This is a genomic window from Bartonella sp. MR168JLCBS (assembly GCF_042194175.1).
The window spans coordinates 1-40,374 of sequence record NZ_JBHIMP010000013.1; the positions used below are offsets into that span (position 1 = coordinate 1).

General features: G+C 36.0%; 27 protein-coding genes, 2 tRNA genes and 3 pseudogenes. 18 read left to right on the top strand and 14 right to left on the bottom strand.

What is annotated here, in order from left to right; translation table 11 throughout:
- Window positions 1–91 precede the first annotated feature (91 nt).
- From ACFIK8_RS07310 to ACFIK8_RS07330, 5 genes are all read right to left on the bottom strand, one after another.
- Window positions 92–168: transfer RNA gene (locus tag ACFIK8_RS07310), tRNA-Arg, on the bottom strand.
- Between the two features lie 39 nt (window positions 169–207).
- Window positions 208–513 (bottom strand): ETC complex I subunit, encoded by a 306-nt coding sequence (locus ACFIK8_RS07315; protein WP_015856479.1) that lies wholly within the window; start codon window positions 511–513, stop codon window positions 208–210.
- Window positions 514–602: 89 nt separating this feature from the next.
- Window positions 603–679: transfer RNA gene (locus ACFIK8_RS07320), tRNA-Pro, on the bottom strand.
- A 708-nt stretch (window positions 680–1,387) separates the two neighbouring features.
- Entirely contained in the window at window positions 1,388–2,077 is a 690-nt protein-coding gene (gene hdaA, locus ACFIK8_RS07325; protein WP_026500728.1) for a DnaA regulatory inactivator HdaA, read from the bottom strand.
- Window positions 2,074–3,285 (bottom strand): AI-2E family transporter, encoded by a 1,212-nt coding sequence (locus tag ACFIK8_RS07330; protein ID WP_375635914.1) that lies wholly within the window; start codon window positions 3,283–3,285, stop codon window positions 2,074–2,076. The genes hdaA and ACFIK8_RS07330 overlap by 4 nt, the downstream gene beginning before the upstream one ends.
- 158 nt (window positions 3,286–3,443) lie before the next feature.
- On the opposite strand from ACFIK8_RS07330, the gene purM reads away from it, so the two are divergent.
- Together purM and purN are read left to right on the top strand one after the other, a co-directional pair.
- Complete coding sequence (gene purM, locus ACFIK8_RS07335; protein WP_375635913.1) at window positions 3,444–4,535, top strand: phosphoribosylformylglycinamidine cyclo-ligase; 1,092 nt, start codon at window positions 3,444–3,446, stop codon at window positions 4,533–4,535.
- Window positions 4,532–5,143 (top strand): phosphoribosylglycinamide formyltransferase, encoded by a 612-nt coding sequence (gene purN, locus ACFIK8_RS07340; protein WP_375635912.1) that lies wholly within the window; start codon window positions 4,532–4,534, stop codon window positions 5,141–5,143. The genes purM and purN overlap by 4 nt, the downstream gene beginning before the upstream one ends.
- Window positions 5,144–5,434: 291 nt before the next feature.
- On the opposite strand, the gene ACFIK8_RS07345 is transcribed toward purN, so the two are convergent.
- Window positions 5,435–7,969 carry a response regulator gene (locus ACFIK8_RS07345; RefSeq protein ID WP_375635911.1) on the bottom strand — a complete coding sequence of 845 codons (2,535 nt, stop codon included), beginning with the start codon at window positions 7,967–7,969 and terminating at the stop codon, window positions 5,435–5,437.
- Between the two features lie 210 nt (window positions 7,970–8,179).
- Between ACFIK8_RS07345 and ACFIK8_RS07350 the strand changes: the two genes are divergently transcribed.
- Complete coding sequence (locus ACFIK8_RS07350) at window positions 8,180–8,656, top strand: flagellar biosynthetic protein FliO (protein ID WP_015856485.1); 477 nt, start codon at window positions 8,180–8,182, stop codon at window positions 8,654–8,656.
- 52 nt (window positions 8,657–8,708) lie between these two features.
- Here the strand turns inward: ACFIK8_RS07350 and dksA are convergent, their stop codons facing one another.
- Both dksA and ACFIK8_RS07360 read right to left on the bottom strand, forming a co-directional pair.
- Window positions 8,709–9,125: an RNA polymerase-binding protein DksA gene (gene dksA / locus ACFIK8_RS07355; RefSeq protein ID WP_015856486.1), complete on the bottom strand. Its 417-nt coding sequence runs from the start codon at window positions 9,123–9,125 to the stop codon at window positions 8,709–8,711.
- Between the two features lie 313 nt (window positions 9,126–9,438).
- Window positions 9,439–9,972 (bottom strand): flavin reductase, encoded by a 534-nt coding sequence (locus ACFIK8_RS07360; RefSeq protein WP_026500725.1) that lies wholly within the window; start codon window positions 9,970–9,972, stop codon window positions 9,439–9,441.
- Window positions 9,973–10,118: 146 nt separating this feature from the next.
- On the opposite strand from ACFIK8_RS07360, the gene rpe reads away from it, so the two are divergent.
- The 10 genes from rpe to ACFIK8_RS07410 all read left to right on the top strand — a co-directional run bounded on the left by rpe (window position 10,119) and on the right by ACFIK8_RS07410 (window position 19,222).
- Window positions 10,119–10,805, top strand: a complete 687-nt coding sequence (rpe, locus tag ACFIK8_RS07365) for a ribulose-phosphate 3-epimerase (protein ID WP_375635909.1) — start codon at window positions 10,119–10,121, stop codon at window positions 10,803–10,805.
- Window positions 10,805–12,112, top strand: coding sequence for an adenylosuccinate lyase (purB, locus tag ACFIK8_RS07370; protein ID WP_375661582.1), 1,308 nt, complete (start codon window positions 10,805–10,807; stop codon window positions 12,110–12,112). Before rpe ends, purB begins: the two co-directional genes overlap by 1 nt.
- 69 nt (window positions 12,113–12,181) lie before the next feature.
- Complete coding sequence (locus ACFIK8_RS07375; RefSeq protein WP_375635908.1) at window positions 12,182–12,730, top strand: RBBP9/YdeN family alpha/beta hydrolase; 549 nt, start codon at window positions 12,182–12,184, stop codon at window positions 12,728–12,730.
- Window positions 12,731–12,902: 172 nt separating this feature from the next.
- Window positions 12,903–13,667, top strand: a complete 765-nt coding sequence (purC, locus tag ACFIK8_RS07380; RefSeq protein ID WP_375635931.1) for a phosphoribosylaminoimidazolesuccinocarboxamide synthase — start codon at window positions 12,903–12,905, stop codon at window positions 13,665–13,667.
- Window positions 13,668–13,746: 79 nt separating this feature from the next.
- Window positions 13,747–13,986: a phosphoribosylformylglycinamidine synthase subunit PurS gene (purS, locus tag ACFIK8_RS07385; protein WP_375623949.1), complete on the top strand. Its 240-nt coding sequence runs from the start codon at window positions 13,747–13,749 to the stop codon at window positions 13,984–13,986.
- A gap of 11 nt (window positions 13,987–13,997) precedes the next feature.
- Entirely contained in the window at window positions 13,998–14,669 is a 672-nt protein-coding gene (gene purQ, locus ACFIK8_RS07390; protein WP_273788188.1) for a phosphoribosylformylglycinamidine synthase subunit PurQ, read from the top strand.
- Window positions 14,670–14,959: 290 nt separating this feature from the next.
- Window positions 14,960–17,170: a phosphoribosylformylglycinamidine synthase subunit PurL gene (gene purL / locus ACFIK8_RS07395; RefSeq protein ID WP_375669080.1), complete on the top strand. Its 2,211-nt coding sequence runs from the start codon at window positions 14,960–14,962 to the stop codon at window positions 17,168–17,170.
- Window positions 17,171–17,229: 59 nt separating this feature from the next.
- Entirely contained in the window at window positions 17,230–17,463 is a 234-nt protein-coding gene (locus ACFIK8_RS07400; RefSeq protein WP_375635930.1) for a BolA/IbaG family iron-sulfur metabolism protein, read from the top strand.
- A gap of 98 nt (window positions 17,464–17,561) precedes the next feature.
- Complete coding sequence (grxD, locus tag ACFIK8_RS07405; RefSeq protein ID WP_375661584.1) at window positions 17,562–17,894, top strand: Grx4 family monothiol glutaredoxin; 333 nt, start codon at window positions 17,562–17,564, stop codon at window positions 17,892–17,894.
- Between the two features lie 71 nt (window positions 17,895–17,965).
- The gene (locus ACFIK8_RS07410; protein WP_375644734.1) at window positions 17,966–19,222 is read left to right on the top strand and encodes a multidrug effflux MFS transporter; all 1,257 of its coding nucleotides are present in this window, start codon (window positions 17,966–17,968) and stop codon (window positions 19,220–19,222) included.
- Window positions 19,223–19,584: 362 nt separating this feature from the next.
- On the opposite strand, the gene parC is transcribed toward ACFIK8_RS07410, so the two are convergent.
- Window positions 19,585–21,834: a DNA topoisomerase IV subunit A gene (gene parC, locus ACFIK8_RS07415; RefSeq protein WP_375635905.1), complete on the bottom strand. Its 2,250-nt coding sequence runs from the start codon at window positions 21,832–21,834 to the stop codon at window positions 19,585–19,587.
- A gap of 953 nt (window positions 21,835–22,787) precedes the next feature.
- On the opposite strand from parC, the gene ACFIK8_RS07420 reads away from it, so the two are divergent.
- From ACFIK8_RS07420 to ACFIK8_RS07435, 4 genes and pseudogenes are all read left to right on the top strand, one after another.
- Entirely contained in the window at window positions 22,788–23,954 is a 1,167-nt protein-coding gene (locus tag ACFIK8_RS07420; RefSeq protein WP_375635904.1) for a tyrosine-type recombinase/integrase, read from the top strand.
- A 207-nt stretch (window positions 23,955–24,161) separates the two neighbouring features.
- Entirely contained in the window at window positions 24,162–24,362 is a 201-nt protein-coding gene (locus ACFIK8_RS07425) for an AlpA family transcriptional regulator (protein WP_011180791.1), read from the top strand.
- A gap of 102 nt (window positions 24,363–24,464) precedes the next feature.
- A pseudogene (locus ACFIK8_RS07430) lies at window positions 24,465–25,323 on the top strand (toprim domain-containing protein).
- Window positions 25,324–25,328: 5 nt separating this feature from the next.
- A pseudogene (locus ACFIK8_RS07435) lies at window positions 25,329–26,745 on the top strand (DUF3987 domain-containing protein).
- Between the two features lie 940 nt (window positions 26,746–27,685).
- On the opposite strand, the gene ACFIK8_RS07440 reads toward ACFIK8_RS07435, so the two are convergent.
- The 5 genes and pseudogenes from ACFIK8_RS07440 to ACFIK8_RS07460 form a co-directional block, all read right to left on the bottom strand.
- Window positions 27,686–28,678 carry a hypothetical protein gene (locus ACFIK8_RS07440; protein WP_375669081.1) on the bottom strand — a complete coding sequence of 331 codons (993 nt, stop codon included), beginning with the start codon at window positions 28,676–28,678 and terminating at the stop codon, window positions 27,686–27,688.
- Window positions 28,647–29,261, bottom strand: coding sequence for a hypothetical protein (locus ACFIK8_RS07445; protein WP_375613858.1), 615 nt, complete (start codon window positions 29,259–29,261; stop codon window positions 28,647–28,649). The genes ACFIK8_RS07440 and ACFIK8_RS07445 overlap by 32 nt, the downstream gene beginning before the upstream one ends.
- A complete protein-coding gene (locus ACFIK8_RS07450; RefSeq protein WP_375612536.1) occupies window positions 29,251–31,035 on the bottom strand; it encodes an MFS transporter in 1,785 nt (594 codons plus the stop codon). Before ACFIK8_RS07450 ends, ACFIK8_RS07445 begins: the two co-directional genes overlap by 11 nt.
- Window positions 31,028–31,888, bottom strand: a pseudogene (locus tag ACFIK8_RS07455) (radical SAM protein); the annotation flags it as partial. The gene ACFIK8_RS07450 and the pseudogene ACFIK8_RS07455, both read right to left, overlap by 8 nt.
- 15 nt (window positions 31,889–31,903) lie before the next feature.
- Window positions 31,904–32,266, bottom strand: a complete 363-nt coding sequence (locus ACFIK8_RS07460) for a hypothetical protein (RefSeq protein ID WP_375669082.1) — start codon at window positions 32,264–32,266, stop codon at window positions 31,904–31,906.
- A gap of 1,618 nt (window positions 32,267–33,884) precedes the next feature.
- Between ACFIK8_RS07460 and ACFIK8_RS07465 the strand changes: the two genes are divergently transcribed.
- Complete coding sequence (locus tag ACFIK8_RS07465) at window positions 33,885–38,852, top strand: DEAD/DEAH box helicase (RefSeq protein ID WP_375669083.1); 4,968 nt, start codon at window positions 33,885–33,887, stop codon at window positions 38,850–38,852.
- The last annotated feature ends 1,522 nt before the right edge of the window (window positions 38,853–40,374 follow it).

A 40,374-nucleotide genomic window follows, 5' to 3' on the forward strand; every position in this document is an offset into this window, starting at 1 on the left:
GGAAAATCCTATTCCCGAACTTTTGTTAACGCTCCCGAACCTTTAAAAAGATTACAAAGAATCAATACGTTATACATGGGTAAAAACTGGATGGTGATCCCGACAGGATTCGAACCTGTGACCCACGGCTTAGAAGGCCGTTGCTCTATCCAGCTGAGCTACGGGACCCCACTGATTATTTTCTCAATTCAAAATAGCATCTTTAATTCAATGTGTCCAAGAGTGCTGCCGATCACTGCGAAAATTATCAGAATAAGAAATAGCACGTCGAATCGACGTACGTTTCTTTTCTACACGGTAAGAGATAGCATTCTTACGCGCAAAAGCAATCGCTTCTTCCTTCCTATTAAATCTGATCCTTACCTGATTATTCATATCAGACGTTGCCGTGTACCCCATAAGAGGTTCAAGCATTTTTGCTTTCACCGGCTCATACTCTAGAATCCAAAAACCTGTATTCCCCTTACCTGACTGCATAGCTGTCTTAGCAGGACTATAAATACGTGCGATCATGCCTTTTTCCTTCAGATTACACAACGCTTGAATGATAGTTTTCCACCACACGTACCCAATTGGGTCATTCTCACACACTTAATCAAATATGGTCGGAGCGATAGGATTCGAACCTACGACCCCCTGATCCCAAATCAGGTGCGCTACCAGGCTGCGCTACGCTCCGCCATTTACATTTACTTGATGCACATTTCCTAAAATTTTCACAACAGAAGTGCAAGAGAAAAACACACTTTTTTTTAATTTTGTTGCATTTCTTTACAAAAAAGCACGTTTTAAAAATTTTTTCCCTACTCAATAACATATTTATTGACAAATAATAGAAAACAACCTCCGTAAAGAATCCAATCTATATTAAAAAAATAATGAATTTCTCTGTAAGGATTTCATAATTTTCATCCTGCTTTAAGCAAACTCTCACTGTATCAAAACGCATTCTACAGATACAATTTTAGAAAAAAACGACTTAAATATCATAGAAAAACTTTCCAAAAGAGAACACAAGCCAAAAAATCAGCTGTATTAAGCTTTTTCCCCTCTTTTTCTATCTTGCAAAGAACTCTTTTATTAAAAATCCTAGAATCTTCTAAAATCCAAATCCATAAACAACAAACATTTTTTCAAAGCACGAAAGTTCCATTATAAATAAAATAAAGCGCTTTTTTAGAAAAATTTTCAAATGCAAAGATGGAAAGAATTCAACATCATACAATAAAATCTCAAAGCTATTTAAGATAAACACATGACTAAAGTAAAAAATACTATTTTTCACTCTTAACAGATATCAAAAAAGAAGAAAATTTAAATGACTTGTCTTGCCACATATTGAAACGATAATAGAAGGACAGAATAAGTAAGCCATGATAGGGAGTATTTACGGATTTCTTCTATTCAAAACTTCAGCAATAACAGCACGTGTTATTTTTCTTTTTCTTTGTAATGCCAACTGATCAACAGAATCAATAACACGCTTCAATGAAAATAAAGAACGTTCACAACGACTTACAAGATAATAAACCGTGTCTGGATGTACAATAAGTTGCCTATCGGAAAAAAGCTTAAATGCAACAGCTGTTAATAATGCATCATCAGGCTGATTAATTTCAACGAACATCACCGAATTAAGACGACTTTTTAGATCATTTAACTTTAAATTCCAAGCGGAAGGAAGTGTTCGTGCCGTCATCAATAAAGTAGCTTGTCGTGCATCAAGATTTGCTTGCTTAATACTGTTAATTAAATGAAAAAGTTCTGTCTCATTAATTTCACCTGCACCAATATCCTCTATTAAAAATGATCTGCCTAAAGAAGCCATAGTAACAGCCTGATCAATTTCATTGTGCTGAATCCTGAAAGCATCTGCTTTTTGGAGCCATATATTAGAAAAATGCGTTTTCCCAGATCCTTCTTTTCCAACCAAAACTGCAATAGGTAAGCTCCAATTGGGCCAATGATCAATAAGCTGAAAAGCCATACGATTGCTTTCCGTTACCACTAAATCCTCAAATTGAAAAATCGGATCATAAGGAAAATTTAAAGATAATTGCGTTTCACGCCCATTCATTTTAGCGGCTCCGAATTTCCCCTTCGCGAATACATCTGAGAACTAAGATAAGTATGAAGAGCAAAACGAACTAAAACGCCAACAGCCGCCGCCGCAGGAACAGCAACAAGCATACCAGTAAAACCAAAGAGTGAAGAAAAAGCAAAAAGTGAAAACATCAACCATACGGGATGTAATCCCACTGATGAACCTACAAGCTTGGGTTGAAGAATATAACCTTCAATAAATTGACCAATTAAAAAAAGTGCCATCACAACGATGATTCCTCCCCAATTATTGGGATAAAACTGGACCCATGCAATACCAACAGAAAGGACCAAACCACTCATTGTGCCGATATAAGGAACAAAGCTAATAAGACCAATAAACATACCAATCAAAAGACCAAAATTGAGTCCTGAAATCGTTAAACCAATAGCATAATAGCCTCCCAATATAAGACAAACTGTTCCTTGTCCACGAACAAAGCCTGCAATAGCTCTATCCATTTCATGAAAAATACTCCGAACGGTTTCAAGATGATCACGCGGTATTAACGAATCAATTGCTGTTACCATACGCGGCCAATCTAATAACATATAAAATGCCACCACAGGTGCCACAACAAATAGGCTAACGATATTAACGATAGATTTTCCTGACTTTAAAAGTGAATTCAAAAGAGACGTAATAAAATCAGAACCTTCTCCCAAAAATCCTTTAATATTATTCCGTAATTCATTTGGATCACTTCCAAAATAGCGCCTTATCCAATCAAAATCATGCTCAACAAAAAAGGTTTGAATACGATTAATATAAACAGGTAAACCATCACTCATAAATTGCTGTATTTGCCAACTAATAACAGGAATCAAAATAACTAAAGCAGCAACAAAAGTAATAACAATAAATAAGGTAATGAGGACAGTCCCAAACACACGGCGAATACCAAATCTTTCAAGTAATTGAACAATAGGATTGAGAAAATAAGCCAACACAATCCCTGCCACAAAAGGAAGCAAAATCGATCCAAAAACAAACATAAAGAAAATGAAAAAAATCAGCGTACCAAGCCAAAAAAAGATTTGCCTTTTCATATTATTCGGCAACGGTAATTGAGTATACGCTGGCACATAAGTCTTATAACGATCACGAGATGTATTCTCACTCACTTTCTTTCTCATAAGCTGCCAAGAAGACTGACCGTGATTATCTGATATCTTGCTCATAAAATATCCTAAAAAATTCTTCACAAAAAATTATAAACATCTTCAAAATAAGGTACAAGCAAAGTTGCTTATTTTCTTATCAATATCTCTTGCAGAGAGAACTCTATCATGGCATTGCATAATATCAAAACCCGATTTTCCATTAAAGGAAGGCTCCAATGAGCAATCAAGATCTTACAAATAATAAATCCAAAGTTGGTCTTACCTACGCAAAAGCCGGTGTAAACATCGATATGGGTAATGCCATGGTAGAAAAAATTAAACCCTTTATACGCGCGACAAAACGAGCCGGAGCAGATGCAGAAATTGGCGGTTTTGGTGGTCTTTTTGATTTAAAAGCAGCTGGCTTTACAGATCCTATCCTAGTAGCAGCCAATGATGGTGTGGGAACAAAATTAAAAATTGCCATTGAAGTAGGTCACCATAACACTGTAGGTATTGATCTTGTAGCTATGTGTGTCAATGATTTACTCGTACAAGGGGCTGAACCTCTCTTTTTTCTGGATTATTTTGCAACTGGAAAGCTTGACCCTGAACAAGGTGCTACGATTGTTTCTGGTATTGCAGAAGGATGTAAACAAGCCGGTGCTGCGCTTATTGGAGGAGAAACTGCAGAAATGCCAGGAATGTATGCAGAGGGAGATTATGATCTAGCCGGTTTTGCTGTAGGAGCATGCGAACGCAGCAAGCTACTCCCTTCAAAAGATTTAACAGAAGGGGATATTATATTAGGTCTAAGCGCCTCTGGAATTCATTCCAATGGCTTTTCGCTTGTTCGACGAATCATCCAGCAACATGATCTCAAATGGAATGACCCTGCCCCTTTTACCCCCGAAAACAGCCTTGGTGTAGCACTTCTTACACCAACACGCATTTATGTAAAATCGCTTCTTCCCATCATGCAAAAATACGAAGGGATTAAAGCTCTTGCTCATATTACGGGTGGAGGCTTTCCTGAAAATATTCCACGTGTTGTTCCATCTTATCTCTGCGCTGAAATTAATCTTTCTACCATCAATGTTCCAGCAGTATTTTCATGGATTGCCAAACAAGGTAAAATAGAAGAAGCAGAAATGTTAAGAACATTCAATTGTGGTATTGGCATGATCATTATCGTAGCACAGCATGCAGCTGAAACAATTACGCAAGCTCTTGAAAGAAAAGGAGAGAGTGTAACTCCCCTTGGCATTTTAACAAAACGCCAAGATCAAAATAAAGGAATACTTTATAAAGGGGTACTGCATTTATGAAAAAACAAATCGTCGTTTTCATTTCTGGTAATGGATCCAATATGGTCGCCCTTGCTCAAGCTAGTCAGCAAAAGGAATATCCTGCTGAAATCGTCGCAGTTATTTGCGATAATCCGCGTGCAAATGGTATTGAAAAGGCACAAAACCATAACTTACCTATTCATATTGTTGATCGCAAAATTTACAAAACAAAAGAAGAGCATGAAGAAAGTATTTTTACGATTTTAGATCAATATAAACCGGATTTTCTCTGCTTTGCAGGATATATGCGCCTTATCTCACCACGTTTTGTAAAACTTTACGAAGGACGAATTTTAAACATTCATCCTTCTCTTTTGCCTTCATTTAAAGGCTTAAACACACATGAAAAAGCTTTACAAGCAGGCGTAAAAATCACGGGTTGCACTGTTCACCTTGTTACAGAAGACATGGATGCAGGAAAAATCCTTGCCCAAGCAGCCGTTCCAGTCTATCCCCATGATACTGCTGAGAGCTTAGCACAAAGAGTTCTTAAAGCAGAGCATAAACTCTACCCCGAAGCCTTAAAAGCATTTATTGAAGGGAAGAGCAAAATGGTAGATACGCAGCAACAGCTTTTATCTTTTTGAGTGTATCAACAATCTATTAATTAGCATTTTTCAATGTTTTACACATAATTTGTGCTCAGTGTCTATAATTAAAAATCTCTATGAAATATTAACATAATAAAGTCTATCTCTTCATAAATTTTTGCGCAGAATGTGTGATTTTTTTGAATTTTAGTTAATTTTTCAAATTCTTCTTTTTTATTCAGTTCTATGACATTATCACAAGATCACAAGCCCTATTTATTAAAATACTCTCATATTTCGCCTAAAAAATCTTAAATACGCAATTTTTCTATTGCATAAATTTTTGCCTCATGATGAAAGTGTTTCTTTAACTGTTAGAGCTAACTGTTTGAGTGTAAAAGGTTTAGATAAAAAACCAAAAACAGCATCTTGTGGAAGATTTTTAGCAAAAGCATCTTTTGCATATCCAGAAACGAAAAGAAATTTGATATCAGGATAGTTTTTACGTACTTCCTTCAATAAAGTGGGCCCATCCATTTCTGGCATCACTACGTCGGAAACAATAATATCAACAGCTCCTTTTTGTTCCTCAAGAATAGAGAGTGCCTCCACCCCACTCGCTGCCTCTAAAACCGTATATCCTCTCATTTGAAGAGCTCTTACCCCCCCCATTCTAACCGCATCTTCATCTTCAACCAATAAAACAGTCGCAAATCCTGTTAAGTCTATATTTTTATCTTTTTCTTCATCTTTTTCAATCTTTTGAGAAATTTCTCCTTTTATATTGGGGATATAACGGGGAAGAAAAATATGAAATGTTGCTCCTTCACCTTCTTTACTTTCACAATAAATGCACCCACCGCTCTGCTTGATAATTCCATAAACCATTGATAAACCAAGGCCTGTTCCTTTTCCAACTTCTTTTGTTGTAAAAAATGGCTCAAACATTTTTTCTTGTATAGCAGCAGATATACCAGCCCCTGTATCTGAAATAGTCAATTGCACATACTCACCAATTACTAAACCAAGATGATTAAATTCAGCACTTTGTTGCTTTGTAATATTGTTTGTCGCAATCGTAACAATACCTCCATCTAACATGGCATCACGCGCATTAATAACCAAATTCATAATAACACGCTGAAAAGATGCTTGATCAACTTCAACACTCCACAAATCTCTTCCATGGATAATTTTTAACTGAATATTATTTCCCAAGAGTGGTACAATAAGATTGCGAATATCCGATAAAAATTCAGTAAAATCAACTTCTTCAGGTCGAAGTGTTTGCTTTCTAGAAAAAGCTAATAATTGCTGTACAAGAGCAGCTGCACGATTAGCATTATTTTTAATATTGATCAGATCAGCATGAGCAGGATCAGAACTACGATGCGTATTTAAAAGAAGATCACACGACATTAAAATTGCTGTTAAAACATTATTAAAATCATGAGCAATGCCGCCAGCCAATTGTCCAACAGCTTGCATTTTCTGACTTTGCATCATTTTATCTTCAAGCGTTTTTTGTTCGGTTGTTTCAATCACAGAGACAATAAGTAAATCTTGCAATGCATCACCATGATAGGGCGGTACAGACATAATATGAAGCCGTAAATGGCATTCTTCATTTTTTTCCAAAACAGTTTCTAGAGAAACAAAATAATTTTTATTTGTCGCGATTCTCTGAAAAGAACGCTCTAACTGCACACAATCACGACGAGAAATAACATCATAAAAATTGACTGCTTTGTCCACACATCCCGTGAGTGATGAAAAAGCTTTATTCATATGAACCAATTGCCCTTCATGATCCACCACGGCTATTGCAAAAGGACTCGCATCAAAATATTCTCCTAATATAGTGGGTAATTTTAATTGATCGTCCTCTTCTTTTTGTATTTGTTGTGGAATGATCACAATGCGATAAACGGCTTCCTCTTCTAAGAGAGAAGAAACAGAGATAAGACAATGGAATATTTTCTCACAAGTCGCTTGTGAATTTAAACATAACGAAAACTTATAAGGTAATGAGTAACCTGAACTTTGATATCTGTTGGTTTGCAAACAGATATCACTCCATGAGCTCTTAGCGCCAACGCTATCAAATAACGAATCAAAATTATATTGACCAATTGAGAAACTCGCTAAATCAATTGAAAACCATTCGGCAAAAACCGCATTAGCATAAAGAATAGTTCCTTGTGTATTAACTGATACAAAACCAATAGGAGCTTGATCCAAGTGATTGATAGCCTCTTGAAGGTTCGAGAAAAAAACTTCTCGCGTTTGTTGTAAATGCGAAATATCAGCAATACGCCAAAATAAAAGCTTTTTTTTCTGTTTTGTGATAGGTTGAACAGAAATATTATACCAAACAGATTTTTTTGGTGTAGCATCGGTAAAAATTGGTTGTTCTACTCTTAATTCCTCTTGCGCTGCAAGATTATTACAGGCTGCAACCTTTAAGCGATACGAAAGTGCGCCAGCTCCTGGAAGATCAGCAATAACCATATAACAAGACACTTCAGGCTTATAGGTCAGAATTTTTCGATAGTTTTGATTAGAATAATAAACAAAACCAGAAAGGTCAGAGATTACAATTGCATCATCGCTCCCATTAAAGATGCTAAAATCAAAATCTTCATGCAACCACACATGGTATCTTAAAATTCCCATTCCACACAAAACAAGTGTTGCAACGCCGATAATTGCTAGAATCAAAAAAGATATCAATATAGCCTTTTGCAAATAGCTTTGTGGATAAAAAAAGCCTAAAATACCCACAATGAAAAGAGAAACTAATATAAAAACAACACTAAAAATCACAACTCTTCGATGAACAGAAGACGCTGATCTTTTATTATTATCAAAACCTTTATCCATCTCTCATTGCCTTAGATTTAGTTGTTTCTTATATCACAAAACTTCCTTTATATTCATTGTTATAAAGTATATACTATGATATTATCTCTAAGAAAGCTCACTTAATGTTAAAAAGTTTATTTCTTGTATTTAAGTGAACCTTTTAAGGGTGTGTTTATAAATTTATCTCGATAAAAAACGATATTTTCACACAAAAATGGGAGAAAATCTATGTATATCTGGTTATCAGAGCAAATAGGTGTATCTGCTGCGAAAATAACGATAAGCTTTTTGTTTTTTATAATAACAATCGTTGCTATTACCATAATTATCTTGTTTTTACGTCGTTTAAGTACGAGAAGATTCAGCATTAATAGAAAAAAAAGTCTATCACGATTAGCATTATGTGAAGTAATTTCTATAGATCGAGCACGCCGCCTTGTTTTAGTCCGTTGCGATAATAAAGAACATTTGCTCCTTATTGGTGGATTAACAGATGTGGTTGTAGAATCCGATATTACCGGTACATCAAAAATACAAAAGGGAGAAACGCTCACACATCCCAATTCCGCCCCTACAGAAAGAAACGATATACCGGATAAAAATCCCTCTCCTTTTACGAATCAAGCGGTAAAAGATTCAGCAATTACCGCCGAAATTGAGGGACGGCAAGAACCATCTTTATTCATTCCTACCCCTCAAAAATAAAAATATACAATTTTATCACCACGAGTTTTGTTTGTTTATCATTTCAATGACCTTAATCATCGCGATAAACTCTTTCACGTCGTTCGTGACGTTCTTGCGCTTCCAATGACAAAACGGCTATTGGCCGAGCCTCAAGACGCTTTATACTAATGGGTTCGCCGGTTTCTTCACAAAAGCCATATGTCCCATTATCAATGCGCTCTAAAGCAGCATCTATTTTTGAAATAAGTTTCCTCTGACGATCCCGCGCACGTAATTCGATTGTACGATCAGTTTCACAAGAAGCCCTATCAGTCAAATCAGGTTGACCAACATTCTCTTCCTGCAAATTTTCCAAAGTCTCACGAGCTTCTTTTAATATATCATTCTTCCAAGAAACCAATTTAGCACGAAAATACGCCTTTTGCCGCTCATTCATAAAAGGCTCATCTTCACTAGGGCGATATTGACCATCAATCTCTTCGCTCATGCAATAAAAAACCTCCACATATGCTATGTGCGGTCTATATATTGTGCAATACCCATCAACACAAGAGTAAAATGTTTTTTCATAACAATCTACAAATATGTCTAAATACACTGTTTAGATTTGATCGCTTTTCTATGTAGATTGGATTCTTGATCAAATCTCATCCAGAACATTTTTCTTGCTTACTGAGAAACTTCAAAAAGAAGGAAATCTAATATCAGATATCAGAGTCATCACTCCCCTGCTTTCTCATCGTTTAAAATCTAAATGAAGCAACAATAAATCATTTCAGCAATGCAAAAAAATAAAATCTTTATAAAGGCAAAGTGTGATATTCACGTTTTAAATACATCAAAGCATCTTTTTCTTTATTACAGTTGATTGCAACAACCTCACCAATTAAAACACAATGGGTTGCGTGCTCGTGCCAACAAATCAAACGACAATCAAACGACGCTAGAGCGTCTGAAAGACTAGGCGCCCCCGTTTGCAAAACTCCCCATTGAGCAGCATCAAAACGCTCATTTTGTGTAAGAGTGCAACACCTCGAAAAAACATCCGCTAATGAACGATGTTTTCCTGCCAAGCTATTAACACAAAAATTTCCATTCTCCATAAACACCTGATTCTTTAAATTATGGCGCATGAGACAAACAAGAAGGGTTGGAGGATTATCAGATAAAGAACAACACGCCGAAACAGTCACCCCGCGTCTTCCCTTAATGCCATTTGTTGTCACAATATGCACAGCTCCTGCAAAAAGACTCATGGCATCTCGATATTCTTGGGAAGAAACCGCAATATTATGTTGAAGTTCAGGCATCAAATATGTTTTATGATTCGACATATCTTTCACTTATAAAGCTTTAAAATTTCAAGCGATCTTTCCATAACAAAGACCTATAATACATATTTTTTCTTTTCCGTCATAACACAAAAGATATTTGTGTATACACAGCGATATGATAAAAACAGCCAATCAAGGAGATTTTAATGCCCCATTCTCATCTCATTTCGCCTTCACTCTTGGCTTCTGATTTTTCTAAACTTGGACAAGAAATGTTAGATGTTGTTGATGCTGGTGCAGATTGGCTTCATCTTGATATCATGGATGGACACTTTGTTCCTAACATCACCTTTGGTCCTGAAATAGTCAAGGCTCTGCGCCCATTAACCAAAGCAACATTTGATGTCCACCTGATGATCGCACCGGTAGCCCCTTATTTGGAAGCTTTTGCAAAAGCGGGTTCAGATATTATAACCATTCATGCTGAAGCAAGTCCACATCTTCATCGTTCATTACAAACAATAAAAAAAATGGGAAAAAAAGCAGGAATTGCACTCAATCCAAGCACCCCTGAACATGTACTTGAATATTTGCTTGATCAATTAGATCTCATTCTCATCATGACTGTTAATCCCGGTTTTGGTGGACAAAGTTTTATTCCAGAAATAAAAGATAAAATTAAGCGCGTTAAAAGCATGATTGCAAACCGCCCTATTGATCTTGAAGTTGATGGTGGTATCACCGTTGATACAATTGGGATAGCTGCAAAAGCTGGTGCAAATGTATTTGTCGCAGGCTCTGCAATTTATAAAAACGGAAATAAAGAGCTTTACAAAACACGTATTAATGCATTGCGCCAAGCCGCAATCCTCTCACAAGAAGGAAAAAAATAATGATCGCACGTTATTCCCGCCCTGCAATGGTAGCAATTTGGTCTCCAGAAACAAAATATCGTATTTGGTTTGAAATTGAAGCCCATGCCTGTGATGCCCTTGCTCACTTAGGGATTATTCCGAAAGAAGCCGCCAAAGTCATTTGGGAAAAAGGGGCAGTAGCTAAATTTGATATCAATCGCATTGATGAAATTGAAGCAATTACCAAACATGATGTTATCGCATTTCTGACCCACCTAGCTGAATTCATTGGACCAGAGGCACGTTTTATCCACCAAGGCATGACATCATCTGATGTTCTAGATACAACGCTAAACATTCAATTGATGCGTGCTAGTGATATTTTGCTAGAGGATATAGATCAACTTCTTGAAGCATTAAAAAGACGTGCTTTTGAGCATAAAGAGACAATCACCATTGGGCGGAGTCATGGCATTCATGCTGAACCGACAACATTTGGAATCAAGTTTGCTCTCGCATACGCTGAATTTTCCCGTTGTCGCAAACGTCTTCTTGCAGCACGAGAAGAAATTTCTACTTGCGCAATTTCAGGAGCTGTAGGAACTTTTGCAAATATCGATCCCCGCGTTGAAGAACATGTAGCAAAAGCCTTGAGGATGCGTGCTGAACCGGTTTCCACTCAAGTAATACCAAGAGATCGTCATGCTATGTTTTTTGCAACACTTGGTGTTATTGCTTCCTCTATTGAAAGGTTAGCAATAGAAATACGCCATTTACAACGAACAGAAGTTCTTGAAGCAGAGGAACATTTCTCACCTGGGCAAAAAGGTTCATCGGCAATGCCTCATAAACGTAATCCAGTTTTAACAGAAAATTTAACTGGATTAGCCCGCATGGTACGTGCATTTGCACTCCCAGCCATGGAAAATATTGCACTTTGGCATGAACGCGATATTTCTCATTCATCTGTTGAGCGTTATATTGCTCCAGATGCGACTATTACACTTGATTTTGCTCTTTCTCGCCTCACATCTGTCATTGAAAATCTCATTGTCTATCCAGAAAATATGCAAAAAAATCTCAATAAATTCCGCGGTCTTGTTCACTCACAACGGGTGCTTTTAGCACTCACGCAAGCAGGAATCAGTCGTGAAGATTCTTATCGGATTGTACAACGAAATGCGATGAAAGTTTGGGAACAAGGAAAAGATTTCTTAGAAGAACTCCTCAACGACAAAGATGTTACCAAAGCTTTAAGTGAAGAAGAACTTCGTGAAAAATTTGATCTTTCTTACCACACCAAACATATCAATACGATTTTTAAACGTGTTTTTGAAGAACAATAAAGGCGACATAGAAAACCCAAATCTATTCTACCTATGATCAAAAATCTATTGTAACAAAGAAAACAATTCATGAAAGCAAATCAACTCGATATTCTTATTGTTCCTGGCTACAAAGGATCTGGTCCAGATCATTGGCAAACACGCTGGGAAAAAAAATTGTCGACGGCCCGCCGCATTGAACAACTCCATTGGTCAAAGCCTGTTTGTGAAGAGTGGGTTAACAAAATTAAAACTGCCATCGCAAAAGCTCAAAGGCCTGTTATGCTTATTGCTCATTCATTAGGAGTTCCCAGCGCTATTCATGCAACGGTACAAAATACAGAAAAAATTTGCGGCGCTTTCTTTGTTGCACCTCCAGATGTCTCCAATGAGAAAATACGTCCCAAACATTTAATGACATTTGGCCCCTATCATCGTCAAAAACTGCCTTTTCCTTCTATTGTCATAGCCAGTCGCAACGATGAGTTTTGTCAATTTTCAGTAGCAGAAAAAATTGCCAATGATTGGGGATCACTCTTTGTTGATGCTGGGTATTCTGGCCATATTAACGCAGAATCCGGACACGGACCTTGGCCTGAAGGGCTTATGGTCCTCTCTCACTTTCTTGCAAAAATTTGATCAAAGAGAGGTAATCTTCTTTCTCATCACTTATGTATCTTCACCTTTGGGTAGACGTGTAATGACAAAAATTATAAAAGTATCATAGCAATATCATTGAGAAATTCTATCAATTAGGATAGTATCATTCACCAATGTTATTAAAACCTCTCAAGATAAATAGAGAATCATGATGAATCGTCGCCACCGTATCTATGAAGGCAAGGCTAAAATTTTATATGAAGGACCTGAACCAGGAACTTATATTCAATTTTTTAAAGATGATGCAACTGCCTTTAATGCAAAAAAACATGAGATTATCGACGGAAAAGGGGTTTTAAACAACCGAATTTCGGAACATATCTTTAGCCATCTTGGGCGTTTGGGCATCCCAACACATTTTATCAAACGTATAAACATGCGCGAACAGCTTATTAAAGCAGTGGAAATCATTCCGTTGGAAGTTGTTGTTCGCAATGTTGCTGCCGGCTCTCTTGCTAAGCGTTTAGGACTGGAAGAAGGAACCCCGCTTCCGCAAGCCATCATTGAGTTCTACTATAAAAATGATTCTCTCGATGATCCTATGGTAACGGAAGAACATATCACAGCTTTTGGGTGGGCTGTCCCACAAGAGCTAGAAGATATCATGCAACTTTCAATTCGTGTTAATGATTTTCTTTCTGGGCTTTTTGCCGGTGTTAACATCCAATTAATTGATTTTAAAATGGAATTTGGTCGCCTGTGGGAAGATGAAACGATGCGTATTGTTCTTGCTGATGAAATCTCACCTGATTCTGCACGACTATGGGATATGCACACACAAGAAAAAATGGATAAAGACCGTTTTCGTCGTGATATGGGTGGGCTTATTAATGCCTATCAAGAAGTTGCCAAACGCCTTGGTATTATGAATGAAAACGAACCAACACGACCAAGTGGTCCCGTTCTCGTAAAGTAAAAACAGGGCAAAAAAACATCACCTTATATAAATACCCCTCTTCAAAGGAGAGGTTCTTTTAACAAGCAGGAAGCAAAAAATGAAAGCACGCATTACGGTTACTTTAAGAGAAAGCGTTCTTGATCCACAAGGAGAAGCAATTGTCGGTGCTTTAAAAAGTTTAGCTTTCGAAGGCATTCAATCCATTCGTCAAGGAAAGGTTTTTGATATTGTTCTTGATGATCTACCTTCTGAAACCGCAAAGAAAAAACTTGAACAAATGTGTGAAGAGTTACTCGCAAATACTGTCATTGAAAATTATACAATCGAACTTTTTTAAGTGGAACACTCATGAAAACTGCCATCATTCAACTTCCTGGATTAAATCGTGATCGAGATATGGTTGCAGCATTACACCATATAACGGGAGTTGAGCCACTAAAAATTTGGCAAACAGAAACAACAATTCCAGATGTAGATGTTATTATTATTCCTGGTGGTTTTTCCTATGGCGACTACTTAAGATGTGGTGCTATTGGAGCGCGAACTCCCATCTTAAAAGCCATTCGTGAAAAAGCACAAGAAGGTACTACAATAATAGGTATCTGTAATGGATTTCAAATTTTGTTGGAAGCAGGATTATTACCTGGAACTTTAATGCGTAACGCTTCTTTAAAATTTGTTTGTCGTGAAATCAAACTTGAAGTCGTTAACGCCAAGACGAAATTTTCTCGATATTATTCTCAAGGACAAATTATTCGTTGTCCTGTTGCCCATCACGATGGAAATTATTTTGTTGATAGTGAAACATTAAAGCAAATGGAAGACAATGAACAAATTGTTTTTCGCTATGCAGAAAATACAAACCCGAACGGCTCAATGAAAGATATTGCTGGTATTGTTAATAAAGCTGGTAATATTCTTGGTATGATGCCTCATCCTGAAAACTTTATTGAACCCGCCCACGGAGGTATTGACGGTCGTTTACTTTTTCAAAGTGCTTTAGAGTTGGTAAATGGATGATGTTGAAAAAATACTCGCGCTCTATGATTGTCAAAAACAAGGATCTATACTATTCCTCGCATCGTAAATCTATGAACAAAGCTCTTCACAAACAACAATGGATATTATTTTCTAAACACATAAGTATTTAAGACCATTTTAGTCTTAAATCCCACCAAACAAACGAACAAAAACTTCAGATTAATATCTATAACTATTTATTATTAAACAACATTATTGCTTATAATATAAGCTACTAGATTAAAAAAATAAAAATGCTAAATTTCGATTAATTTAACGGATAAATACTCATGAAGCCTTGCAATAACATCATTATTACACCAGAACTCATTGCACAACACGGGCTAAAAGAGGATGAATATCAACGTATCCTGACGTTAATCGGTAGAGAACCAACATTTACTGAACTAGGAATTTTTTCTGCAATGTGGAACGAACATTGTTCCTATAAATCATCTAAAAAATGGCTAAAGACTCTTCCGACAGAAGGAAAATGTGTCATCCAAGGACCTGGTGAAAATGCTGGTGTTGTCGATATTGGCGAAGGGCAATGTGTTGTTTTCAAAATGGAAAGCCATAACCACCCTTCTTATATTGAACCTTATCAAGGTGCAGCGACAGGTGTTGGTGGTATTTTACGTGATGTCTTTACAATGGGAGCCCGTCCTGTTGCTGCTATGAATGCATTGCGATTTGGTGCTCCTGATCACCCAAGAACACGCCATCTTGTTTCTGGTGTTGTTTCTGGAATTGGTGGTTACAGCAATGCTTTCGGCGTTCCAACTATTGGTGGAGAAGTAAATTTTGATGAGCGTTATAATGGCAATATCCTTGTTAACGCTTTTGTCGCCGGTATTGCAAAGACAAATGCCCTTTTTTATTCTAAAGCGCAAGGTATTGGACTCCCTGTTGTTTATCTTGGTGCAAAAACAGGACGTGATGGTGTCGGTGGAGCAACAATGGCTTCTGCTGAATTTGATGATTCAATCAGTGAAAAACGCCCAACTGTTCAAGTAGGTGATCCTTTTACAGAAAAATGTCTCCTTGAAGCATGTTTAGAGCTCATGGAACTTGGAGCCGTAGTTGCTATTCAAGATATGGGGGCAGCAGGACTCACCTCTTCTGCCGTTGAAATGGGTGCAAAAGGAAATCTAGGGATACAGCTTAATCTCGATACAGTTCCTGTTCGAGAAGAAAACATGACAGCCTATGAAATGATGCTTTCTGAAAGTCAAGAGCGTATGCTCATGGTTCTTAAACCAGAACTAGAAAAGCAAGCAGAAGCAATTTTTCATAAGTGGGGGCTACATTTTTCTATCATTGGAAAAACAACCGATGATTTACGTTTTCGTGTATTTCATCAAGGAGAAGAAGTTGTCAATCTTCCCATCAAAGAGCTTGGTGATGAAGCGCCTGTTTATGATCGTCCTTGGAGTGAACCGGCAAAAAAAACACCCTTGAAAGCAGAAGACGTCAAAAAAGTTGAAAATCTTGGTGATGCGCTTTTGACCTTATTGAATTCTGCTGATCAAAGTTCACGGCGATGGGTTTATGAACAATATGATACCCTTATCCAAGGAAATAGCCTTGTTTGTCCAGGAGGTGATGCAGGCGTTATCCGTGTAGGAAACAACAGCAAACGTGCTCTTGCTTTTTCTTCTGATGTAACACCTCGCTATTGTGAAGCAGACCCTTATGAAGGAGGAAAACAAGCTGTCGCAGAATGCTGGCGAAACATTAGTACGACAGGTGCAACACCACTGGCTGCGACAGATAATCTCAATTTTGGTAACCCTGAAAAACCTGAAATTATGGGACAGCTGGTTTTAGCTATTAAAGGTATAGGAGAAGCTTGTAGAATCCTCGATTTTCCTATCGTTTCAGGCAATGTTTCTCTTTACAACGAAACAAATGGGGAAGCCATTCTTCCAACCCCCACAATTGCTGGTGTAGGCCTTCTTAATGATTGGTCTAAAATGGTAACAATAAGTGGTATGCAAAATGGAGATATTCTTGTTTTAGTAGGAAATTGCGGCTCCCATTTAGGACAATCAATTTATGCACGTAACATTTTAAATATTGATGCAGGTACCCCCCCCCCTGTAGATTTACAACTTGAAAAAAAGCATGGTCAATTTGTTCGAGATGCCATTAATAGCGGTTTTGTTCACGCCGCCCATGACCTTTCTGACGGAGGATTAGCGATAGCACTTGCTGAAATGGTGATTAAAGCAGGTAAAGGAATCAAAGTAACGTTAAGCAATAAATCACCCTATCATGCAGAACTTTTTGGAGAAGACCAAGGACGTTATCTTTTAGCCGTCAAACCTCACTCTCTCAATAGTCTTAAAGAGCGTGCACAAATCAATACAGTTTCTTTAACAGAGCTAGGTCAAGTTGAGGGAACTTCTCTCAATATAGATGGGATATTAACACTTTCAGTAGACAAACTCACAAAAGCCTATGAAAACTGGTTTCCACAATTTATGGGTGAAGAGTAAAAATTGTTTTTTTCTCTTAAACAGCCTTTATAAAAAATGAATAACATAGGAGAATAATGATGGCAATGAGTGCCCATGCAATTGAAACGCTTATTCGTGAAGGCATTCCTGATGCTACTGTAACAATTCGTGATCTTGCTGGAGATGGGGAACATTACGCTGCAGAAGTTATTTCTGAAAGTTTTCGTGGTAAAACCCGTATTCAACAACATAAAATGGTCTATGATGCCCTTAAAGGCAATATGGGAAATGACCTTCACGCCTTAATGTTGCAAACAAATATCCCAAAATAATCTAAAATTTCTTCTTGCATTCACTCATTTAATACGATTAAAAACAGTATGAATATAAATTACACACTTATAAAAATCTGAAATATCGAGGGATAAAAATGACCACTGTTCATGATTTTATTGACAACGAGATTAAAACAAACGACGTCATTTTATTCATGAAAGGAACACCTGACGCTCCGCAATGCGGGTTTTCAGGACAAGTTGTTAAAATCCTTGACTATTTAGGATTGAATTATAAAGGAATTAATATCTTAACTTCTAACGAATTGCGTCAAGGAATTAAAGATTACTCAAATTGGCCAACAATTCCACAGCTGTATATCAAGGGTGAATTTGTCGGAGGCTGTGATATTGTTAAAGAGATGTTTCAAAACAATGAGTTACAGGAACTTTTGAAAGAAAAAAATATTCCCTGTAATCAATCATAGGTATCTTTCATTTTATTCAGACTCTTAAAAAGAGCTGTTTTCAGACGAAATTTCTATTTCAAGGATGCCATATGTCATATTCAGTCGATGAACAAACGCATAGTGATGCGATTAGAAAAAAAATTGGCTATAAAGAATTTGTTATTCTTATTGCTTCGCTCATGGCTATTAACGCTATAGCTGTTGATATTATGCTGCCAGCTATGCCTAATATTTTAGATGGCTTAAATGTTCTCAATGAAAATGATCAACATTATATCATTTCGAGTTATCTTATTAGCTATGGTATTGCTCAAATATTTTTCGGTCCAATAAGCGATAGGTATGGACGACGTAAACTTATTCTTATTGGTCTTGCTTTTTATTCATTTACGGCGATTGGCTGTGCCTTTGTAACTGATTTTTCTCTCTTACTTATTTTGCGTATCTTACAAGGTATTGGAGGAGCTGCTATGCGGGTTCTTACAGTTTCCGTCGTACGTGATCTTTACAGTGGTCGAAAAATGGCAGAAGTTATGTCTATTGTTATGATGGTTTTTCTTGTTGCACCAATGGTTGGTCCCGCAACAGGACAGATCATTTTACTGCTCGGACATTGGCAATATATTTTTATTTTCATGGCAATGATTGGTTTCGGGTTGATGATTTGGATTCAATTCCGCTTGCCGGAAACTCTTTATGCGCAACGCTCTCTTTCCTTTTCTTCAGTCAAACATAATTTATGGATTGTAATAACCAATCGCACAACACTTTGCTATACACTAGCAACTTCGATTATTTTAGGCTGTATCTTTACTGCCGTTAATACATCACAACAAACGTATGAAGGGATCTATAATCTAGGACTTTGGTTCCCTATTGCCTTTGCAGTTGGTGCTGCATTTCAGGCTTTCTCATCATTCATGAACTCTCAACTCGTTGGACGCCTTGGAATGCGGCGTATTGCTCATACTATGCTTTTGCTCTTTTGTATCACTTCATGTGTATGGTTTATTGGCTCTATCTTAACAGATGGTATTCTTCCTTTTGCTTTTTACATGCTGTTATTCTGTATATTGATGTTTGCCTGCGGTGGCATTATGGCCAATTTCAATACACTCGCTCTCGAATCTGTGGGGGAAATTGCTGGAACAGCTTCTTCTGTATCCGGCTTTCTTCAAACATCTATCGGTGCAGGACTCAGCTTTTTTATTGCCCAACAATTTGATGAAACAACCATCCCAAACTCAGCAGGATTTTTCTTTTTGAGTCTCGCTGCCATACTTCTCGTCTTATGGGCTGAACGTGGGCATCTTTTTAGGCAATATCATAGCAATCCTAACGAATAAATATTACTACGAAAGATTAATAACATCTCTCTTGAACAATAAGGAGATAAACCGATCAGACAAATAAAACATCTCCAAATAGAACACTCTTGTGTTAAACAATCACATTGTTTGTTTAAAGGTACAACTCTGTTTGTTTAAAGATACAGCTCTCAAAATATCAAATCATTTCACGACAGCCCCCATAAATGCTGTAATGTTAAAAAACAGTTTTGATTGATTTAACCTGAACAAGATCGAAATAGAAAAAAACTCACGCTTTAGGTTTTTCTTTCAATATAAAAATAATAAATTATCCTTATAAATTAATATCTTACACAATCATGAAACCATAGGGAATTTTCCCCATTTATAAAATACATTTAATTAATAAATTTTCCTGATTTTGGAAATCCTTTTGGAACCAAACGCCCGACGCCTGCACGCGTTCCCATCCATTCAAAGAGATCGTCCGCCTGACGGTTAAAGATTCGTTCAGCTGTATCTTGCCAACTTAAGCCTTCTGATAAATTAAAAGTCTTGGCATCAACAACACCACCTTCTTTATAACGCTGTAAACGAACACCTTTACCGCGATTCATTTCTGGTATTTGTTCAATAGAAAAAATAAGCATTTTACGGTTCTCACCAACCACCGCAACATGATCACCATTTACTTGAACACAAAGCTTTACCTTATCAGGAGCTTTCACATTCATCACTTGCTTTCCTTTTCGTGTATTGGCGATCACTTCTGCAGAAGAAACAATAAAACCATTACCGTGAGATGAAACCAAGAGCAATTTTTCCTCAGCGTGATGCACAAAAGCTGTAAGAACATCGTGCTCATCATCCATATCAACTAAAAGACGAATAGGTTCACCATGTCCCCGCCCTCCAGGTAAACTATTTGCACCAATAGCAAAAAACTTTCCCCCCGTACTTATCAGCACAATCTTGTCGGTCGTAAATGCTGGAAATGCTAACTTTAAACTGTCTCCTTCTTTAAAAGAAAGTGCTTTATAATCGCTCAAATGTCCCTTCAAAGCACGCATCCATCCCTTTTCAGAAATAACAATAGTAATCGGCTCTTTTTCGATCATTGCCTGTTGAATATCATCAAGATCATGTCTAGGTGCCTCTTCAAATGTCGTACGTCTTTTCCCTAAGAGTGTTTCAGGACCAAAAGTATTTCGAACTTTTTTGATTTCTTCTGAAATTATTTTCCATTGTTTTATAGGAGAAGCCAACAAATTCTGTAGCTTTTCTTTTTCAGCTTTCAAACTTTCAAATTCTTTACGAATTTCAAATTCCTCAAGCTTACGCAAAGAACGCAAGCGCATATTAAGAATAGCTTCAGCTTGATTTTCTGTTAATTCAAAACGACTAATCAGCTGCTTTTTAGGTTCATCCTCTTCACGAATAATCTGAATAACCTCATCAAGATTTAAATAGGCAATAAGATATCCATGAAGAATTTCTAATCGACAATCAATTTGATCAAGCCGATAATGAGAGCGACGAATAAGGACTTCTCGACGATGTTCGAGCCATTGCTGTAAGCTCTCACGCAAAGAGAGAACATTGGGTATTTTTCCCAAAGACAAAACATTCAGATTAAGGGGAAATCTTACTTCAAAATCAGTCAATTTAAAAAGAGACTCCATAAGAAGCTCCGGATCAACCGTACGATTTTTAGGAACCAGCACGATTCTGATATCTTCTGCTGATTCATCTTGGATATCCTCAAGCATTGGCAATCGCCGTGCAAGCAATAACTCTGCTGTTTTTTCAATAAGACGTGACTTTTGAATCTGATAAGGAATTTCAGTCACAACAATCACATAAGAACCACGGCTACCCGATTCCTGATGCCAACGTGAACGCAAACGAAAGAATCCACGCCCAACACGATAAGATTCCTCAATACTTTTTTTAGGCTCAACTAAAATTCCCCCTGTCGGGAAATCAGGACCAAGAACGAATTGATTTAATTCCTCATCATTTACATCGGGATGCGCAATCAAATAGAGCGCTGCATCACAAAGCTCAGCAACATTATGAGGTGGAATAGATGTTGCCATACCAACAGCAATACCAGAAGAACCATTTGCTAAAAGATTAGGGAAAGCTCCTGGTAAAACAACAGGCTCTTCATCTTCTTCATTATAGGTTAAACGAAAATCGATAGCATTCTCATTAATTCCTTCAAGTAACAATGCAGCCACTTCAGTCATACGTGCTTCCGTATAACGCATGGCAGCAGCATTATCACCATCAATATTACCAAAATTGCCTTGCCCATCAACCAACGGATAACGAACAGCAAAACTTTGAGCCAAGCGCACCAAAGCATCATAAATAGACGCATCCCCATGAGGATGAAATTTTCCCATGACATCACCGACAATCCGCGCACATTTCGCATAAGACTGTCCAGGATTTAGTTTGAGAAGACGCATCGCATGAACAATCCGCCGGTGGACAGGCTTCAATCCATCACGTACATCAGGCAATGCACGGTGTGTAATCGTAGAAAGTGCATAAGCCAAATAACGTTCCTGTAAAGCAGAACGTAATTCTATTGGTTCAATATGTTCTTTATCAAAAGGTAAATTCATTTTATCAGACATAGTATTAAAATAACAATTCCCACAATAATAAGAAATTATTTTATAGGATTTATTTAATGAAATCTTCTATGAGTCGACTTTTTTATTAAAAGTCAATTACATAAAAACAAACGCCGCGATTAGAACATGAACAGAAAATTATATCAATTTGAAAAATTTATACATGTCCTTCCCCCTTGTCCTAAGTGATTTATTGAAAGCTTTGTCAAATCCGACAATAATTTAACTGCTCACAAAGAGTTATTTCATCTCTTTTTGGAATGACAAAAGCACCTTTCAAACATCATCTTTTATTATAAAGGTAAATTGTATAACAACCCCATTCAGTTTTTCTATGAAAAACTAAAAAAATATTCAAAGCTTATAAAATTTAAACTTTTCAGAATAAGTTCATAGAATAGAAAACCGTATTATTCTCATAAAAACGAAGAGACACAATTCTCTGCTACAACATTGTAAAAACTTCAACAAAAAATAAATAATATATTGACTTATAAAGATAATTCATTTTTTTCAACTAAAATGAGACTCCCAAAACTTATAGAATTCTCTTATTTCTAATTTATTCATGATAAAACAATCACAATCATTTCCTCACCTATCACAAGGGAGAGAGGCATTATAAAAACAAGGAATAAAAATGCCTCGTAAAGAATCAACACAATGGCGTTTTTGTCTATCTAAATTTCACAAACAGCACACACACATGATGCTCTTGAGAGACATCAAAACTTCACTCTACATAAGAAAAAGATGAAAACAATCCATAATCAACTTTACAAGGCATTGATTTATAATGATAATTCACTGTTTTGTATGTTGAATGAGAGTCTCGAATATCGTAAGATTCTTTCATTTCAAAGCTGTTTATCTTGAATCAATCAAAACCACTCATTTGCACATAACAAGTGGGATAAGTGTGTGGATAAAATTTGTATAAGAAAGGACTAAAAATGGCTCTTATGAACCGTCTTAATGCAAGAGCTGTCGCAACATTAGGGGCTGGCAAATATAACGATGGTGCTGGCTTGTTACTTCATAAGCGTAAAGATGGAGGTGCTCAATGGATTTACCGTTATACCATTCATGGTCGTCGTCGCGAAATGGGCTTGGGTGCCTTGAGAGATGTTTCTTTAAAACAAGCCCGTGAATGTGCAATGCAATGGCGTTCTGTTTTACGTGAAGGGCGTGACCCCATTAAAGAACGTGAGAAACAAAAGCGTGAGGCAATAAGTAATCTCCATTACTTAAAAGATATTGCCTTGGATACTTTTGAAACTCGTAAAGCTGAATTAAAAGGGGATGGGAAAGATGGACATTGGTTTTCGCCTTTACAACTTCATATTCTCCCTAAATTAGGTTGTCTTCCTGTGTCAGAGATTACACAAACAGAAATACGTAATACACTTGCCCCTATCTGGCATACAAAAGCTGGAGCTGCTCGGACAGCATTGATACGTCTCAAACTTTGTCTCAAACATGCTGCTGCATTAGGTTTGGATGTTGATTTACAAGCAACCGAAAAAGCACGCGCTCTTTTAGGAAAACAACGCCATAAAGTCAAAAATTTACCTGCAATGGATTGGAAAGATATACCAGCTTTTTATCAAACACTTTGCGAAGCATCAACCCTAACACAACTGGCTTTGCGTTTGCTTATCCTTACAGGGGTTCGCTCTAACCCTTTACGTCATATTCATAAAGATCAAGTTGAAGGTGATATCTGGACAATCCCTGCTGAGAATATGAAAGGAAAGCGTGATACTACAAAAGAGTTTCGTGTGCCCTTATCATCTGAAGCATTAGACATTTTAAAACAAGCGCGCTCACTTTCTCGCAATGATTTCTTCTTTTCTGCAACCGGTCGCGGTCCCCTTGCTACGAAGTGTATGGCTCAATACATGAGAGACAATAAACTTGAAGCCTGCCCCCATGGATTTCGCTCTAGTTTACGTGATTGGCTCGCTGAAACAACCGATGCCCCCTATGAGGTCGCTGAAACCATTTTAAGTCATACGGTAGGAGGACAAGTAGAGCGTGCCTATCGTCGCACTGACTATCTAGAACAGCGCCGTGTCTATATGGATAAATGGGCGGCATATGTCACAGGTCAATCTTAAGATATGGGGTGCATAACCCCATTATCTGTGGATAACTTTAACTCTCTTTTCTCTCATTCTTTCTCAATAAGATTCATCACGTATCACATTAGAAATTGTATAATAAAATATTGTTTTCTATGAATAAAACATCTTTCTAAATGAACCAAAATGTGGTTAATAAATAGTTATGATTTGTTCTCATTTTTTGATAGAAAGGAAATTATTATGACAGAAAATGATATTCTTTTGACAGACCGTGAAAGTGCAAAATTGCTTCATATGAGTGTCTCAACATTCCGCCGTCATGTTACCAATGGCTCTTTGCCAAAACCTTTAAAATTTGGCTTTTTATCGCGTTGGTTACAATCAGATCTTATCAATGTCATCGAACAAGCAAAACAGCAACGTCAAAGTGACGCGGCATAAAAAAAAACCTTGTCACGTAAGGACGGACAAGGCTTTCTCAAACTCATCACCCTAGAGTTAGCATAATCCGTCCTATGGTGCAATATTCATAGGATAAAAAACATGTTTTCTTATATAAATGCTCGGGACATCACAAATGCCTTGCATGGGGTTTGGCATGGATATTATGGGATAGCCCGTTGTCCTGCTCATGATGATAGGCTGCCTAGCTTATCCCTTTCTCATGGACATGATGGGCGTCTCTTACTTTATTGTTATGCTGGCTGCTCTTTTAGAGAGATCATACAAGCGCTCATCAGAATTGGCTTGCTTGGAAAACAAGCCTTTTTTGATAAAGCTTATGATCAGACGCTCTCTTTATCAAAACAGAAAACAGAGAGAGCAAAAGCAATTTGGCAACAAAGCCAACCAATCAAAAATACTTTAGCAGAAACCTATTTACGTATGCGGGGTATTACATGTGATTTGCCTACTGATTTACGCTTTCATAGCAAATGTCCACACCCCTCTGGGGGGTACACTGCCCGCGTTGGTTGCTCTTGTTAAGGGTGCTGGCTCCTTTGCTATTCATAGAACCTTTTTACAAGCCAATGGCTGCAAAACAGATCAGAAACCAGCAAAAGCCATGTTGGGATCTGTAATGGGCGGTGCTGTGCATTTAAGTCAAGCCAATCCCAAACATCTGGTTATTTGTGAAGGCATTGAAACGGGGCTGTCTCTGCTGTCTGGGTTGTTATCAGAGCCCGTTGATTTATGGGCGTCTCTTTCAACCAGTGACATGATGCGTGTGAATTTACCCCATACAAAAGGACGTCTGACAATTGCAATGGACGGCGATGATGCGGGTCGTAAAGCAGGTTTTACCCTAGCCAAGCGTGCTTATAGCCAAGGCTTTGAGGTCTTTATCATGCAAGCTCCTAACGCTTTAGATTTCAATGATTTTCTCTATTATTCAAGGTAAGTAATATGACAAAAGATAATCAAAATATTTTAGAGAATAATACCCCCGTCAATGATAACGATAATGCTTGTTTAAAAGCCATTCCTTATGAACAAGCCTTGCAACAAAACGGTTGGGGGGAATTACAACAGATTGAGAGTGCTCTTTTACCCGTTGAACCTTTTAATCCATTACAGCTCCCAATGCCATTCATGGACTATATTTATGACGTTTCAGAGCGTCAACAAGCTCCTCTTGATTTTGTGGCTGTCGCTGCTTTGTGTGGCTTGGCTGCTCTCATTGGCAATGGTGTGCGTATTGCTCCAAAACAACATGATGATTGGAAGATTGTTCCTAATCTCTGGGGCGCTCTTATTGGACAGCCTTCAACATATAAAACACCAGCCATGAAAGCCGCTTTAGCTCCCATTACTTACCTTCAAAAGCAATGGTATAAAGAGTGGTTAAAACAGAAAGAAAAACAAGAAATTGAAGAGAGATTTGAAACTTTAGACAAACGAGAAAAGGAAAGACAAGCTCATAAAGCGCTCAAAAAAGGAGATCTTGAAACAGCCCGTGCTCTTTTGTCTGAAACGCTCTCTCAAGACAATGAGCATGATGATGATGTCTCTCGGTTTATTGTCAATGATGTGACGGTCGAAAAGCTTGGAGAATTATTAAAAGAACCCCCCCGTGGTTTATTGTTGGTTCGTGATGAGTTATCTGGTTTTTTAACCAATCTGGAAAGAAAGGAATATCAAACAGACCGTGCCTTTTATTTAACAGCTTTTAATGGCAAAAAATCATACACCTATGACCGTATAGGACGTGGAACCATTTTTATTCCCAATGCAACTATTTCCATTATTGGGGGCATTCAACCTTCACGGATTATTCCCATTATTCAAGCAATGCACCATGGAACAAATAATGACGGCTTATTGCAACGATTTCAAATGCTGGTGTGGCCCGATGAACGAAAAGAGCGTTTATGGGTTGATAGACCTCCCAATCAAAAGGCATGGGAAAGTTATCAAGGAGTCTTTCGTGTATGGTGGGAAAGTTTTCAAAGAACAATCAAAGGGGGCATTTCTCTGCAAGTTTACAAGCACATCTTTTGAAATGGATAAAACCATACCAACCCTTGCGTTGATTTTTGAATTGACCGAAGGAGGCATTTTGAAATAGGCTTGCCTTCACTCACTATGACATTGTGTTGATCACCCTATTTGTTAAGTCATGCAAAACTCATTGTAGAGCCTTGTGATCATTTACCAGATGGTTTTTACCTGCACGAGATGTTTATAAGCGTGATTGGAAGCTTTTAAAGGATAAAGGAATTATTCAACAAACTTTAGAGCTTTTATGCTGTTGCGACTATCTTCGTGAAATTTATGAAGACAAAACCCAAAATGCGGTCGGCCTACAAAACGCTATGAATAGCCCACCTTGGTGAAAAATCATAGGACCACACAATAGAGAAATCTCTTTTGAGAGTTTTTCAAGCCAATCGCTCAAAGCTCTTTTTAGTGATATTCTCTTCATTGCTCTTTTTTCAAAGAAAATGATCAGCGTTCTTCTTACAAAGAGTTTTGTTGCTTTTGGAGAGTTATTCCAATGTTTATGTTATTTTTTAAATAATAAAAAACATTATATTTTAATATTTTTGTTTAGGATTTCGAGCTACTCTATGGAGATTTCTATTTTTGTAAAAAATCCAAACATGCAACAGCATGGTAAAATATATTTTTATGACATTGGTGATTATCTCAAGAGAAAAGAAAAACTTACGATAATAGAAGTTATTTGGGAGTATTGATGGTATTACGTGAATATCAGCTACAATATCATCTGGATTTATATTACTCGTAATTGGCATTTTGGATGCATGGCTCATTTGTTCTGCAAACTATTGAACTTGAATGTTTAATCTATAAAGCTCGGTATTGATGATATTAGAATAAAAGCCATCTTGATTTGTAAGTTTAATCGAATGCAAATTGAGAACATTCGATATAATAACAAGCGTATGCTTCTTAGCTAGCCCCCTTTAAGTAAGATAATAAGGCCACCTGCTATACTGTTCTGATTGGGGTTGAGCTCAGCTTTATAATAAACATCAAGCTTAAAAATACCGTTCGCTTATTTTGAGTTACATCAAGCTGAAATACCTATAATTCTTTCTCATCAAAAATCTTGAATAAAAAAGGCAAGTTGCTGCTTAAATTACTGCTAATATTAAAAAAATCAAAACCAATTTTGCCACCATCTTTGACACTTTTAGTATATGAGATTCCGATATATGAGACAAGCACCATATCGTTCTTCCATCGGTATGTCCTATATCTATTCACGAAACATCGCTGCTTCAGAGTGGGAAACACTATATATTTGTAGCAATTTCTTTTAATGTATTCATATCAAAATACAAATCCGATACCTTTCGGCAAAATTTATCAAGATAAATAAACAATTCATCAGAGAGATATATCTTTTTTTCTCGAATTCTCATTAAATCCTCAGTTTTATTATTTAACGGATGCGCTTCAAAATTACTTGCACGATTTCCTGCTAATTTGGTAGGCATATAATGATTTATGATGTTACAAAAACTACAATCTAAAGGGCCTGAAACATTACTTCCAACCATACCAACGTAGTTATTTTTATTCTCAAAACACTTATATAATTCTTTAATATTACTTGCAAATGGCTTATAGACAAAAGCATTATAGCCATATTCGTGAATTTTTTCATAACCACATTTCACGAATGTCTCATCAGCGATATTTAAGAAACCCAAATCTGGAATTTTTGAAGGAAATTTCACAGGCTGTTCTATTCCAAACAAATTATTCTTATCTATCCTATCAATAAAATAATTCCACTGCTCAAAATTAATACTTGCATTGAAATCAATAATAAATTTTACATTTTTGTTTTCATTAACAATTGCAATTGTATCATCCAAATACTGATTCGATGATTTCAATTTTATCAAATCGTAATTACGTATCTCATCATCAATAATTGCACCTATTCCTATCGTTTTAATAGATTTCATTAATCCAGAATTAATAATTTTAGCCATTTCAACTTTTTTAAAAAAATCTTCCAACCCAAAGAAATAGCTTAAAGAATTTGCAAAGTGTTTACTTTTATTTATTGATCGTTCATTTACAGATTTTATAAAATCGTCCGGCATTTCTCCGTGACTAGGTGACAATGGCAACTCCATAGCAAAGGGCGAAATAACTTTATCCTGAGCAGTAAATAAAATTATCAGTTCTGTTTTTTCAACTAACACACCAGAAGAACTGTGAAAAGAATCCGATAGTTTATATTTATTGGTGTAAACTCTGATGCGTATATCCATATTTTATCTCACAGCCAGAAAAAAAATCCCGTATCATATTTAACTGAAATCTATTCTCATACTTTTTTCTATTTTCAAAATTAACTAAAATGAACTCGGGAGTAGCGATACGTATTAGAGCTAACACTTCTGCCAAATCGAATCTCTCCGATAAAGTAATCGTCACACTATATGGTACGCTATCTTTTTTCATACATTCTATGTTACGCACCCACGTTTGTTTATATTTTTTACTGTCTAGATTTCTTATCTCTGAAATAACATCTGTGCCTATTTGTATCCCTAAAAAGAACGGATTACTCTTTAATAGCTTCAAATATGGTTGAATATAGATGTGCCCCCCTGTTGCAATCCGAAAATATTTTTTGCAAATGAGACACATACAAGTATATTTATGAAGTAAATCATAATCGAGCTCAAAAGGCTCTCCACCAGAAAGAATAATAAAATCAGATTTTATGTCATTTATTGTATATAAAGATTCAGGCAACGCGTCATCTCTCACCATATATTCCATCGAATACGGACAATGATTGCAGCCCGCACTGCAATTTTCATTACAAATTACAATATTATCGCCCATGAAATTTCTTATTCAAGTTCATATAATCCAATACTAATTGTTTCATGAAAATATTTTGGTATAGAGAAAGATCAGAAATTTTTTTAGCCACAAACGCTTTTATCATTGGTAAAGCTTCATCCTTTGATATAGACAGCAAATGAGAAATATAGTCTATCCGTTCTTCTAAATTGAGAGATAATCTTGGACTGGTGAAAAATGTTAAGATATCCAATTCCGGACTGGCTTCTTGACATAAATCCCAATCCACTACCATAAAAGAACTATCAGAAGTAACAATGATATTATCAGGATGTAAATCTCCATGTGATAAGATTATATTCTTGCTTAATCGATCTTGAAAGATCTTATTGATTTGATCAATAATCGCCTTTTGATGTAGCAAATCCATTTGGCTCAATACAGTACCCCGGATAAACTCCCATTCGACTATTTCATCGCAAAGTGTTATCAAATTTGGTGCAGGATAGAGACTTTGTCGAAAAGAGCCATCCTTGATGTTTTCATTAATGCACGATGCTTCCGGATAAATTTGCCCATAGCAAAACTCTTGATGCTTGCGTTTCAAGAAATGTTGTTTTGACGATTGTGCATTTTCAGGCTGTAACCAAATGATTTCTTGTTTTCTGACAAAAATAATTAAAGCAGACACCCCAAAAATCACAGCCATAATCACTGCCAACCACAAATTAGCTTGCCAGAATGTTGAAAAAACATGACCGTATAAAAAACTGAATGCAAAGGATACAACAGCTGTAATAATGGCTGTAAATGATAAAACAGTCGCGATAGCTTTGGGATCAATCAGTGAATTTATAAGAAGAGACGACAGATAAGATCGATAAGCAGATTTAAAAACACATAGCAGTAAAAATCCTAATATAAGAGCCGCAATGATTTGAAATGACATGAGAAAAAAAGCAATGGTTACCATACAACCAATCATTAAGACGGGAAAAATAGGATTTTGAAACTTTGAAAAATACTTCTGAAACAATATATTGGAACTTGCTGAAAAAAAATTCCCAATGATAAAAATAATCGAAACCAAAATAGCAGGTTGAAATGGCAAAAAATCAGAAAATGCGATAGAAACAGTTCGATTATTAACCAAAATAGCAAAAGCTGAAACTGCACTTAAAAAAACAAGAGTGAAGCGATAAGGGTTTTTGACTTCTTTACGGCTGGCGCACATAACTGTGAAAATACTCGGATGAGCGTTGATATGAAAACTATCTAATCCCTTCGTCAGTTTTGAAAACATAAAAATAGCAAAAATTAATGAAAGGATTTGAAAAATTACAGGCAATGCAGGATGCACATAATAAAGTATTCCCCCTAAAAAAATAAGTACCGTTGTCACACTATAGGTAACAGCAGCCACTTCGGACTTAACGGAAAACAGTGTGCGATGCTTTGGTACTACAGAAAAGAGTAAACTATCTTCCGCACCTGAGAAACAAGCGGCCGCTAATGTGATACACAACAAATAAGTGGCGTAAGCAAAATATGCATAATTCATAAAAAGAGCTAAAAAACCGCAAAGAAAGAAAAACAGCCCAGTATAAATAACGCGCTTACTTCCATAAACATCTGATAATAAACCCAAGGGGACTTCTAAGATCAAAGGAAGCAATAAAAAATAACTACCGATTAAAACAATATCCGCTTGCGACAAATGCAATTTTTCCGACAAAAAAAGTGGTAAAACAGCAACCACTAGAGCAGTAGACTTGCTAACGCTATAAATCTTAAATTGCTTAACCTTATCCACAAAATACCTTCCCACGACATCCGCTACATGCGCCAGATTCTTTCAAAGATTTTAAAACGCTTTGAGCAGACCAATCTATTGCCTCATAATTTTGTAGATTCCCAAAAGCTTCTGAATAAAAGCAATTTTTTAAATCTCCATTATAGTCCAATACCAAGGATGAAAATGGAAATAAACACATTAACGGCGACGAAACGTACGCAGAATTTTCGCCTAAGTAATAATTAATACAATTTACAAAATTTTGTGACGTCCATGAGATTTTCCTTTCTTGGAACTTTTTATCTATATAAATCTGGAGGGGGGATTCTTTCCTTGATAATTCATCTCTCAAATGAAAAAGTGAGGCGTTTGGCGGAAGAATTTTGTTGCTTAAAGCCTTAGATCGATCCTTTGTATTATTGTTTCTAGAAAAACAAAATGACGACGTATCGAGCGGGTTGAATCCGATATAATCGACATCTTTGCTTATACAAAAATCGATAAAATTAATAATATTTTCTAGAATCTCTTTAGTAACTGTCGCTCTTATTCCTATACTTTGCAGAGGTTGAAGATTCTTAACTGTTTCAATGTTTTCCCACACGCGATCAAATTTATTCGCCCCCCGTATATCATAATATCCTTGGACACTAGTCGAATCCATAGAAATAACAATTTCTTTTATGTCATACTGTGAAATCCATAAATTTTTATGCAATAAGATGCCATTGGTATTTAATTCAACAGGCAGACCTAGTTCATTCAACGTTAATAAAATATCTTTAAGCCTCGGATGCATTAAAGGTTCTCCCCCAGAAAGCATCACTGAGGCAGCTCCTTTTTCTTTCAACATTCTAAATAAGGGTATTAAACTTTCTGGAGTATGCTAATTTTTTTCCTTAATCTTCCAACAATCGCACATGATACAAGGGCTATTGCAATTCTGGATAATATGTATAATAGGTGTCACAGGTGCCCATAATTTTTTAAGATCAAAAATCGAATCTGACGCACTAATCAAGTTTTCCTTCTTTAAAAGAAAACCATTCTTTTCTAGTTCTCTTAACAAGATTGAAAAATCTGATGCTAAGACCTCTGTCTCTACATTAAGCTTTGCCGCAACAGTTTCAATTTTCTGATTCTGTAAAAAAACTGAATCAATTAAAATTATAGCTGAATCATTAAGCACAATAGTCTGAAAATCATTTAATCTAGTTATACTATTCTCGTCGAGATTGATACGAAACATTTCCCCTCCTAAATTGTTTCTTAATAATACAATGGATAAGGGCGCTGCTGCGCCCTTATCCTGCTTTTTTATTTTTTTCTATCTCGCGCCAATGGTTTATAACAAGTTAAACTTGCACTATTCACAGTACCAATCACCTGCGGCTTTTTATATGACATAACATCCTCCTCATATTGTTATTATGTACCTTATTTATATTCAAGACATTGTGATTTACAACTTTATAATTGTAAAGTCAATTTAACTGTATTATGCAATATTCAGTTTGGGAAACAAATTGGCCTATACCGGTATAAATCGAAAAACTCTTGTGCTCAGCTAATTTCCATTTTAATTAGTAAGTTCATTCAAAAAGTATTATTCCTGATTTCAATGGCTATTTCACTTAAATCGCAATAAGAAATATGCAATGTTCTGCTTTATCAAGTAATTTTAAAAAGATTTTTTGGGCTGAAATAAAGAATAGTTGTTGCGTAAATCAGCTTCTCAGAAGAAAAAATTTTCAATTATTTTTCTGTTTTAATTGTAATTTTGTGAAATACTACTTGCGGTGAAATTACTTTTAAAAGAGGTTCAATTCGACGCCAAAATACAAACTTTTATTTCTTATTAAAGATACAATCATATTGATTTATAATGATAATCTAGCATTCTTTGGTTAAAAACAACAGCATAAAACAATAAAGAAATCTCTTTTGAAGTCTTTAAGACAACCACGCAAAACTCTTTTTATGGCATTCTCATCAAGGAACTTTTTTCCAGAAGCAAATGATCTGAGTGACCTTATCAGAAGAGTTTTGTCAGTCTTATCAGTTCTTTTTAGAACCTATATCATTTTTTTAAATGAGAAAAAATTAAAATCATTATATTTCAATAAGTTAATTTTTGTCTATTTTTCAAAATACAACTTATTAAAACAACCATAACAAATAAATACAACTGTAAATATATATTTGTCAGTTTGTGTCAGTAAATTGAACTGACAAAAGTGATCATTTTACTGAGTAATTAAAAACGTGCTTTATGAAAAGCATATGATCCTTTAAAGCCTTTCAAAAGAAAGGGGTATAATCATAAGAAATGCTATCAAAATCATTATGGTTATGAGTTTTGAAGAGGTTTTGAGTTTTGACGGTTGCTGCTTTTATATAAAAAAATAGCAAAAAATAAAAACGTTATATTTCAATGTGTTAAGATTTTACAGATCTTAAAAAAACAACCTATATCGACATTACAACCTATAAATTCAACTAATAATATACGTTTTGAGGGGGTTTTGACGATTTTTATACCTTCAAAACCTCTCTATAAAATAATTCATAAAACTTATCAAAATACTCATTCTGATATTTTAAAGCCCATGGTGCATTTGTCTTGATTAACAGGTCAATTAACACATCAAATAAACAGCAAATTTCACTATTTTGCTGATCTGACCTCTCTCATGGGCTGTGGATAAACAGCCTTAAAAAAACTTTTGAAAAAAATTTATCCGCTTTTGAATAACTTTACCTCTTCTGATACTCGCTATTTGTCCTAAATGGATTTAATTGACTTCATTTCGATTCTTTTGAAGAGAATTAATCAATAGAATATATTGTTATGGAGTTTATTCTTTATGTCTCACCTTCATAAGTCTGATCATGAACATGTCTCTTTACGCTCTCTCTTAGAATATTATCGTCAACAAGCAAAATCACCTCGTGAATTGGGAACATTGTTTGAAAACCTTGTCATGGCTTATCTTATGCATGACCCTCTCCATTTTGGACGATATGAAACGGTTGAGAGCTATTATGAATGGGCAACAGAGCATGAAGGTTGGAATAAAAATGATATCGGCATTGATCTGGTGGCAAAGCTTCGTAATCAAGAGGGATATGTGGCTATTCAATGTAAGTTTTATAAAGCTGACCATCAGATTAGTAAAAAGGATATTGATAGCTTTATCGCAGCCTCTGGGAAAGACATCTTTAAATATCGCCTTCTCGTTGACAGCACAGAAGTGGACTTAAGTGACAATGTGAATGCCATGATTAAAGGACAAGCGATACCCGTTTATCGTATTGACCTTCGTCATATGGAAAACAGTCGGATAGATTGGCAAATCTATGCAACCAAAAAAGAAGTTCTTCTGAAATCAACAAAAGAGCCTCGTCCCCATCAAGAAGAAGCCATCAAGAAAGTCTGTGAAGGGTTAAAAGAAGCAGACCGTGGCAAGCTGATTATGGCATGTGGAACGGGCAAGACTTTCACCAGTTTAAAGATAGCAGAAACCATAGCAGGAACAAGCAAGCGTGTGTTGTTTCTGGTGCCTTCTCTGGCTTTAGTCTCGCAAACAATCCGTGAATGGACAGCCGATGCACAAGTGCCCTTGCGTTCCTTTGCGGTGTGTTCGGATACAAAAGTAGGCAAGCGTCGTAAAAACCAAGATGATATTGTTGGCATAGAAACATCAGATCTTGTTCTCCCTGCTACCACGGATGCTCAAGCCCTTGCCAAAGAAGCTCGTGAAAACCTAGCAGACGCAATGACGGTGGTCTTTTCAACTTATCATTCTATCCAAGTGATTTCGGATGCACAAAAAGAGCATGGTTTACCCGAATTTGATCTGATCATTTGTGATGAAGCGCATAGAACAACTGGGGCTTCATTGGGAAGTGAAGACAATGAATCTGAATTTATCAAGGTTCACGATAACAGCATCATTCGAGGTAAAAAACGGCTGTATATGACAGCAACGCCGCGTATCTTTAGTGATACTGCCAAAAGGCGGGCGGATGAGATTAATGCCGTTCTCGCATCTATGGACGATGAAACGCTTTATGGCAAACAACTCCATCATTATACATTCGCGGAAGCTGTCGATAATGAACTTTTAACTCCTTACAAGATTGTGGTCTTGGGTATTAATGAAACCTATATCACACCAGCCATACAGGAGATTATTGCCAATGAAAACCGTGAAATTGATTTAGATGATGCGGCAAAAATTATTGGCTGTTATAGAGCACTTACCAAAATAGATAAGCAAGCCGCTGTCGATGATGATGATACAGAGCCCATGCAATGTGCTTTAGCTTTTTGCAAAGATATCAATACCTCTCAATATATAACAAAGCTCTTTAATAAAATTATCAAATCTCATATTGATGATTTCCTTCAAACCGTTCCCTTTCTGAACTGTGAAGTAAGACATATTGACGGAACGCAAAGTGTCAAAAAGCGCAATGAGGAACTGGATTGGCTTAAAGAAGATGCTGGGAACAATGTTTGTCGGATCTTAAGCAATGTTCGGTGTCTTTCAGAAGGGATTGATGTCCCTGCTCTTGATGCCATCATGTTTTTACACCCGCGTAATAGCCAAGTCGATGTGATACAGGCGGTAGGGCGTGTGATGCGCCGTGCTCCAAATAAGAAAACGGGCTATATCATTTTACCCATTATCATTCCTTCACACTTAGAAGCCAAAAAAGCTTTAAAAAACAATAAGAGATACCGTGTTGTTTGGCAAGTTTTGCATGCTTTACATTCTCATGATGAAAGGCTTGCTCGGACAATTAATCAAATGTCTTTAGGACAAGATAGCAGCCATACGATTGAGATTATAGAAATTAAGCGTGAGGATGAATTAAAAGAGCTTACCACAACGGTTGATGAGATCTCGATACCATCAAAAGCAGAAAGTTCTGGACGTGTCATTGGAACAGCAGAAAGCAAATCTCAATCGGTATCTGGAGGACAAGGAGACTTATTCCCCCGTTCTGAATTTTTTGATTTTGTCAAAGCCATTTTTCTGGATAGTTTTAAAATCACGGATTATTGGGGCATTTGGGCGAACAATGTTGCTGAGATTGCTCAAAACCATATCAATCATCTTAAAGATATGATTTCCGATGAAAAGAGTGAAGCCTTTCACGCCTTTGATGCATTCCATAAGGAATTAAAGAACAACGTCAACAGTGAAATCAAGCAAGAGGAAGCCATTGAGATGTTAGCGCAACATCTTGTCACGCGTCCCGTGTTTGAAGCTTTATTTGACGGTAATGAATTTGTACAGAACAATGCCATTTCACAAGCAATGGACAAGATCTTAAGAGAACTGGATAAAACGAACATTGAAGAAAAAACCAAAGATCTTGATAAATTTTACAAAAGTGTCACGTTCTGTACAGCAGGTATTACAGAAACTCATGCAAAACAGAATCTTATTATCAAACTTTATGAAAGTTTTTTTGCCAAGGCATTTAAGAAAACCACGGATAGGCTTGGGATTGTTTATACCCCCGTTGAAGTTGTGGATTTTATCATTCATTCTGTTGATGATGTGTTGCGGAATGAATTTGGCAAAAGCTTGGGGTCACGGGGTGTTTCTATTCTTGACCCTTTCACTGGAACGGGTACTTTTATCACGCGGCTTTTACAATCCAATCTCATCAAACCAGAGGATATGGAATATAAGTTCCGTCATGATATCCATGCCAATGAGATTGTTTTACTTGCCTATTACATAGCAGCGATTAACATTGAATCGACTTATCATAGTATCATGAAAGGTGAGTATATTCCTTTTAAGCATATTGGTTTGACTGATACGTTTCAGATGCTTGAAGAGAAAAATCTTCTACAGGAATTATTCAAAGAAAACAGTGAATATTTAGAGCATCAAAAGAAACTAAATATTGAAGTTATCTTTGGTAACCCTCCTTATTCGGTAGGACAAAAAAGCGAAAACGACAATGCAAAGAATACTCCCTACCCGATATTAGATGATCGCATTCGTGAAACTTATGCTGCTCAATCTAAAGTAACAAATATACGAGCACTTTATGATAGCTATATCCGCGCTATTCGTTGGGCAAGTGACCGTATTGATAATGCTGGGGTAATCGGTTTTGTTTCTGGTTCAAGCTATATAGAAAAGCCAGCAATGGATAGTTTACGAAAATCTTTAGCCCAAGAATTTACGAGTATTTATGTGCTTAATTTACGAGGTGATATCCGTAAAAATATGATGAACAAAAATAACGCTCAAGAAGGAGAGAATATTTTTGGCAATGGTAGTATGACGGGTATTGCCGTAACATTATTTATTAAAAATCCCAATGTTTCTGGAGATTGTAAAATTTACTATCATGATATTGGAGATAATCTTTCCACCGAAAAAAAACTTGAGATGCTTCAGTACTTTGGTAGTGTTGGTGGTATTACACGTGAAAACGGTTGGAAAATAATTACACCAGACAAGCATAATGATTGGCTTGGTCAACGTGATGATAGTTTCAAGACATTCCTAGCTCTAGGTATTAAAAAAGGTCATAGTAAAAAGCTCTTTGAAACTTATTCTCGTGGTATTATGAGCAGTCGTGATGCTTGGGTATATAACTCAAGCAGTGAAGTTTTAGCTAAAAACATGAGTAATATGATTACTTTTTATAACAGCGAAGTGAAACGTTTTAATGATGCTTTCCCACATACTGACTGCAAAACACGCGAAAATTCTGTAAACAATTTTGTAAATTTAGATGCAAGTAGAATTAGTTGGAGTCGTGCACTTAAACAACATTTAGCTAAAGGAAAGATTTTTGAATTTGAGACTACATGCCTTACGCAAAGTTTGTATCGTCCATTTACACGACAGTGGCTCTATTATAGTCGTGCCTTTAATGAAATGGTTTACCAAATGCCGCGGATATTCCCTATAGAGCAAGCGGTTGAAAATAAGGTCATACAAATTTCAGGTATGGGAACTCAATCAGGTTTTTCTGTTTTGATATCTAAGTCTATACTTGATCTTCATGTTGTGCATAATGGTCAATGTTTTCCACGCTATATTTACGAAGACACTCCGGTTTCAAAAGATAGAAACAAGAAACAAACTCATTTATTTACGAATTCTATAGAAAAAAGCATCAATGCTGATTTACAAAAGCGTGATGCCATTACTGATGAAGGATTAGCACATTTTAAAGCTGCTTATCCGAATGAAATAATCACTAAAGATGATTTGTTCTATTACGTTTATGGTCTTTTGCATTCGGAAGATTACCGTGCTCGTTATGCTGATAATCTCTCTAAGGAATTGCCTCGTATCCCTTGTGTTAAAAGCACTGATGATTTTTGGAAATTTGTAACAGCAGGACGTGAACTCGGTCATTTGCACGTAAATTATGAAGATGTGGAACCTTATCCAGTGACCTTTAAAAAAGGCAATCCTAAACAGACTGATATCTTTAATCCCGAAAAATTTTACTACGTTACAGAAATGAGATTTTTGGGGAATAGTAAGGAAAAGGATAAATCAACTGTTTTTTACAATAGCAATATCACAATAACAGATATCCCTCTTGAAGCTTATGCGTATATCGTCAATGGTAAACCCGCTCTTGAATGGGTTATGGGACGTCAATGTGTTAAGACTGATAAAAAGAGTGGCATTGTTAATGATGCCAATCGCTATGCTGTTGAAACCATTGGCAACCCTGCTTATCCATTAGAGTTGTTTCAAAGGGTTATTACCGTAAGTTTGGAAACAATGAAAATCGTTAAGAACCTACCAAAACTAGAAATTAGAGAAACTGAATAGACTTGGCTTGCTAAACTCACAAGGGGTATAGAATCTTATAACTATAATCTATACCTCTCTTGTTAAGTTGATTAGATACAATCCTAATATGCGTTATTCTAAAAAGAAATCATTTGCACTTTTAAATACTCTTATTTTGATTGCTTTAAGACTTTTAAGAATTCCCATCTTAAAGTGAATACGCTTCTTTTACATTGCCTTTAAAAGATTATACCGTAATCTAAAATGATAGCTTTATCCTTTTCAAAAGCTTTGTTTAAACAGAATTATGTATATTCATTTTCTTATATTACTTATAGGTTTTTAAGGTTCTTAAAACCCTCAAAACTAAGTACCATAAAAGTCTTGATAACATTTCTTATGAGTTACAAACTATCTTTTGAAAGGCTTTAAAGATTACATACTCTCATAAGACATGTTTTAATCATTCACTAAATGATCACTTTTGTCGCTTCAATGTACTGACATAAACTGACAAATATATATTTACAGTTGTATTTATTTGTTATGGCTGTTTTAATAAGTTGTATTTTGAAAAAATCATAAAACTTAACTTATTGAAATATAATGATTTTAATTTTCTCTCATTTAAAAAAAATGATATAGGTTCTAAAAAGAACTGACAAAAATGACAAAATTTTATTAAAAGGGATTTTGCTCATCTCTATAATTATCATTCTCTCTTTAGATGTTTTCATAAAAAGCAGTAAATCATAATTATCATATATTCTATTTATCATTTCTCTTATGAAAATGGAAAATGATGCCATGGCTATAAAGAACATAACAGCTATAGAGAAAGCAAAAATGCAAATGAAAGCATTTGTTATAAGAGCGCGGTGCTATTAAGGTCGTTTAAATTAAAGCCCCTTATAAATAAAATTCACAAAAAATTTAAAATTCATTTAGTAAAAAAATTGATAGGTTATAAAGATAAAAATACGCATTATGATAGCATTTTTAAATATTATAAATGTATAGATTCAGAAAATAACGCAATCGTTTCATAAAGCCAATAATATAGCTTTAAAAGCATATAAATATAAAAGAAGCAATTGATAAGAACATGATAAATATTTACACATAATGAATTTAAAAAACATAAAAAATATCAAACAAGATAAAATGTATTTGACAATAAATACGTATTTTGTTATATAAATGATCAAGTGATTAACAAACACTTTACGTTAAGCGGATAGGTTACGATACAACCTTTCCTATGTTTTTAAAATACTGGCTGTTTTTTATGTGTTAATTAGCATATAATGACTCTGTCGGGTGTGCTTACATCATACAATACCCTTATGGGAAAAGTGTAAGCAACGGACTTAACGCCGTGTTTGTTAGCGCCCGATGCTTGTTAAGAGCGTCAATAACAAACAATTTTACGTTAAGGATTTAATTATGACAAATATCTCAAAAATCCCCCCGTTATCTCTAATATTGCAAATGAAACCGCGCCTGTTAATCAACAAAAGCCTGCAAAAAAATACGAATTTACCAATGAAAAATTCACTTT

Coding starts and splice junctions, on each gene's coding strand:
- ACFIK8_RS07315 (WP_015856479.1), bottom strand. CDS start 513: ATGATCGCACGTATTTATAGTCCTGCTAAGACAGCTATGCAGTCAGGT.
- hdaA (WP_026500728.1), bottom strand. CDS start 2,077: ATGAATGGGCGTGAAACGCAATTATCTTTAAATTTTCCTTATGATCCG.
- ACFIK8_RS07330 (WP_375635914.1), bottom strand. CDS start 3,285: ATGAGCAAGATATCAGATAATCACGGTCAGTCTTCTTGGCAGCTTATG.
- purM (WP_375635913.1), top strand. CDS start 3,444: ATGAGCAATCAAGATCTTACAAATAATAAATCCAAAGTTGGTCTTACC.
- purN (WP_375635912.1), top strand. CDS start 4,532: ATGAAAAAACAAATCGTCGTTTTCATTTCTGGTAATGGATCCAATATG.
- ACFIK8_RS07345 (WP_375635911.1), bottom strand. CDS start 7,969: ATGGATAAAGGTTTTGATAATAATAAAAGATCAGCGTCTTCTGTTCAT.
- ACFIK8_RS07350 (WP_015856485.1), top strand. CDS start 8,180: ATGTATATCTGGTTATCAGAGCAAATAGGTGTATCTGCTGCGAAAATA.
- dksA (WP_015856486.1), bottom strand. CDS start 9,125: ATGAGCGAAGAGATTGATGGTCAATATCGCCCTAGTGAAGATGAGCCT.
- ACFIK8_RS07360 (WP_026500725.1), bottom strand. CDS start 9,972: ATGTCGAATCATAAAACATATTTGATGCCTGAACTTCAACATAATATT.
- rpe (WP_375635909.1), top strand. CDS start 10,119: ATGCCCCATTCTCATCTCATTTCGCCTTCACTCTTGGCTTCTGATTTT.
- purB (WP_375661582.1), top strand. CDS start 10,805: ATGATCGCACGTTATTCCCGCCCTGCAATGGTAGCAATTTGGTCTCCA.
- ACFIK8_RS07375 (WP_375635908.1), top strand. CDS start 12,182: ATGAAAGCAAATCAACTCGATATTCTTATTGTTCCTGGCTACAAAGGA.
- purC (WP_375635931.1), top strand. CDS start 12,903: ATGAATCGTCGCCACCGTATCTATGAAGGCAAGGCTAAAATTTTATAT.
- purS (WP_375623949.1), top strand. CDS start 13,747: ATGAAAGCACGCATTACGGTTACTTTAAGAGAAAGCGTTCTTGATCCA.
- purQ (WP_273788188.1), top strand. CDS start 13,998: ATGAAAACTGCCATCATTCAACTTCCTGGATTAAATCGTGATCGAGAT.
- purL (WP_375669080.1), top strand. CDS start 14,960: ATGAAGCCTTGCAATAACATCATTATTACACCAGAACTCATTGCACAA.
- ACFIK8_RS07400 (WP_375635930.1), top strand. CDS start 17,230: ATGGCAATGAGTGCCCATGCAATTGAAACGCTTATTCGTGAAGGCATT.
- grxD (WP_375661584.1), top strand. CDS start 17,562: ATGACCACTGTTCATGATTTTATTGACAACGAGATTAAAACAAACGAC.
- ACFIK8_RS07410 (WP_375644734.1), top strand. CDS start 17,966: ATGTCATATTCAGTCGATGAACAAACGCATAGTGATGCGATTAGAAAA.
- parC (WP_375635905.1), bottom strand. CDS start 21,834: ATGTCTGATAAAATGAATTTACCTTTTGATAAAGAACATATTGAACCA.
- ACFIK8_RS07420 (WP_375635904.1), top strand. CDS start 22,788: ATGGCTCTTATGAACCGTCTTAATGCAAGAGCTGTCGCAACATTAGGG.
- ACFIK8_RS07425 (WP_011180791.1), top strand. CDS start 24,162: ATGACAGAAAATGATATTCTTTTGACAGACCGTGAAAGTGCAAAATTG.
- ACFIK8_RS07440 (WP_375669081.1), bottom strand. CDS start 28,678: ATGGATATACGCATCAGAGTTTACACCAATAAATATAAACTATCGGAT.
- ACFIK8_RS07445 (WP_375613858.1), bottom strand. CDS start 29,261: ATGGGCGATAATATTGTAATTTGTAATGAAAATTGCAGTGCGGGCTGC.
- ACFIK8_RS07460 (WP_375669082.1), bottom strand. CDS start 32,266: ATGTTTCGTATCAATCTCGACGAGAATAGTATAACTAGATTAAATGAT.
- ACFIK8_RS07465 (WP_375669083.1), top strand. CDS start 33,885: ATGTCTCACCTTCATAAGTCTGATCATGAACATGTCTCTTTACGCTCT.